The organism is Streptomyces yangpuensis, assembly GCF_001005295.1.
Classification (GTDB): domain Bacteria; phylum Actinomycetota; class Actinomycetes; order Streptomycetales; family Streptomycetaceae; genus Streptomyces; species Streptomyces yangpuensis.
This window is the reverse complement of the sequence record NZ_LBMK01000006.1, coordinates 165,191-211,091: the sequence shown is the minus strand read 5'-3', so window position 1 is coordinate 211,091 and position 45,901 is coordinate 165,191. Positions and strand designations below refer to the sequence as shown.

Genomic DNA, 45,901 nt, shown 5'->3' with positions numbered 1-45,901 from the left:
GGGGCGGTGCCGTGCGATGGGCGCCGCTTCTCGCGGGCTGCGGTGTACGCGGGCTGGGGGCCGCGGCGTACGGCTGGGGCGGGGGACCCGCCACGCAGGTGTGGCAACGGCCGCCTGTACCGGCGTACCGGATGCCAGGGCGGGGGCACGGCGGAGTGTCCCCTCAGGACGAGCGCGCAACCACCGCCCGGCGCTCGAAGCCGTGCCCGCAGGCGCGAGCCGAGGAGACATTCCGCCGGGACCCCGCCCACCGCACACCACGGCCCGGGAGGCCCCGCCCGGCAACCCTGGCCCCACGGGCCCGCCACGGCCCTACGGCGCCCGCCGCGACCGGCGGCCTGGGTCGCCGGGGCGCGTGCGGGCCGCGGGCCCGGGGGTGGGAAGCCCGAAGGGGGGCGCACCCAGCGGGTGCGCCCCCCTTCGGGGCCGTCGAGCGTGCCCGCAGGGCTACTGGCGGGCCTGGAGGAGGTCCTCCAGCTGCTCCTCGCGGGCCTGCGCGGCCACGAACAGCAGCTCGTCGCCCGGCTCCAGCGTCTCCTCGCCGTGCGGCGTGAGCACCCGGTTGCCGCGGATGATCGTGACCAGCGAGGTGTCCTCGGGCCAGTTGATCTCGCTGATCTGCGTACCCGCGACCGAGGAGTCGGCCGGCAGGGTCAGCTCGACCAGGTTGGCGTCGCCGTGGCTGAAGCGCAGCAGCCGTACCAGGTCGCCGACGCTCACGGCCTCCTCGACCAGGGCCGACATCAGACGCGGCGTGGAGACCGCGACGTCCACGCCCCACGACTCGTTGAAGAGCCACTCGTTCTTCGGGTTGTTGACGCGGGCCACCACGCGCGGCACCCCGTACTCGGTCTTCGCGAGCAGCGAGACGACCAGGTTGACCTTGTCGTCGCCGGTCGCGGCGATGACGACGTTGCAGCGCTGCAGCGCCGCCTCGTCCAGCGAGGTGATCTCGCAGGCGTCGGCCAGCAGCCATTCGGCCTGCGGCACCCGTTCCACCGAGATGGCCGTCGGCGCCTTGTCGACCAGGAGCACCTCGTGGCCGTTCTCCAGCAGTTCGCCCGCGATGGAGCGGCCCACCGCGCCTGCCCCGGCGATAGCGACCCTCATGCGTGTGCCTCCTCGGGCCCCTCGGCGAAGGCCGCCTCGACCTTGTCGATCTCGTCCGTGCGCATCATCACGTGGACGAGGTCGCCCTCCTGCAGCACCGTCTGCGACGTCGGCAGCATCGCCTCGCCCAGCCGGGTGAGGAACGCGACACGGACGCCGGTCTCGTCCTGGATCTTGCTGACCTTGTGCCCGATCCAGGCGGGGGAGGTGTGCACCTCGGCGAGCTGGACGCCGCCGCTCGGGTCCCGCCACAGCGGCTCGGCGCCCGAGGGCAGCAGCCGGCGCAGCATCTGGTCGGCGGTCCACCGCACGGTGGCGACGGTGGGGATGCCCAGGCGCTGGTAGACCTCGGCGCGCTTGGGGTCGTAGATGCGCGCCGCGACGTTCTCCACGCCGAACATCTCCCGGGCCACCCGAGCGGCGATGATGTTGGAATTGTCACCACTGCTGACGGCCGCGAACGCGCCCGCGTCCTCGATTCCCGCCTCCCGCAGGGTGTCCTGGTCGAAGCCGACCCCGGTCACGCGGCGGCCGCCGAAACCGGCGCCGAGCCGGCGGAATGCGGTGGGGTCCTGGTCGACGACTGCGACCGTATGACCCTGCTGTTCCAGGGTTTGCGCGAGGGCGGAGCCCACCCTTCCGCAACCCATGATGACGATGTGCACGGCCGTCCTTCCGGCTGTCAGCGACGCGCTGGTTCCCAGCCTCATTGCATGCTCTGGTTTAACAGGGTCTCAGACCATGGCCCAAGCTACACACGGGTGGTCACGGGTGTGGCCACTTGGGGCTTCCCGGGACCCGCCCGGGAGGTACCAGGGGCGCCCGGGGGGTATACGCGGTGTATCCCGGGTGTATCCGGGGCGCACTCGTGGTGCGGTCGTGGTGCGCTCGGGGAGGAAATGCAACGGGATTGCGGTGTGAGGGGGTGGGGGGTTCGTCAGCATGATTTCGAACGCTTACGATCCTCTCCGTGTCCAAACTGACCGACGTGCCCAAACGGATCCTGATCGGCCGGGCGCTGCGCAGCGACCGCCTCGGGGAAACGCTCCTTCCCAAGCGGATCGCCCTTCCTGTCTTCGCCTCCGACCCTCTCTCCTCGGTGGCGTACGCCCCGGGCGAGGTCCTGCTGGTCCTGTCGATCGCGGGCGTCGCCGCGTACCAGTACAGCCCCTGGATCGCCCTCGCGGTCGTCGTGCTGATGTTCACGGTGGTCGCCTCCTACCGGCAGAACGTCCACGCCTACCCCAGCGGTGGCGGCGACTACGAGGTGGCCAACACCAACCTCGGGCCGCGGGCCGGTCTGACCGTCGCGAGCGCCCTGCTCGTCGACTACGTGCTGACCGTCGCCGTGTCGATCTCCTCCGGAGTCGAGAATCTCGGCTCGGCCGTGCATTTCGTCATCGAGCACAAGGTGCTCTCGGCGATCGTCATGATCCTTCTGCTCACGCTGATGAATCTGCGCGGTGTGAAGGAGTCCGGCAAGCTCTTCGCGATCCCGACCTATGTTTTCGTCGCGGCCGTCTTCATCATGATCGGCTGGGGTGCCTGGAAGGGCATCGTCCTCGGCGAGACCATGTCGGCGCCGACAGCCGATTTCGAGATCGAACCCGAGCAGAAGGGCCTGGCCGGCTTCGCCATGGTCTTCCTGCTGCTCCGTGCCTTCTCCTCCGGCTGTGCCGCACTGACCGGCGTCGAGGCGATCAGCAACGGCGTCCCCGCCTTCCGCAAGCCCAAGAGCAAGAACGCCGCGACCACCCTCGCCCTCATGGGCGGCCTGGCCGTCACCATGTTCTGCGGGATCATCGGCCTGGCCATGGCCACCGACGTGCGGATGGCCGAGAACCCGGCCGAGGACCTGCTGCACAACGGCGTCCCCGTCGGCCCCGAGTACGTCCAGGACCCGGTGATCTCCCAGGTCGGCGAGGCCGTCTTCGGCAACGGCAGCATCCTCTTCGTCCTGCTGGCCACGGCCACCGCGCTCGTCCTCTTCCTGGCCGCGAACACCGCGTACAACGGCTTCCCGCTGCTCGGCTCGATCCTCGCCCAGGACCGCTACCTGCCGCGCCAGCTGCACACGCGCGGCGACCGGCTCGCCTTCTCCAACGGCATCGTGCTGCTCGCCGGCGCCGCCATACTGCTGGTCTGGATCTACGACGCGGACTCGACGAAGCTGATCCAGCTCTACATCGTCGGCGTCTTCGTGTCCTTCACACTGAGCCAGATCGGCATGGTCCGGCACTGGAACCGGCACCTGAAGACGGAGCGCGACGCCGCCGCCCGCCGGCGCATGCACCGCTCCCGGGCGATCAACACCTTCGGCGCCTTCTTCACCGGCATGGTCCTGGTCGTCGTCCTGGCCACCAAGTTCACGCACGGCGCCTGGGTCGCCCTGCTCGGCATGGTGATCTTCTACGGCACGATGACCGCGATCCGGAAGCACTACGACCGGGTCTCCGCCGAGATCGCCGCCGCCGAGGGCCCCAGCGACGACAGCGTGCGCCCCTCCCGCGTCCACTCGATCGTCCTGGTCTCCAAGGTCCACAAGCCCACGCTGCGCGCCCTGGCCTTCGCCAAGCTCACCCGCTCGGACACCCTGGAAGCGGTCAGCATCAGCGTCGACACGGCCGAGACCAAGGCGCTGCGCGAGGAGTGGGACCGGCGCGGGATCAACGTCCCGCTCAAGATCCTCGACTCGCCGTACCGCGAGATCACCCGCCCGGTGATCGAGTACGTCAAGGGCCTGCGCAGCGAGAACCCGCGCGACGCGGTCAGCGTGTACATCCCCGAGTACGTCGTCGGCCGCTGGTGGGAGCACCTGCTGCACAACCAGAGCGCCCTGCGCCTCAAGGGCCGGCTGCTCTTCACCCCCGGTGTGATGGTCACCTCGGTGCCCTACCAGCTGGAGTCCTCGGAGCTCGCCAAGCGGCGGGCGAAGAAGCGCCAGGACTGGAACGCCCCGGGCTCGGTGCGCCGCGGCCCGGTGGACACCCCGCGGCCGCCGAAGGCACCGACCGGCAAGGGCTGAACGGGTTGGTGAACGGCCGGACGAGATCCACGTAAACTGGTGGGTCGGTCGTCCGGCCGTTCACTTTGTGGTCTTTCTTATCCTTGGAGCCTTCCCGCCATGACGGAGCAGAACGAGAAGCAGTCACTGGTCGGGGAGGAGTACGAGGTCGAGGTCGGCCCCGTCGCGCACGGCGGCCACTGCATCGCCCGTACCTCCGAGGGCCGGGTCCTGTTCGTCCGCCACACCCTGCCCGGCGAGAAGGTCGTCGCGAAGGTCACCGAGGGCGACGTCGACTCCCGCTTCCTGCGCGCCGACGCGATCACCGTCCTCGACGCCTCCAAGGACCGCGTCGAGGCCCCGTGCCCGTACGCCGGCCCCGGCAGGTGCGGCGGCTGCGACTGGCAGCACGCCAAGCCGGGCGCGCAGCGCCGGCTCAAGGGCGAGGTCGTCGCCGAGCAGCTGAAGCGGCTCGCGGGGCTCACCGCGGAGGAGGCCGGCTGGGACGGCACCGTCATGCCGGCGGAGGGCGACAAGCTCCCGGCGGGCCAGGTCCCGCAGTGGCGCACCCGCGTGCAGTACGCCGTGGACGAGGACGGCACCGTCGGCCTGCGCAAGCACCGCTCGCACGAGATCGAGCCGGTCGACCACTGCATGATCGCGGCGCCGGGCGTCAGCGAGCTGGGCATCGAGAAGCAGGACTGGCCCCAGATGGCCACGGTCGAGGCGATCGCCGCGACCGGGTCCCAGGACCGCCAGGTGGTCCTCACCCCGCGCCCCGGCGGCCGCCTCCCGCTCGTCGAGCTCGACAAGCCCGTCTCCGTCCTGCGCGTGGAGGAGAAGGACGGCGGCGTCCACCGCGTCCACGGCCGCCCCTTCGTACGGGAGCGCGCGGACGGCCGTACGTACCGCGTGGGCATGGGCGGCTTCTGGCAGGTCCACCCGCAGGCCGCGGACACCCTGATCAAGGCCGTCATGCAGGGCCTGATGCCGCGCAAGGGCGAGATGGCCCTCGACCTGTACTGCGGCGTCGGCATCTTCGCGGGCGCCCTGGCCGAGCGCCTCGGCGAGACGGGCGCGGTGCTGGGCATCGAGTCCACGAAGCGCGCGGTGGAGGACGCCCGGCACAACCTGGCGGACTTCCCCCGGGTCCGCATCGAACAGGGCAAGGTCGAGACGGTCCTCCCGAAGACCGGCATCACGGAGTGCGACCTGGTCGTCCTGGACCCCCCGCGCGCGGGCGCGGGCAAGCAGACGGTCCGCCACGTGGCCGGCCTCTCGGCCCGCCGCATCGCGTACGTGGCCTGCGACCCGGCAGCCCTGGCCCGCGACCTGGCGTACTTCGCGGAAGCCGGCTACAAGCCCCGCACCCTCCGCGTCTTCGACCTTTTCCCGATGACCCACCACGTCGAGTGTGTCGCGATCCTCGAGCCTGCCGAAAAGGGTCGCTGACCTGCGGCTTCTCTGAGTGTGCGTTACGCGCCCGGTTCGTCGAACCGATGGTGCGGATGGGGGCGGCCCGCTTCGGGTCCGGGTGGGGCAGGAGACACGGCCAGCGGTGGAACCGTCATCGACGCGGCGGCGGGCATGGACCCTCCGTCGGCCCTGCAGGGTTTCTTGGTGCTGGGCGCCTACACCGTGATCCTCGCGGCGCTCGGGCCGAGCCGTTTCACCCGCTACGAAGCGTCCTGAACGCTCGGCAAGCTCATCCAGAACAAAGGAGAAGACACATGACCAAGAGCCGGATTCAGATGAAGGCCCGCGGTGAGGGACTGATGTGGGCGGCGGCAGCCGTATGCGTGCTCGCTGCTGTTGTCGCACCGCTGTTCGGTGACAGCGTGACCGCCATCGTGATCCCTTGCGCAGGTGCGGTGAGCATCGTCGGCGGCATCGCGTGGCTCCGCAGCAATCAGGCCTCGTAGCGCCGCCCCATGGCCGGTCGCTGCGGCGTGCGGCGCCCCGGTCCGAAGGAATGACCACCCTGTGAAGCGCTCAGCAGCCCTTCGAGCCGCCGGAGGCCTGGTCGCCGGCGCGCTCGTGGCCGGGGTGCTCACCGCCACCCGCCGGGGGCTGGCCGAAATCCTCGGCCGCACCCGCACCCGCACCCGCACCTCGGGGTTCCGGCGTGCATGAAGGGGGCGGTCCGGCAGGGTTCTTCAGGGTCACGGTGAGTGCGTTGCCGGTGGCGTGGGCCAGGGTGTGGGAGTGCTGGAAGGCGGCGGCCAGGAGGAGGTGTACGGCGGAGGGCTCCACGGCGGGGTGGCGGGCTCCGGCTTGAAGGGGCCGGCCCGGTTGGTCATGAGGATCATCATCGTGGCGGTGAAGACCAGGGTGATCACGATGAGCGCCAGACCGACGGGGTTGCGAGGGTTGTAGTAATAGCGGTTCGTCCCCCACATGCTTCGCTTGAAGACGGGTTCGTCGTCATAACGCATTCGCTGCATCCCCTTGTCGACTGCGGCCCGGATCCCCTCCCGCTTCCGCAGTCCGGCATCCGGGCGGTGCCGGCTGCCGCCGTGACATGATCCTGCCGTCCTGTGCGCGATGGTGCAGTGCCGTTGACCGGCAGTTTTTACGTCGTCTTGATGCCGGTGATCGCGCTCGGCCCAGCACGTGTCACCCTGGTCCCTGCGTCAAGGGAACGTCAGCGGGCGCGGGATCGGGGGAGCAGCATGGCCGAGGCGGCAGCGCCGACAGAGAACGTAGCGGGGTGTGCTCAGATATTGCTCGACGCCAGCGCCACAGGACGTCGGCTCACCCGCGACGAGTTGGAGTCCCAAAGGGCTCAGGGCGCGCGGGCCGCGGAAGCGGGACTGGCGCTGCGTGGCCTGATCAGGGACCATCTGGCGGCGGCGCGGGAGATCCATTCGCGGTTGCCGTCCGGCTCGATGGGCTCCCTGCTGGCAGCAGTCGAACAGGCGGTGGACGCGTTCGCCGAGGGATACGAGCGGGCACAGCACCAGGCCGTGCGGCAGGAGGAGGCCGCTCGCCGGGAGTTCGTCGACGACCTGCTCTACGGGCGCAGTGACCTGGGCAGGCTGGCTGAGCGGGCCGAGCGGTTCGGGCTCCGGCTGTCCCAGGCCCACGCGGTGGCAGTGGCCGAGGGCTCGGAGCCCTACGGTGACGGCTACCCCGTGGCCCGGGGAATCGAGGAAACCGTCCTGGCCCGGTTCGGCAACCGGCAGATCCTCCTGACCACGAAGGACGGCAGGCTGATCTGCGTGGCTCCCGGCGACCAGCCGGACGTCCTGGCCTACTTCGCCAAGCAGGCGTACGCGGCCACGGACGGCGGACGCGTGGCGATAAGCCGGTCGCACTCCGGGGCGGGAGGCGTTGTGCACGCGTACGAGGAGGCGCTCAACGCTCTCGATCTCGCGGAGCGGATGGGCCTGGAAGGGCCGGTGCTGCACTCTGCCGACCTGCTGGTCTATCCGGTCCTGACCCGCGACCGGCAGGCCATGGCCGATCTGGTGGAGAGCGTCCTCGGCCCGCTGCGGCAGGCCCGCGGCGGTGCCCAGCCCCTCTTGGACACTCTCACCGCGTACTTCGACAGCGGCTGCGTGGCGACCGAGGCGGCCCGGCGGCTTTCGCTGAGTGTGCGCGCGCTCACGTACCGCTTGGAGCGCATCCACACGCTCACGGCCGCCGACCCGGCGGACCCCCATACCCGCTACACCCTCCAGACCGCTGTGATCGGTGCCCGCCTCCTGGGCTGGCCGGACACGGTGGCGTGACGACAGCGGACCGAGGCCGCGCCGGCCGGCGCCCGTCAGGACGGGCGCAAGGCACGGAATGCCTCGTCGACCAGGGAGGGGAGGTCGAGGGCGCCGTCGCTCTCGACCCAGACGGCAAGAGCCGTGGTCACGGCGCCGAGGGCGGCAGCCGCCACGACCCGGGTGGAGAGACCGCTTTCTCCGGGGTTGCGTGACCTGAGGGCCTCGACGAACAACTGCTGGGTGGCGTACTGGTTGTCCCAGGTGCGGGCGCGAAGCGCCGGTGTCTCGAAGATGAGCCGGGTACGGGCGAGCAGGGCGTCCTTGCCGGTGGCGTACACCGCCTCCAGTCCCTGGCCGAGAGCGTTGCGGAGGGCGGTGAGGCTGTCCTCGTGCGGCGGTCTTTCCTGGATGAGGCGGGCGATCAGCGGGTCGTAGTCGTCGGACTCCACGACGGCTTCCTTGGTGGGGAAGTGCCGGAAGAACGTCATGTGGGAGACCCCGGCCGCCGCCGAGATCTCTTCGACGGTGGTGTTCTGGTACCCCTTGGCCAGGAACAGGCGCAGCGCCTCCTCCTGGATCGTCCGCCGGGTCTGCGCCTTCTTCCGTTCACGTAGTCCGGGGGCCGGTGTGGGCGTACTCATGGATCTGCCGCCTCCGGGCGTTCTCGGTGCTCGCTCACTGCATTGTGCCGTTCCCGAGTATGCGTGCCAGCGCCGCGTCCAGGGCGGTCGGCGAAGTTCCGCGCCAGGCCAGGTGGGCGTCAGGGCGTACCAGCAGGCTGTGCCGCCGGCTCCCCGGCGTGCTGAGCGCGGTCAGGCCTCCGGCGCCGAGGTGTCGCACGGCGACGGCCTCAAGGGCTGCGGGTACCGCTGCGGGTGTGAGCAGGGCCCAGCCTGTGCGCAGTTCCTCGTACAGGCGGGCGGGGGTGCCGTCCTGGCGGACGCAGGCACGGTCGGGTACCCGGTCGCCGGGGCGCGGGGCGGAGCGCGGAAGCTGACCGCCGCTACCGAGCGGGCCTTTGCGGTAGGTGAGGGTCAGCTGGGAGGACTTCTCCCAGAGCCGGCGTTGGACTGCGGGCCGGTTGAGCAGGGGGACGAAGACGTGATCGCGCATGGCCCGCGCCCACGCGGTCCGTCCGAGGACCATGCCGGTCATGGCGGTGGTGGATGCCAGTACCTCGGCTGCGATGGGCCTGCGTTCGGCCTCGTAGGTGTCGAGCAGGCCGTCGGAGGACCGCCCTGCGGCGACCAGGGCCAGCTTCCAGGCCAGGTTCTCCGCATCGCCCAGGCCGGTGTTCATGCCCTGACCGCCGAAGGGGCTGTGGATGTGCGCGGCGTCACCGGCGAGCAGGAGCCTGCCGTGGCGGTATGACGAGGCGAGGCGTCGGTGAATCCGGAACGTGGAGGTCCACAGGACCTCGCGCACGGCAGTCCGGGGAATGCCCGCCTCGTGCTGGAGCAGCTCCGTCAGCGTCTCCATCGGGTCCGTGGCGGATCCGGCCGGTGCGGGCGCCATCAGGCGCCACACGTTTTTCCCGGGCAGGGGAAACACCCCGAGCATCGTGTCCCCGCGCAGCCAGACCGCGACCGTGTCTCGGGGCACCGGCAGACGGGCCCTCACATCGGCCAGCAGGAACCGCTCGACGACGGGAACACCTGGGAAGCCGATCCCGGCGGCCTTGCGTACGCGGCTGTGCGCGCCGTCGCATCCCAGCAGCCAGTCGGTCCGCTCCTCACCGTCGCCGAGGCGGAGGACGACCCCGTCCGATTCCTGCCGCACGTCCAGCAGTTCCCGGCCCCATTCGACTTCGACGCCGAGTCCGGTCAGGCGGTCCCGGAGCCGGGTCTCGACTTCGGCCTGGGACATGAGCAAGCCGGGCCTGGTCACCAGCTTCGTGCGCTGTCCCACCGGGAGCCTCGCCAGCGGTCTGCCGTCGACATGCGTGACGACCTCGGCGATGCGCACCGATCGCTCGGGCAGGTCGCCGAGCGCCCCGAGGCGGTCGAGCACCTCCGCCCCCCGGGGCTGAAGACCCAGGGCCCGCGAGGTCGCCGCCGGCCCGGCCGCCTGGTCCAGCACGCGGACGAGGACTCCCGCCGCGCGCAGTCCGCAGGCCGCTGCCAGTCCCGTCGGCCCGGCGCCGACCACCACAACCGCCGACGAGGGCATAGCGAGCACCTTTCGTTAGTGACTAACTCAAGTTAGAGACTAACATCAACCCCCGCGGTTGGTATCCGTGCGGCGTCAAAGGGGCGTAAAGACTGCCGGTGACCGGCAATGTGCGATGGGGACGCGGCGGGGCAGGATGGGGCCGAGGCCGCGACGGCCCACGCACCTGATGCCAGGTGTCGGAAGGGAGGGGGAGGCGTGGACGAGTTCATGAGAGCCGCTCTGGGTTTCCCCACCGTGCTGTTTACAGCGGCCCTGGTCGTTGTCCTCGGGTTCTGGGTGCTCGTGCTGTGCGGGGCCGCGGATCACGATGGCGTCGGTGCTGATGCCGGCAGCGGTGCTCTGGGTATCGGTGGGGTGCCCGTCACGGTGTCGGCCTCGCTGCTGATCAGCCTGGCCTGGTTCACCAGCCTCACCGGCTCCCTGCTTCTTGCCCGTACGGGATGGCCCGGTGCACTGGTCCATTTCCTCGGCGCCGCCGTGCTGTTCGCCTCGATGTGCCTGTCATGGCTCGTGACGCGACGCCTCGTACGGCCCCTGGCCAAGCTCTTTCCTGATGAACCCGGGCCGTCCCGGCTCGACTTCGTCGGTCTGACCTGCGTCATCCGCACGGGGCGGGTGGACGCGGGCTTCGGTCAGGCCGAGGTCACGGCTGCGGACGGCGCCACCGCGATCGTCCAGGTCCGCCAGCACGGCAGGGATCCGCTCGTGCTCGGCAGCACCGCGCTGCTCTACGCGTACGACGACGCCGGCGAGTTCTTCTGGGTCGCGCCTTTCGACCAGGCGCTCGACCCGCGCGGCTGATCCGCCGCCTCCCTCAGTCCTTCGCGGGCTCTCAGCCCCGACTCCTCACGTGGGGATTTCTCATGGATGCCATCTCGGCGGGCTTTGCCGTGCTCGTCATCGTCGTACTCGTTCTCGTCGTCGCCACCCTGCTCGTGCTGACCCGGCTGTTCCGTAAGGTCGAGCAGGGCAAGGCGCTGATCGTCTCGAAGATGCGGAAGGTCGATGTGACCTTCACCGGGCAGGTCGTCCTGCCCGTGCTGCACAAGGCCGAGGTCATGGACATCTCGGTGAAGACCATCGAGATCTCCCGGACCGGCCGCGACGGTCTGATCTGCAAGGACAACATCCGCGCCGACATCCGTATCTCGTTCTTCGTCCGCGTCAACAAGACCGTCGAGGACGTCATCAAGGTCGCCCAGGCCATCGGCACTCAGCGGGCTTCGGACAAGGAGACCTTGCAGGAGCTGTTCAACGCCAAGTTCTCGGAGGCGCTCAAGACGGTCGGCAAGCAGCTCGACTTCACCGACCTCTACACGATGCGCGACGAGCTGCGGGACCGGATCATCAACGTCATCGGTACCGATCTGAACGGCTACAGCCTGGAGGACGCGGCGATCGACTACCTGGAGCAGACACCGCTCTCCCAGCTGGACGCCGGCAACATCCTGGACGCCCAGGGCATCCGGAAGATCACGGAGCTGACGGCGGTCGAGAGCGTGCGCACCAACGAGTTCCGCCAGCACGAGCAGAAGGAGCTCACCCGGCAGAACGTCGATGCCCGCGAGGCCATCCTGGAGCTGGAGCGCCGGCAGGCGGACGCGGAGATCAAGCAGCGCCGCGAGATCGAGACGGTGCGGGCGCGGGAGGAAGCGGAGACCGCGCGGGTGGTGGAGGAGGAGCGGCTGCGGGCGCAGAGCGCCTTCCTCAAGACGGAGGAGCAGCTGGGCATCCAGCGGGAGAACCAGGCGCGTGAGGTGGCCGTCGCGCAGAAGAACCGCGAGCGGGTCATCGCCGTCGAGAACGAGCGGATCGAGAAGGACCGCCTGCTGGAGGTCATCGCCCGGGAGCGGGAGACCGCCCTGACCCGGATCGCCGCCGACAAGGAGGTCGAGACCGAGAAGCGGGACATCGCCGAGGTCGTGCGGGAGCGGATCGCGGTGGACCGTACGGTCGCCGAGCAGGAGGAGTCCATCAAGCGGCTGCGGACGGTGGAGGAGGCCGAGCGGGAGCGGCAGGCCGTCGTCATCGCCGCCGAGGCGCAGGCGCAGGAGAAGCTGGTCAAGGACATCAAGGCGGCCGAGGCGGCCGAGCAAGCGGCCGTGCACCGGGCGGCCGAGGAGCTCACCTTGGCCGAGGCCCGCAACAAGACCGCCGACCTCGACGCCCGTGCCAAGATCCGCCTCGCCGAGGGCATCCAGGCCGAGGCTGCCGCCGAGGGCCTGGCCGCGGTCGCCGTACGGGAGAAGGAGGCGGGCGCGATCGAGAAGGCCGGCTTGGCCGAGGCAGGGGCGACGGCGGCCCGGCTGAAGGCGGAGGCCGACGGTGCCCGCGAGATGGCGCTCGCCGAGGCGACCGCGATCGGCGAGAAGCTGAAGGCGGAGGCTGAGGGCCTGACCGAGAAGGCGGCGGCGATGGCCGCGCTGGACGAGGCCTCGCGCGTCCACGAGGAGTACCGGCTGCGGCTGGAGGCGGAGAAGGAGATCCGGCTCGCCGGGCTGGACATGCAGCGGCAGGTCGCCGAGGCGCAGGCCACGGTGCTGGCGACGGGCCTGGAAAGCGCCGACATCAGCATCATCGGCGGCGAGTCGGCGTTCTTCGACCGGATCGTCGGGGCGATGTCGATGGGCCGTGCCGTGGACGGGTTCATGGACAACTCGCAGACCGCCCAGACCCTGGCCGGACCCTGGCTGGACGGCTCCGCCTCCTTCACCGACGACCTCACTACGGTCCTGGGCTCGGTGTCCACGTCCGACGTGCAGAACCTGACCGTCTCGGCCCTGCTGATGAAGCTCATGCCGGCCGGATCGGGACAGCTGGACGAGCTGATGGCCAAGGCCCGCCAGCTCGGCCTGGCAGACCTTCCGGTGAGCCAACTCGCCGGGCCCAAGGGCGCCGTCCTCAACGGCGCCGCCAAGAACTGACCGCCACGGGGGTGCGGTCAAAGGTTGCGGAGCCGCCGAGGAGGGGATGGCGGCTCCGCAACCGCACACCACCTGGTACACGAGGGAGCTGGAGCAGATGACGACGGGGTTGGACGCGGGGACGTACGAGGTGCTGCGCGACCGGCTGGCGGCGCAGGCCGGCGAGCTGGCCCGGCGCGCGGAGGCCCTCAACACCGCCCGGGTCGCAGAGTTCGGCGGAGCCGGGCTCACGCTCTCGGGTTCCGAGCGCATCCGCACCGAGCACAGCCGCGTACCCCGCGACATCGTCGCCGTCGGGGACGTGCTGCTCTTCGGTTTCAACGGCGCCACCGGCCAGGGCCGCGAGATGCACGTGGGGGACGTCCTCGCCCTGTACGACCGCGATCTGAATCCGCTCCCCGACGGCGCGGTGCCGGGCCTCCTCGACGACCCCGGCTTCGTCCGCGAGTTCGGGGCACTGCACCGCTACTACCAGGGCGCGCGCCTGCTCCAGCTCCGCCACATCGACGGCAAGCTGCTGGCCGTCTTCCAGACCGGAGAGCAGGCCGAGGACATCCGCGTCCTGCGCTGGTCCCTCACCTCTGCCGGCGAGGCCCGGTTCCTGGACGCCCAGGGCGAGCGCGACCACGTCTTCCCGCCCGCCCACGACGTCGAGTGGCGCGAGACCACCCGGGACGACCACGTCCTGGGCCGCCACCCCCACACCTCCATCGAGGGGCGGCTCTTCGTCTCCACGGTCGGCGGCGCGCTCACCGTCAAGACCGACAGCGACACCGAGACCGGCGAGGGCATCCACCGCGAGCCGGTCGACGAGCCGCTGCAGTCCCTCGCCGACGCCGAGGTCGCCTACGCCACCGTGGGCGGCCTGATCCTGCTCCGGATCCGCCCCTACAAGGAGGAGACCAGGCGCCACCTGGTCTTCAACACCGTCACGAACACCGTCGTCCGCCTCGACGGCATCGGACAGTCCTGCCGCCGGCTGCCTGACGACGAGGGCATCGTCTTCCCCGGCGGCTACTGCCTCGCCTCGGGCACCGTCAAAACCTTCGACCCCGGCAGCACGGACACGACGGACCTGGAATTCGAGAAGGCCGTGCGCTCTCCCAACGGAGAGGACCTCCTGTTCACCTTCCACGCCCGCGCCCAGGGACGCGGCCTGCTGCTCTCCTACAACCTGATCCGCAAGGAGGTCGCCGCCCCCATCTCCTGCCACGGCCACGCCCTGTTCGACGACGGCACCCTCGTCGTCCTGCGCGCCGAGGCCGCCGAGCCGGCCCGTATGCACCCCGTGCAGATCTGGCGCACCCCCTACACCTCCGACACCCACGAGTCCTCCTCTTCGAACGGCCCGCTCGCCCGCATCGGCAACGCCGACCTGGTCAGGGGCATCGCCGACTGCCTGTCCATCGCCAGGCAGGCCACAGAGACCGCAGCCGTGCCCTCAGGGGCGGTGTACGAGACGCTGCTCGCCGCCTGCATCCGGGCCGCCGACCGGTTCCCCTGGCTCGGCGACGCCGAGACCGGAGATCTGCACGGGCCGCTGGACGAGGTCCGGTCGACCGCCGCGCAGGTGCTGGAGGAATTCGAGAGCGTCCAGAACCTCACCCGGCAGGCTGCCGACGCCCTGGCCGAATCCGCCCAGTCGATCGCCCGGCTGGTCCGCCGCATCCGCGGCGAGGCCCCGGCCACCGCCGAGGAGTGGATCGACCGCATCACCGAACTGCGCCGGGCGCAGGGGCATGTGGTCACTCTCCAGGAGATGCGGTACGCGGACACCGACGGCATCGAGGCCCTGGCCGCGAACGTGGAGGGCGACATCACCTCCGCGGCCCAGCGTGCCGTCGCCTTCCTGCACCGCGAGGACGCCTTCGCCGCCTACCACGCCGAGGCGGCACAGCTCACCGCCGACGCCGAGGCCATCACCACCGTCGTCGCGGCCGCCCCCGTCGAGGAGCGGCTGGACGAGCGGACCTTCGGCCTCCAGAGCCTCGTCGAGATCATCGCAGGCCTGGACATCGCTGACGCGACCGTACGCACCACCATCCTGGAGCGGATCGCCGAGGTCCTCGGGTCCGTGAACCGGGCCCGCGCCACACTCGCCGCCCGCCGCCGAGAACTCCTCGACCGGGAAGGCCGGGCCGCGTTCGCGGCCGAGTTCGCGCTCCTGGGCCAGGCCGTCACCGGCGCCCTGGCCGCAGCCGCCACCCCCGAGGACTGCGAGGCCCAGCTCGCCCGGCTGCTGCTCCAACTGGAGAACATGGAGTCGCGCTTCGCCGAGCACGACGGATTCCTCGCCGAGATCACCGGGAAGCGGACCGAGGTCCACGACGCGTTCTCCTCGCGCCAGCAGACCCTCCGGGATGCCCGCGCCCGGCGCGCAGAAGCCCTCGCCGACTCCGCGCGCCGGGTCCTGGAGACGGTCACCCGCCGGGCATCGGGGCTGGAGAGCCTGGATGCTGTCAACACCTACTTCGCCTCCGACCCGATGGCGGCCAAGGTCCGCCGCACCGCCGACGAGCTCCGCCGGCTCGGCGATCCGGTCCGGGCGGAGGAACTGGAGGGCCGCCTGCTGGCCGCCCGCCAAGAGGCCGGACGGGCCCTGCGCGACCGCGGCGAGCTGTTCGCGGACGGCGGCGACACGATCCGCCTGGGCCGCCACCGCTTCGCCGTCACCCGCCAGGCGCCCGAGCTGACCCTCGTACCGCACCCGGACGGCCTGGCCTTCGCCCTGACCGGCACCGACTACCGCAGCCCGGTCACCGACCCGGAGTTCGCCACCACCCGGCCCTACTGGGACCGCCGGCTGCCGTCCGAGTCCCCGCAGGTCTACCGAGCCGAGTACCTGGCCTCCCGGCTGCTGGCCGAGCACGGTGCCGATGCCCTCAGCGCCGCCGACCTGCCCGCGCTCGTACGACAGGCCGCCGAAGCGGCGTACGACGAAGGCCACGAGCGGGGAGTCCACGACCACGACGCCACCGCGATCCTGGGCGCGCTGCTGCGGCTCCGCGAGAGCGCCGGACTGCTGCGCTACCCACCGCGCGAGCGAGCGGCGGCCACTCTGTTCTGGGCACACGCCACGACGGAGGGCTTCCGTGACACCTTCACTCGCCGGGCGGTGTCCCTGGCAAAGGCCCGCGAGACCTTCGGGCTCGCCCCCGCCATCGACGGACTGCTGGCCGAACTCGCGTCTGAGGCTGGCCGGTTCACCGACGGGGCGGCAGATCCCGGCCGCGCCGCCGAGTACCTCTTCGAGGAGTTGGTCTCCGGCCCCGCCGGATTCGCGGTGTCCGCCCCGGCCCGCACCCTCCTCGAGAAGTTCCACCGCAGCGTAGGAGCGTCCCCGTACGACCAGGACCTGGCCGCTCTCCCCGACCTGGCCGTACGCCGGCACCTCGTCGAGGGCTGGCTCACCTCCTACGCGGCGGCCTGCGGCGAGGACATCGACGCGGGCGACATCGCCGAGGCCGCCGCCGTCGAACTGTGCCCCTCCCTGGAGCGCTACGACGTCACCGGCGAAACCACGGCGACCGTCACCGGGCTGCTCGGCACCCATCCGCGGATCACCGGGCGCTCCCTGAACCTACGGCTGGACGAATTCCTCTCCCGCACCACCGACTTCGCGGCCGAGGCCGTCCCGGGCTTCCGCACCTACCAGCAGCGCCGCAGCACCCTCCTCGCGTCGATGCGCACACAGCTGGACATCGACGCGTTCCGGCCCCGGGTCATGTCCTCCTTCGTCCGCAACCGGCTCGTCGACGAGGTCTACCTGCCCCTCATCGGTGACAACCTCGCCAAGCAGCTCGGTGCGGCCGGGGACGCCAAGCGCACCGACAGCAGCGGCTTGCTCCTGCTCCTGTCACCACCCGGCTACGGCAAGACCACGCTCGTGGAGTACGTCGCCGAGCGCCTCGGGCTGCTCCTGGTCAAGGTGGACGGACCGGCCCTCGGGCACCACACCACCTCCCTCGACCCGGCCGAGGCTCCGGATGCGGCCGCCCGCCGCGAACTGGCGAAGATCGCCTTCGCACTCGCGGCCGGCAACAACGTCCTGCTCTACCTCGACGACATCCAGCACACCTCGCCGGAGTTCCTCCAGAAGTTCATCCCGCTGTGCGACGCGACCCGCACCCTCGGCGGGCGCGACCTGCGCGGAAAGCGGTTCGCCGTCTGCATGGCAGGCAACCCGTACACCGAGTCCGGACAGCGCTTCCGCATCCCCGACATGCTCGCCAACCGCGCCGACGTCTGGAACCTCGGCGACGTACTGACCGGAAAGGAGGAGGCCTTCGCCCTCAGCTTCGTCGAGAACGCCCTCACCTCCAACCCGGTCCTCGCCCCGCTCGCCGCCCGGGACCGAGCCGACCTGGAGCTGCTCGTACGCCTCGCCGCCGGCGACCCCACCGCCCGCCGCGACCGGCTCACCCACCCCTACGCCGCGGCCGAACTGGACCGGATCCTCGCCGTCCTGCGCCACCTGCTCACCGCCCGGCGGACCGTCCTCGCGGTCAACGACGCCTACATCGCATCCGCGGCCCAGACCGACGCGAGCCGCACCGAGCCGCCCTTCCGGCTCCAGGGCTCCTATCGGAACATGAACAAGATCGCGGCTCGCATCTCCCCGGCGATGAACGAAGCGGAACTGGCCGCGCTCATCGACGATCACTACACGTCGGAGGCCCAGACCCTCACCACCGGAGCCGAGGCCAACCTCCTCAGGCTCGCCTCCCTCCGCGGCGCCCTCACCGACGTCCAGAAGGCCCGCTGGGCCGAGATCACCGCCTCCTACATCCGTACCCAGGCCCTCGGCGGCTCCGGCGAGGACCCCCTGAGCCGGGCGGTGGCTGCCCTCGGCCTGCTCGCCGACCGGGTGGCTGCCGTGGAGAGCGCCATCACCCGCGCCACAGACCCCCGCCACCTGCTCGTCCGCCCGAACGGCAGGCACGCGGCCCGCGAGGAGTGAGTGGTGTCAGGCACCGGAGTGGCGTCCGTGATCCTCTGCGAAGGCCTCGAAGACCTGCTGCGGCGTGCCCCGGGTGTGGAGGAAGCGCTGGTCGAGGATGACGGCGAGGTCTTCAAGCGCGGCGCGCAGCACGGCGGCTGACAGCCTGACATCGGGGTGCCGGGCACCAGCCGCCCGGTCGGCCAGGGTGCATACGTAGGTGATGTGGCGGGCCAGGGAGGTGCGGTCGTCGCCGTCGTAGAAGTAGTACGACTCGGCGTACTGCATGAAGTCGACCGAGAGCACCGAGATCCCGGCCGCCAGGCTGTCGAGGATCGCCGCCCCCGCGTCCGTGTCGATCTGCTCCGCCGTGGGATGGGTGCGGGAAAGGTGGGAGAGCCTGAGCGCCATTGCCCGGCGGCGGGCCAGCGCCGGGTAGATGCCGAGCGTCCAGGAAACCGTCGCGGTCAGCAGGACGAAGCCGACGAGGGCCTCCAGTGGAGCGAGGATCCGTAGCCATCCCGCGGTGGGCGCGATGTCACCGAGGCCGAGCGTGGAGATGTGGACCAAGGAGATGTACAGAGCGTCCGTGAACGACGAGTGCTCGGCGGGGAGCAGCCCGGCCGTGTAGGTGAACGCCTGCGGCATGTGCGGCCAGTAGATCAGTGCCCACCCCACGACCACGGTCAGCGACCACAGCGCCACCACGGCCACCATCGCGATCGGTCCGGCCAGGCCGGACGCACGACGGCGCGAGGTCACGGAGGCGGACAGCCGCCACAGCCCCGTCATGACCAGCTTGCTCAGACCACCGTGGCTCGTCGGATGCCACAGCGTGTGGAAGACATCCCGCAGGACGAACAGCACCAGGGCCGCCCCCGCGATGTTGGCCAGCCAGTTCACCTGGCACCCCTTTCTCTCGTCGGCCGAGGCCATCTCGCCCAGTGACCCATCGGCACGAACCGCAGTAGACCGGACAGGGTCGTTCGCCCAGTAGAACCTCTCCCGGCGCCGTGCAGGCCATCACGGCGCCCGAGGGGGCGTCGAGCATGCGGGGGACGGCGTTCAGTGGCATCACGGCATAGAGGCAGAGGCAGAGGCAGAGGCAGAGGCAGAGGAAGGCCCACGCGTAGGGGCGGACGGCCGGCCGCCGTCCGCGCAGCCCACGCGGCGTCCAGCCCCTGAGTATCGCCAGCCCCAGGGGGAGCACGAGCAGTGTGCCTACCGCCAGCGCGATGCCGTGGTACTGGGGATTTCCGTTCATGGACAGCTCTCCGATGTGTACGCCCACGATGGCGGGCCGATGAGTGACGCGTTTATGCCGGAGTCCGGCAATGTGTGGCCGTCCGGACTGCCGTCAGGGCCCCGTCAAGACGGCGTAAGGGATAAGTAAAGTAGCCGGTGGAGTGCCGGGAAGCCTGGTCGGCGGATACGGAACACATCTCTTCTGGAATCGGGGGCTTCTGCCATGGTGCTCGTCGCTGTCTTCGGCGTGGCGTTGCTGATCGCGGTCCTGCTCTCCGGCCTCGCCGCCCGCACGGTGCTGTCGACCTCGCTGCTGTTCCTCGTGGGCGGAGCGCTGGTCAGTGACGGGTTCCTCGGGCTGATCCACATCACCGCCGACAGCCCGATCGTCGCTGTCACCGCGGATCTGGCCCTGTTCGCCGTGCTGTTCACCGACGGCATGCACGTCTCCTTCCCGAAGCTGCGCGAGAACTGGAAGAACCCGGCCCGCGCACTGGGGCTCGGCATGCCGCTGGCCATGGTCGGCATGGCTCTGATCACCCACTACCTCGTCGGCCTGGACTGGACGACGTCCTTCCTGGTCGGTGCGGTGCTGGCACCGACGGACCCGGTGTTCGCCTCCGCCATCGTGGGGCGCAAGGAGGTTCCGGCGAAGCTGCGCCAGCTGCTCAACGTGGAGAGCGGCATCAACGACGGTCTCGCCCTTCCGGTGGTCCTGATCCTCATCGCCGTCGCAGGACCGACCTCCGGCCGGATGCCGGCATCCATCCCGATGATCGGCCTGGAGCTCGGGCTGGGCCTCCTCTTCGGGATCGTCCTCCCGCTCGCGGTCGCCGGCCTGGTGCGGCTGCGGCTGCTGGGCGCGGAACCCAAGCTCCAGCCGCTGCTGCCCCTGGCGACCGGCATCATCCTGTACGGGCTGTGCCACCTCACCCACGCCAACCCCTACCTGACGGCCTTCTCCGCCGGCGCCGTCCTGGCCTCCGTCTCGCCCGAGGCCAAGACGGTCTTCGAGCCGCTCGGCGAAGCGCTGGCGGAGCTCGCGAAGTTCGCCGCCCTGCTCGTCTTCGGCGCCCTGCTCACACCCCAGCTCTTCGGCGACCTGTCCCTCGGCGGGTATGCGGCCGTGATCCTGGCGATCGTCCTGATCCGCCCGGCCTCGCTGCTCCTGTCGCTGCTGGGTACCCGGCTGGAGCGGCGGGAGAAGCTGGTCGCCGCGTGGTTCGGCCCCAAGGGCTTCGCATCCGTCGTCTACGGTCTGCTGGTCCTTCAAGCAGGTATCCCGCAGGGCGAGGAGGCGTACACCCTCATCGCGATCTGTATCGCCTTCTCGATCATCGCCCACAGCAGCACCGACGTACCGATCGCCCGACTCTTCCACGTCGACGACCTCGCCGGAATTCCTGCCGCCGGGTCGCCCAGGCCAGCCCACCCGCAGGTCACCGATGACCGGGAGACCAGCCGCGTCCCGTCGTAAGACGGGTCACGGCCGGCGGACACGCGCCCGGCGCAGGCGTCGTCTGCAGGCCGGGGGCGTGCCGGCCTTCCTCGGCGGGCTGGGCGGATCCGCGGTGGCCGCCGCCCTGTTCGCACGGCTGCCGGAACCGTAGAGGACGAGCACGCCCATGCAGCGGCCGGCTCCGGCTTTGGCCGTATGCCTTCGTCGCGGCTAGGGTGTGCCGCCGTACTCGGCGGATCGCTCCCTGGGGAAGGTGGGAATGGGGCTCATTGATGCAGACCACGTGGGGCTGGTCGTCGCGGCGCAGGCCGGTGAGGATCGGGCGCGCGAGGAGCTGATCGCCGCGTACCTGCCGTTGGTCTACAACATCGTCGGGCGAGCGCTGAGCGGACATGCCGACGTCGACGACGTCGTCCAGGAGACCCTGCTGCGCGCGGTGCGTGACCTGCCCGCCCTGCGTGCCCCGGAGAGCTTCCGGTCCTGGCTGGTGTCGATCACGCTCCGCCAGATCAACAGCCACCTGCACCGGCAGCACGCCCTCGCCGACCGGACCACGGTCATCGACGAGGCACGCCGGATACCGGACGCCGGCGCCGAGCCCGTGGACGTGACGATCCTGCGGCTGCACGTGTCGGACGAGCGGCGCCGGGTCGTCGAAGCCGGCCGGTGGCTCGACCCGGACCACCGGCTGCTGCTGTCGCTGTGGTGGCAGGAATGCGCCGGCCTGCTCAGCCGGGAGGACATGGCCGCCGCGACGGGGCTCACGGTCGCGCACGTCGGAGTGCGCCTGCAACGCATGCGCGAGCAGCTCGAACTGTGTCGGACGATCGTCGCCGCGCTGGAGGCCGACCCGCGCTGTCCGCAGCTGGACGGGACCGTCGCCGGCTGGGACGGTGACCGTGCGTCGGTGTGGCGCAAGCGGATCGCGCGGCACACCCGTGACTGCCCGGTCTGCATGGGGACGTCGGCGGAACGGGTTCCGGCCGAGCTGCTGCCCCTCAGCCTCACGACGCTGGCCGTCCCGGCCGCACTGATCACCGCGCTGGCAGCCAAGGGCTTGCTGTCGGGTACGGCAGCGAGCGCCGCCGGGCTGGCCGCGGCCCCCGTCGCCGTCGGCACGGCGACGGGGGGAGGCGGTCTGCACAGCGCTCTGACCGGCAAACTCCAGGCGGTGACCGCTCATCCGCTGGTGAGCCTCGCGGCCGGCGCGGTGTTCGTCACCGGAACCGTCACCTACGCGACCTGGCCCGAACCGGCGCCCCGAGTGCCCGGCGCCACCGCCGCTCCCACGGTCGCCGCTCCCACTCCTCTTCCCTCGCGCACCGCCACCTCAGCCGGACCGTCCCCGGCGAGTCCGTCCCCGGTGAGCCCGCCCCCGGTCGGCCCGTCCGCCGTCGCGGGCACCGTTGCGCTGGGCGCACGGTCGCTGGAGTCCGCGGACAGTCCCGGCCTGTTCGTCACGTACACGGGCGACTTCGCGTCGCTCGGCGGCGTCGCCGCGTCCAGCAGCGCGCAGGCACGTCAGCGGGTCACCTACACGGTCGTCGGGGGACTGGCCGACCCGCGCTGCGTCACCTTCCGCGCCGCGGACGGCCGGTATCTTCGCCATCACTACCTGCGGCTGCGGCTGAGCACCGACGACGGCAGCGCACTGTTCCGTGAAGACGCCACCTTCTGTCCGCGTCCCGGGGCGGTCGCCGGGTCCGTGACCCTGCACGCGCACAACTATCCGGGATCGGTCCTCCGTCACCGCGACGGTGGCATCTGGCTCGACGGCTCCGACGGCACGCGGGCCTTCGCCGGCCAGGCTTCCTTCATCGTGCGCACCCCCGGGGCCTGAGCACCACTCCCCGGGCGGTCCCGGCCGAGTCGCACGGTCCCGGCCGGTGGTCCTCCAGCACCAGTCCCCACGGTTGCGCCCCACCGCGGCCGGCGTTCACCGCTGATCGGTGCAACGCCCCTCTCCCGCGGGCGCGCGCGGCCTTCCCACGGCGCCCGGCATAACACTTTCTGCCCGCGAGATGCATCACTGGGCAATCCCGCGGGCGGCGCCACTTTTCTGTTACGAGACCGCGTGCCCACAAGCCTCCACTTCAGGGGTGTCTTTCCCGCCGCCGTCATGACGTGCCGACGCGGCAGGGTCCCGACCTCCCTCACCGACGTATCCCCTGAAGAGAGCCCCTCACATGACGCAACACACCCACGAACCCGGAACGACCGGTACGCAGGACCCCGGAGCAGAATCATGAAGGGCCTGCACCGGCTCCGCCGGGGTCGCCGGACATGGGCGGCAGGACTGTCGGCCACGGCGCTGGTGGCCGGCGCCGTGACGCTCCTCCCCAGCTCCGCCGGAGCCGCGGGCCTGGGGACCCAGGCCGGTCCCTCGGGCAGGTACTTCGGCACGGCCGTGGCCGCCGGCAGGCTCGGCGACTCCGCGTACACCGCGATCGCGGACCGGGAGTTCAACATGATCACCCCGGAGAACGAGATGAAGTGGGACACCGTCGAACCGTCCCGCGGCAATTTCAACTTCGGCCCCGCGGACCGGATCGTCGATCGTGCCCTGGCACGCGGCCAGCGCGTGCGCGGCCACACCACGGTCTGGCACTCGCAACTTCCCGCCTGGGTCGGCTCCATCCGCGACGCGCAGACGCTGCGCGGTGTGATGAACCATCACATCACCACCCAGATGACCCACCACAAGGGCAAGATCTACGCCTGGGACGTGGTCAACGAGGCGTTCGCCGACGGCGGCAGCGGCCGACTGCGCAGCTCGGTCTTCAAGGAGGTGCTGGGCGACGGCTTCATCGAGGAGGCGTTCCGCACCGCCCGCGCGGCCGACCCGTCGGCCAAGCTCTGCTACAACGACTACAACATCGAGAACTGGTCGGACGCCAAGACCCAGGGCGTCTACCGCATGGTCAAGGACTTCAAGTCCCGTGGCGTGCCGATCGACTGCGTCGGGTTCCAGAGCCACTTCGGGGCGGGCGGCCCGCCGGCGAACTTCAAGAACACCTTGGCCGGCTTCGCCGCCCTGGGCGTCGACGTCCAGATCACCGAGCTGGACATCGCCCAGGCATCGCCCATCCACTACGCGAACACGGTCAGCAGCTGCCTGTCCGTGGCCCGGTGCACCGGCATCACGGTGTGGGGTGTCCGTGACAGCGACTCCTGGCGCAGCGGCGAAAGCCCGCTGTTGTTCGACAGCGGCGGCAAGCCCAAGCCCGCGTACACCGCCGTTGTGAGCGCTCTCCAGTCCGGCTCCGGTACCACCCCGGGCAAACCGACCGACGGTACGGGGGAGATCAAGGGCGTTGCCTCCGGCCGCTGTCTCGACATCCCCGGCTCCGCCACCGCCAACGGCACCCGGGCACACCTGTGGGACTGCAGTGGACAGGCGGGCCAGCGCTGGACCTACACCGCCGCCAAGCAACTGAAGGTGCACGGCAACAAGTGCCTGGACGCCAAGAGCAAGGGCACCACCAACGGCACCCCCGTGATCGTCTGGGACTGCAACGGCGGCGCCAACCAGCAGTGGAAGATCAACCCCAACGGCTCGGTCACCGGCGTCCAGTCCGGGCTGTGCCTCGACGCCGTCGGCGCCGCCACCGCGAACGGCACCACGATCCAGCTGTACGCCTGCGCGGCCGTCAACAACCAGAAGTGGACCCGGACCGCCCCGTCCGGGACGGGCAGCGGCACGTGTGATCTCCCGGCGACGTACAAGTGGAGCTCGACGGGTCCCCTCGCACAGCCGTCGAACGGATGGGCCGCGGTGAAGGACTTCACCCACGTGGTGCTGGGCGGCAAGCACCTGGTCTACGCGTCGAGCGCGGCGGGAACCTCGTACGGCTCGATGGCGTTCAGCCCCTTCACGAACTGGCCGGACATGGCGTCGGCCGGGCAGATCCGGATGAGCCAGAACGCGGTGGCGCCCACCCTGTTCTACTTCGCGCCCAAGAAGATCTGGGTGCTGGCGTACCAGTGGGGTGCCTCGCCCTTCAGCTACCGCACGTCGAGCGACCCCTCCAACCCCAACGGCTGGTCCGCGCCGCAGCCGCTGTTCACCGGCAGCATCCCCCGCACCGAATCGGGCACCGGACCGATCGACCAGACCCTGATCGCCGACGAGAAGAACATGTACCTGTTCTTCGCCGGTGACAACGGCAAGATCTACCGCGCGAGCATGCCGATCGGGAACTTCCCGGGCAACTTCGGCTCGTCGTACACGACGGTCATGAGCGACACGGAGAAGAACCTCTTCGAGGCACCGCAGGTCTACAAGGTCCAGGGCCAGAACCAGTACCTCATGATCGTCGAGGCTCGGGGTGTGAACGAGCGGCGCTACTTCCGCTCGTTCACGGCCTCCAGCCTGAGCGGTGCGTGGACCCCGCAGGCCGACAGCGAAAGCAACCCCTTCGCGGGCAAGGCCAACAGCGGCGCCACCTGGACCGACGACATCAGCCACGGTGACCTGATCCGCACCAACCCCGACCAGACCATGACCATCGACCCCTGCAACCTGCAGTTCCTGTACCAGGGCAAGTCCCCCACCGCGGGCGGACCCTACGACCAGCTGCCGTACCGGCCGGGCGTCCTCACCCTGCAGCGCTGACCTGCCCGATCCACGGTTGCACAAGGAGAAACACCCCCATGAACAACCCCACCAACGCCGGGCGCCGCGGACGTCACCGCCGTCGCAGCACCGCCACCGCTCTGCTGCTCGGTGTGCCCGCCACCGTCGTGCCGTACCTCCTGTTCGTGCAGGACGACTCGCAGGCCGCGACGGTCGACGACAAGGCCTACTACAAGCTGGTCTCGGTGCGCAGCGGCAAGGTGCTGGACGTCAACGCCTTCTCCACCGCCGACGGCACCCGCATCCAGCAGTGGACCGACCAGAACACGGCCAACCAGCAGTGGCGGCTGCGGTCCACCGGCGACGGCTACTACGAGCTGGTGAACCGCAACAGCGGCAAAGTGCTCGGCATAGCGGGCGATTCGACCGCGCAGGCGGCTGCCGCCGAGCAGCAGACCGACAGCTCTTCCGCCTCCCAGGAGTGGCGGATCGACGACGTGAGCGGTTCCGACGCCGTCACCCTCACCTCCCGCGGGACCGGCCAGGTCCTGGACGTCTCCGGAGCCTCCACGGCCGACGGCGCGGCGGTCATCCAGTACGGCGGCCATGGCAGAACCAACCAGCAGTGGAAGCTGGTGAAGACGGCCGAGGCGCCGGCCACCGGGACCGGACCGTACGCGTGGAAGAACGCCCAGGTGGTGGGCGGGGGGTATGTCACCGGGCTGGTGTTCAACCCCCGGGAGAAGGGGCTGCTGTACGCGCGCACCGACATGGGCGGCGCCTACCGCTGGGACGCCGCAGCCGAGCAGTGGATCCCGCTGACCGACTGGCTCGGAGAGAAGGACTGGAACCTGCTGGGCATCGACGCGCTGGCCACCGACCCCGTCGACCCCGGCCGGCTCTACCTGGCCACCGGCACCTACACCAACGACTGGGCCGGCAACGGCGCGATCCTGCGCTCCACGGACCGGGGCCGCACCTTCCAGCGCACCGACCTCCCCTTCAAGCTGGGCGCCAACGAGGACGGCCGCGGGGCAGGCGAACGGCTGGTGGTCGACCCCTCGGACAACCGCAACCTGTTGCTCGGCACCCGCAAGAACGGCCTGTGGCGCAGCACGGACAGCGGTGCGACGTGGCGGCAGGTCTCCTCGTTCCCGGTCAAGGACGGGGCGGGCAGCGGCGCGGGCATCTCCTTCGTGACGTACGGCCCGGCAGGCAGCAACACGGTCTACGCCGGCGTCGCCGACAAGTCCACCTCCCTGTACCGTTCCACCGACGGCGGCAGCACCTGGCAGGCGGTCCCCGGGCAGCCCACGGGCCAGTTGCCGCAGCACGGCGTGCTCTCCGGCGACGGCTCGCTGTACCTGACGTACACCAACGCCCTCGGACCCAACGGCGTGACGGCGGGATCGGTCTGGAAGTACGCACCGGCCGGCGGAACGTGGAAGAACGTCTCCCCGTCCCAGGGCGGCTACGGGTTCTCCGGCCTGGCCGTCGACCCGCGCCAGCCGTCCACGGTGATGGTCACCACCCTCGACCGCTGGTGGCCCGAGGACGAGATCTACCGCTCCACGGACGGCGGCACGACCTGGAAAGCGCTGGCGGACAAGTCGGTGCGGGACGCCTCCGGCGCTCCCTACATCGGCACCCACACCGGGCACTGGATGACCGCCCTGGCCATCGACCCCTTCGACTCCGGGCACGTGCTGTACGGCACCGGCAACGGCATCTGGCGCAGCAAGGACGCCAACGTCACCGACAGCGGCGGCACCAGCCACTGGGCCGCGGGGGCGCGAGGGCTGGAGGAGACCGCGCTGATGGACGCGATCGCCCCGCCCGGCGGCGCCGCTGTCGTCACCGCCATGGGCGACCAGGGCGGTTTCCGCCACGACGACCTGACCAAGGTCCCGGCCGGGCGGCTGGGCAATCCGGTGATGACCAACAGCACCGACATCGACTTCGCCCAGTCCAACCCATCGATGATGGTCCGCGTCGGCCGCGGCGGGGCGCAGGACGGCGCCTACTCCACCGACGGCGGCATCAGCTGGAACGGCTTCAGAGCCGAGCCGGTGGCCGGTGCCCAGGACGGCCGCGTCGCGCTCGCGGCCGACGGCTCGACCATCGTCTGGACCCAGGCCGGCCAGGTCCCGTACCGCTCGACCGACAAGGGGGCGACCTGGTCGAAGGTCAGCGGCCTGGGCACCGACGCCGTGGTCGTCGCCGACCGTTCCTCGGCCAGGACCTTCTACTCGCTGAGCGGCGGCACGCTCTACGCCAGTACGGACGGCGGCGCGACCTTCACCGCCCGCGCCTCCAGCCTGCCCTCCGGCCGGCTCACGGCCGTCCCCGGCATCGCCGGAGACCTCTGGATCGCCGACGGTGGCCAGGGGCTGCTGCACTCCACCGACGGCGGCCGCACCTTCACCGCGCTCACCACGGTGAAGTCCGCCTCCGCCCTCGGCTTCGGCAAGGCCGCACCCGGCGCCTCCTACCAGGCCCTGTACCTGATCGGCACCGTCAAGGACGTCACCGGCGTCTTCCGGTCCACCGACAAGGGCGCCACCTGGCTCCGCGTCAACGACGACGCCCACCAGTGGGGCAGCATCGGCGGCGTCGGCGTCATCACCGGCGACCCCGACACCTACGGCCGCGTCTACGTGGGCACCAACGGCCGGGGCCTCCAGTACGGCGACCCCTCCTGACCCCGGCACCGGTGCGGACGAACGTCTGACGTCCGAGCCGGCGTGCTGTCCGCAAGGGACTGCCGTCCTCCGACAGGTGCGACACCTGTCCGGAGGGCGGCATTGCGTCGGAGCGGACGGCACTGTCCACGGTGCATGGGCCGGTGGTCCTGGCTCACCCTCCGGGGCGGGCGCCGAGCCGCGCGGCCCGCACGTCTCGGATCGCTGAGCGGCTCCATCGTGCCGTGGCCGTGGCCGGCGCGGGGTACGAATCGAGACGTAGGTCTCGCCGTCCACGAGGGGCTGCTCCGGGCTCAACCGGCCGCGGCCATCCGTTCGTACGGGGTGAGCACGAGCCGCCGGGTGCGGTATTCGCCGTACATGCCGGTCTCGTCGCTCTTCAGGCCGCGGTGGTGGCGGTGATGTGAGACAGCGGGTACGCGGTCTGCCCGGGTGGTGGCTTTGCGTCCTATGATCGTCACTCCTTGTGTGAGGGGGCTTGGCATGGGGGCTGGGTTGTCGCAGGAGGCGCGGCGGCAGGAGCGGTTGCTGCGTGAGCAGTGGGAGGCCGCCCGGCGGCAGGTGCGGGAGCGGCGAGGGGCGGCCGGGGAAGGGGAGCGGCGGGTCCTCGCGCAGTTGCTGGTGCTGACCGCCCGCGGGTGGCGGTTGCTCGTCGGCCGCGGGGACGTGGTGCTGGTCGGACCCGGCGGGGTGTTCGTCGTCGGCGTCGGGCCGGGGGCCGGGGTCGGCGCCGGGGACGGGGGTGCGGCCGGGCTGCTCGCGGCGACCAGGGTCACCGAGAGTGCCGTCGCGTCGCTCGGGATGTCGCCGGTGGCGGTGCAGCCCGTCATGGTGGCGGCCGGGCAGGGCCCTGACCACGGGCACGGACGGATACGGGTGCTCGGCGAACAGGAGGTCGGGCGGGTGCTGCTGGCGCAGCCGCGCCGGCTGCGGGCCGAGTCCGTTCGGGCGATCGCCGACCATCTGGAGCGGGTCCTCCCCGGCAAAGAAGGGCTCGCGCTCCAGCAGGGAGCCGCTCCGTCGCTCCACCCGGGTTCCGACGGGCTGTTCGATCTGGACGGGCTGCGGGACGCGGCCCTGGAAGGGGCGCGGCGGGCGCCGATCGAGCAGTGGATGACCTTTCTGCACCCGGACCAGGTGGCGCTCGTACGCCGCAACTGGTCCGGACCGGCACGCATCAGCGGACCGGCGGGCACCGGCAAGACCGTCGTCGCGCTGCACCGCGCGGCCCACCTGGCCAGGCGGACCACGGGCCGCATCCTGTACGTCACCTTCGCCAACAACCTGCCCCGCGTGCAGAGCACCTTCCTGCGGACCATGGCCCCCGCCGTCGCCGACCGGGTGGACTTCCGCAGCCTGCACTCCTGGGCCCAGGAGTTCCTGCAGGAGCGGGGCGTACCGGTGCGGTTGAACGGGGACAAGGCCGAGACCGCCTTCAGCCGCGCCTGGACGCACGTCGGGCGGGAGAGCCTGCTGGTCCGGATCGACCCGGGGCCTGGGTACTGGCATGAGGAGATCGACCACGTCATCAAGGGGCGCGGCCTGACGCGGTTCGAGGACTACGCGGTCGTCCCGAGGCGACGGCGGAGGGCGAGCCTGCACCGTACGCAGCGGCAGGCCGTGTGGGAGCTGTACGAGGAGTACGAGGCGCGGCGTCATGAGCGCGGCGTGCACGATTTCAACGACGTGCTGTCCATGGCCCTCGCGCAGGCGTCGCAGGAAGGCGGACCGCCCCCGTACGCCGCCGTCGTCGTGGACGAGGTCCAGGACCTGACGCTGGTCGGGGTGCGGCTCCTGCACGCGCTCGTCGGCGATGCCCCCAACGGTCTGCTGCTCGTCGGCGACGGCCAGCAGACTGTGTACCCAGGCGGCTTCCGCCTTACCGACGCCGGCATCGACATCCGCGGCGACCGCGGGCAGGTGCTGCGCACCAACTACCGCAACAGCAGGCAGATCCTGGACGCCGCCCTCGCCCTCGTCGCCGACGACGTGTTCGAGGACATCGACGGAGTGCCCACGCCGGGCCGCCGCGACGTCGATCTCACCTACCACGACGGGGACGTCGTACGCGTCGCCGAGCCCACGGCGGAGGCCCACGACCGGGAGCTGGTGGGCGCCCTGCGGGTGCTGCCCGACGGCGCGCTCGCCGACACCGCCCTGCTGTGCCCCTCCAGACGGGCCCTCGGCCACTACCAGCGGCTGCTCGCACGGGCCGAGATCCCGGTGCGCCCGCTGGAGCAGTACGACGGCAACCCCGTCGACGCCGTCAAGCTGGGCACCTATCCCCGGGCGAAGGGACTGGAGTTCAAGAATGTCTTCCTGCCCCGGTACGACACCGCGCTCACGGACACGGCGCCGGAGACCGACACGGCGCGGGAGCGTGCGGAACTCGTGCGCAGCCGGCTCTTCGTGGCCATGACCCGGGCCCGCGACCTGCTGTGGCTGGGCAGCGTCACCGGCCCGCCGGCCCCCCGGCGATGAGGCCGCGCACCGGCGCGGCTGGGACCTGCGTGCCGTGACACCCTCGGCCCTGTCGACGGGCGCAGCGATCTCGGCAAGCCGGCAGAGCGTGCCGCACGCTTCGGGAACCGGCACATCCTGGTGGCCACCGAGGCCGCCCGGCTGCTCTGCCTCAGCGTGCGCGCGCTGACGTACCGGCTCCAGCGCATCCGACCCTCACCCGGCACGACCCGGCCGGCCGGCGGCACCGCTGCACCCTGCGGACCGCGGCGATCGGGGCCCGTCTGCTCGGCCGGCCCGCGAGCTCCTCCGGCTGAGCCCGGCCTGATCGGCACGACATCCGCTACGTGTCGCGCCCGCGCGAATTCGTGGCGTACGCGGCCAGGACGCCGGCCAGGCACGCCCAGACCAGGCCCTGGCCGCCGCCGAGCAGCCAGCCCAGGGAGCCGAGCGCGACCGTGACGACCGCACCGGCCGCCAGGGCCCGCCGGTCCTTGAGGAACGCCCACCGGGCCCGGCCCCGGCCCGGTTCCCTCAGCTCTTCGACCGCCGCCCGGATCACCAGGGCGGCGAGGACGACGGTGGCGAGGAGCAGTGTCGGTTCCACCCGGTCCTCCTGTCGGTCTCCGGCCGGGCCGCGCCGGCCGGAACAAGCTCTGCCAGCAGTACAGCCGTGGAAGCGGGCTGCGTCAAAGAAGTCGGGAAGGCGGCCGGGAAGCCGGGCGGGCCGCCACGGGCGAGGGGGCAGGCCGCGCCCCGTACGCGATGGCAGGCCCGTACAACCGGGAGTTCCACAGGGCGGCGGACGGCGGCCGGCGGCCGGCGCCTGGCCCGCCAGCGGCCCGGCGTCCGGTGGACCATGGGGGAGGACACCGGCCCGGAGGCCAGGCCTTCCGCCGAGAGATGTTGATCTTGTGGCTCGGTGATCCCCGACAATGGTCCTCCCAGTACAGGAGAGCAAGGAACAGGCGATGGAGTCGTACGCGTACCCGCCCGCAGAGGATCCGCAGTTCGGGACGGTCACCGTCGAACTCGACCACGAGGCGGGGACCCTCGTCGTGGACGGGGACGGGGTACCGCGGGTCGAGGTGCGGCGGACCGACGGGGCGGAGGTGGACAGCCAGGTGCCGATCGGGACCAGGGACCCCGAACACCTGCTGATGCACGTCGGGGGCGTGGAGACGGAGTTGCGGCCCGCCAAGGGGTTCCTGACCCGTACGTCCTACCGGGTCGACGTCGGAAGCCTGCGGTTCGTGCCGGTCTCGCTCGACGGCAGCCGGCTGTCCCGCGACGGCGTGGAACTCGGGATGTTCGTGTCGACCGGGGACGGGCGGGTGAGCGCCGAGTGGGAGGGCGGGCAGCCGGAGGCGTACGAGGCGGCCGTCGGATACGCGCTCGCCGCGGCGTTCGGGACCGGAGCCGAGCCGATGTGGAAGCTCACTCTGGACGCCGTGCTGGACGCCATGCCCTGAAAGAAACCATGCCTGAAAGCGGAAATTGGCCACCTGTTCACCCGATCCTGTCGAGTGTGGCGACGGCCTGGATATCGTGGCGCGAGGTATCCGTGAACCATCTCCGCATCGAGGGAAACCATGAGCAGATCTGGGCGAACGGCAAGGCCGCGGCATTATCTGATGTGCCGTCCGCATTACTTCGACGTACGGTATTCGATCAATCCATGGATGGATCCCACGCAGCCCACGGTGACGGAAACCAGCCTTTCCCAGTGGAAGCGGCTGCACGACCTGTTCGTCGAGCTGGGGCACCGGATCGACCTCATCGAGCCGGTGCCCGACCTGCCGGACATGGTGTTCGCGGCCAACGGGGCGACCGTGCTGGACGGGCGGGTGCTCGTCGCCCGCTTCCGGCACGAGTACCGGGCGGGGGAGTCCCCGGCGTACCTGGACTGGTTCGCGGAGCGGGGCTGGGGAGAGGTCCGTCAGGCGGAGTACGTCAACGAGGGCGAGGGTGACTTCCTGCTCGCCGGCGACACGCTCCTGGCGGGCAGCGGGTTCCGCAGCGACCCGCGCGCGCAGCAGGAGGCGGAGGAGTTCTTCGGGCGGGCGATCCTCGGGCTGACGCTGGTCGACCCGCGGTTCTACCACCTCGACACCGCGCTGGCGGTCCTCGACCGCGACGAGATCATGTACTACCCGGCGGCGTTCTCCCCGGAGAGCCGCGAGGTGCTCGCGGACCGGTTCCCGGGCGCGGTCCTGGCCGAGGAGGCCGACGCGGTGGCGTTCGGGCTGAACGCCGTCTCCGACGGCCTGCACGTGGTCCTGCCCGAGCAGGCGCGGGGGCTGGCCGGCCGGCTCGCGGAGCGCGGGTTCGAGCCGATCGGTGTCGATCTGTCCGAGCTGCTCAAGGCCGGCGGCAGCGCCAAGTGCTGCACGCTGGAACTGCGTCCGGCGCCGGCCGTCTGACCCTCCCGCCCTCCTCGGTGGGCCGGGCCCGCTTTCCGATGCGGCGTCCGCCGGGAATCGGCCTCGGGTAATGCGGGAAACGGCTGTGGTGCGGTCCCCGTCGACGGGACAGCATCACAGCCGTATCGCGGGCCGCACACCGGGGGTTGTGAATTCTTATGCGTTCGCTCGGATGTTTTTGAATTCCCGCCGCCCATTCGGCCCGTACGGGTCAGCGGTCCACCGGCAGGCCGGTCGGCTCCTTGATGCGCTTCATGATGATCTGCGAGTTGACCTCGGTGATACCGGTGAGGGCGGTCAGCTTCTCGATCCACAGCCGCTCGTACGCACGCAGGTCCGCGACGGCGATCCGCAGCAGGCAGCCCGGGCTCCCGAAGAGCCGGTACGCCTCGATCACGTCCGGGATGTCCTGGAGGGCGGCCTCGAAGGCCTCGACCGCGGCCCGGTCACGGCGCACCTCGACCGAGACCAGCACCTCGAAGCCGCGCTCGACGGCCTCCGGGTCGATCACGGCGCGGTAGCCCTGGATCACGCCGTCCTGCTCCAGCTGGCGCACCCGGCGCATACAGGGCGACGGCGTCAGCCCCACCCGCTGGGCCAGCTCCTGGTTGCTCAGCCGTCCGTCGGCCTGGAGCTCGCGCAAGATATCGCGGTCAATGGCGTCCATGGCGCAATTATCACCCATGCTTTCCCGCCCACCCGGGCGGAAGGCGCAAGCCTATTGCGCGCAGATCGCTCTATCATTGCTGCTTTGAGTACATATGTACGAGTGAAGGGCGGCCACGCAGCATGGGACGGATCGTCGTCATCAGCACCGGCGGCACGATAGCCAGCCGCTGGCAGGGCTCCGGCTTCGCCGCGGACGCCGACGGGAACGAGGTCATCGCCACGGCGCCGCTGCCGGAGGACATGACCGTCGAGGTCGTCGACCTGTTCAGTGTGAACAGCCCCCGGCTCACCACGGCCCACCAGCTCACCCTCCTGCGTACCGTGCACGAGGTGCTCGCCGACCCCGGCGTCGACGGCATCGTCGTCACCCACGGCACCGACACCCTGGAGGAGTCGGCGTTCCTCGTCGACCTCCACCACCACGACCCCCGCCCCGTGGTCTTCACCGGCTCGCAGCGGCCCATGGGCACCGCCGACGGCGACGGACCGGGCAACCTCTACGACGCGCTGCTCACCGCCGCCACCACCCGCGGCCTCGGCGTCCTGATCGCCTTCGCCGGACGCGTGCACGCCGCCCGCGGCACCGTGAAGACGCAGGCCGTGGACCTGGACGCGTTCGCGGACCCCTCCACGGAGCTGCTCGGCAAGGTCGGCTTCGGCAAGGTCACCCTCCTGCGCACCCCCCGGCGCCCCGCCGCGCTCCCGCTCCCCGCGATGCCCGAGCTCCCGCCCCGCGTCGACGTGGTGATGCACCACGCCGACGCCGACCCGGTGCTCCTGAACGCCGCCGTCGAGGCCGGCGCCCGCGGCATCGTCCTCATCGGGACCGGCGCGGGCAACGCCACCCCCGAGATCGTGGAAGCGGTCCGCGCGGCCGTGGCCGGCGGCGTGCTGGTCGCCCTGACCACCCGCGTCATGGCCGGACCGGTCACCGAGATCTACACCCACGGCGGCGCGGTGGACCTCGTCGCGGCCGGCGCCGTCCCCACGGGCACCCTCCGCGCCGGCCAGGCTCGTATCGCGGTCCTCTCCGCCCTCCTCGCCACCGACGACACGGCGGAACAGGCCCGCATCCTCCGCGAGTCCCTGACTCCGGCCGGCCCGGTACTCGTCGAGGCCTGACCGCGTGACGGCGTGAGCGTGCCCCTGGCCCCCGGACACAGGTCCGGGCCCAGGGGCACGGCCCTTTCGTCCCGCGGCCCCCGCGGCCGGCGCGTGGCCCGCGATGGCGGCCCGCGGCCGGGGTCAGCCGCCGAAGGCCGACAGGATGCGGTCCGCCGCCGAGGTCGGGGTGACCGAGCCTGCCCGTACCGCCGCCTCCAGGTCCGGCGCGAGTTCCCGTACGGCCGGGTCCGCGCGCAGCCGCTCCAGCAGCTCGTCGCGGACCATCGACCAGGTCCACTCCACCTGCTGCGCCGCCCGCTTCGCCGCCAGCCGGCCGCCCGCCTCCAGCAGGGTCCGATGCTGCTCCAGGCGGTTCCACACCTCGTCCAGGCCCGCCGACTCCCGGGCGCTGCACGTCAGGACCGGCGGCGTCCAGGCCGCGTCCACCGGGTGCATCAGCCGCAGCGCGCCCGACAGTTCGCGGGCGGCGGCCTTCGCGTCGCGCTCGTGCGGGCCGTCCGCCTTGTTCACCGCCAGCACGTCGGCCAGCTCCAGGACGCCCTTCTTGATGCCCTGCAGCTGGTCGCCCGTACGGGCCAGGGACAGCAGCAGGAAGGAGTCGACCATCCCCGCCACCGTGGTCTCCGACTGGCCCACGCCGACCGTCTCGACGAGGACCACGTCGTAGCCCGCCGCCTCCATCACGATCATCGACTCGCGCGTGGCCTTGGCGACCCCGCCCAGCGTGCCCGCCGACGGCGACGGCCGCACGAACGCCGCCGGATCCACCGACAGCCGCTCCATCCGGGTCTTGTCACCCAGGATGGAGCCGCCCGTACGCGTCGACGACGGGTCCACCGCGAGCACCGCGACCCGGTGGCCGAGCCCGGTCAGCATGGTGCCGAAGGCATCGATGAAGGTGGACTTGCCCACCCCCGGCACCCCGCTGATGCCGATCCGGCGAGCCCGGCCCGCGTGCGGCAGCAGCTCCGTCAACAGGTTCTGCGCGAGCGCCCGGTGAGCGGGCAGGGTGGACTCGACGAGGGTGATCGCCCGCGCGATGAACGCGCGCTTCCCGTCGAGCACCCCCTTCGCGTACGCCTCGATGTCGATCCTCGGCACCGGCGCCCGCCTACAGCTCGTGGCCCAGGTCCGCGGCCAGCCGCGTCACCAGGTCGTGGGCCGCGTCCGGGATGACCGTTCCGGGCGGGAACACCGCGGTCGCGCCCATCTCCAGCAGCGTCGGGACATCGGCGGGCGGGATCACCCCACCCACGACGATCATGATGTCCTCGCGGCCCTCCTCCGCCAGCTGCTCGCGCAGTGCCGGTACGAGGGTCAGGTGGCCGGCCGCCAGCGACGACACGCCCACCACGTGGACGTCCGCCTCGACGGCCTGCCGGGCCACCTCCGCCGGGGTCTGGAACAGCGGGCCGACGTCCACGTCGAAGCCCAGGTCCGCGAAGGCGGTCGCGATCACCTTCTGGCCGCGGTCGTGCCCGTCCTGGCCCATCTTGGCCACCAGGATGCGCGGGCGACGTCCCTCCGCCTCCTCGAACCGGTCCACCAGCGCACGGGTGCGCTCCACGGACGGGGACTCGCCTGCTTCGTTGCGGTACACCCCCGCGATCGTACGGATCTGGCTCGCGTGCCGCCCGTACACCTTCTCCAGTGCGTCAGAGATCTCACCCACGGTCGCCTTGGCGCGCGCCGCGTCCACCGCCAGGGCCAGCAGGTTGCCGTCGCCGCGCTCCGCCGCGTTCGTCAGCGCCCGCAGCGTGTCCTGGGTGACCGCCTCGTCGCGCTCCTCGCGCAGCCGCCGCAGCTTGGCGATCTGCTGGCTGCGCACCGAGGAGTTGTCGACCTTGAGGACGTCGATCGCCTCGTCGTTCTCCACGCGGTACTTGTTGACGCCGATCACCGGCTGCCGGCCCGAGTCGATCCGCGCCTGCGTGCGCGCCGCGGCCTCCTCCACCCGCAGCTTCGGGATGCCCGCGTCGATGGCCTGCGCCATGCCGCCGGCCGCCTCGACCTCCTCGATGTGCTGCCAGGCCCGCCGCGCCAGGTCGTACGTCAGCTTCTCCACGTACGCGCTGCCGCCCCACGGGTCGATCGACCGGCAGGTCCCCGACTCCTGCTGCAGCAGCAGCTGGGTGTTGCGGGCGATGCGCGCCGAGAAGTCCGTCGGCAGCGCGAGCGCCTCGTCGAGGGCGTTGGTGTGCAGCGACTGGGTGTGCCCCTGGGTCGCCGCCATCGCCTCGATGCAGGTACGCGTCACGTTGTTGAAGACGTCCTGCGCCGTCAGCGACCAGCCCGAGGTCTGCGAATGCGTGCGCAGCGACAGCGACTTGGCGTTCTTCGGGTCGAACTGCTTCACCAGCTTCGCCCACAGCAGGCGGGCCGCGCGCAGCTTCGCGACCTCCATGAAGAAGTTCATGCCGATCGCCCAGAAGAACGACAGGCGCGGCGCGAACGCGTCCACGTCCAGCCCCACCGCCTGCCCCGCCCGCAGGTACTCCACGCCGTCCGCGAGGGTGTACGCCAGCTCCAGGTCGGCCGTGGCACCGGCCTCCTGGATGTGGTAGCCGGAGATGGAGATCGAGTTGTACCGCGGCATCTTCTGCGAGGTGAACGCGAAGATGTCGGAGATGATCCGCATCGAGGGCTTCGGCGGGTAGATGTAGGTGTTGCGGACCATGAACTCCTTGAGGATGTCGTTCTGGATGGTCCCGGCGAGCTTGTCGGGGGAGACCCCCTGCTCCTCCGCCGCCACGATGTACAGCGCGAGGACGGGCAGCACCGCGCCGTTCATCGTCATCGACACCGACATCTTGTCCAGCGGGATTCCGTCGAACAGCTGCCGCATGTCGTAGATCGAGTCGATCGCCACGCCCGCCATGCCGACGTCACCGGTCACGCGCGGGTGGTCGCTGTCGTAGCCGCGGTGCGTGGGCAGGTCGAAGGCCACCGACAGGCCCTTCTGACCGGACGCCAGGTTGCGGCGGTAGAAGGCGTTCGACTCCTCGGCCGTGGAGAAGCCGGCGTACTGCCGGATCGTCCAGGGCTGGTTGACGTACATCGTCGGGTACGGGCCGCGCAGGTACGGGGCCACGCCCGGGTACGTGCGCAGGAAGTCCAGACCCTCCACGTCCCGCCCGGTGTAGAGCGGCTTGACGCCGATGCCCTCGGGCGTCTCCCACAGCAGGTCGGCGGCCGCGGTGCCGGTGGACTCCTTCACCGAGGAGCGCCACTGCTCCTCCGAGACCCCGGCGGCGGCGGTGGGACCGAGCGCCAGCTCGGAGAAATCGGGGATGCTCATGCGGGCACTCCCATCCGGTCGAGTACGGAGGACAGCACGGCGACGGCGTCACAGCCGGCGAAGACGTACTCGTCCACGGAAGCCTCTGCGGTGCCCGGCCGGCCGGCGAGGAAGACGGTCGTGGCGCCTGCGGCGCGCAGCGCTCCGGCCACCGCCGCGGCCTGCTCCTCGTACAGGGCGTCGCTGGAGCAGAGCACGGCCATGCCGTCGGCGCCGCTCGCGGCGTACGCCTCGGCGGCCGTCTCCGCGTTCACCGACACCGGGTCGTGCACGGACTCGATCCCGCCCGCCTGGAACAGGTTCGAGGCGAAGGTGGCACGCGCGGTGTGCGCGGCCGCCGGGCCCAGCGCGGCGAGGAAGATCCTCGGCCGGGCGCCGGTCGCCGCCAGGTGCGCGTCGCTGCGGGCGCGCAGGGCCTCGTACGCCTCGTCGCGCCGGACGCGCGGCAGGCCGCCCGTGGGAGCCGCGGGCGCCGGCTCGCGGACGACCGGCTTCTCCGACAGCAGCGGGAACTCGCTGACCCCGGTGATCGGCTCGCGCCGCCTGGCCAGCTTCTTGGAGCGCTCCGCCCAGGTGGCGGCGAGGCGTTCGGTGACCAGGCCGGAGCGCAGGGCGGCGGCCATGCCGCCGGCCTTCTCCACCGTCCGGAAGAACTCCCAGGCGGCGTGGGCGAGTTCGTCGGTGAGGCGCTCGACGTAGTACGAACCGCCGGCCGGGTCGATCACCCGGGCCAGGTGCGATTCCTCCAGCAGGATCGTGGAGGTGTTGCGGGCGATGCGGCGCGCGAAGGCGTCCGGCAGGCCCAGTTCGTTGTCGAAGGGGAGCACGGTGACCGAGTCGGCCCCGCCCACGCCCGCGGCCATGCAGGCCACGGTGGTGCGCAGCATGTTCACCCACGGGTCGCGGCGGGTCATCATCACCGGCGAGGTCACGGCGTGCTGGCACTGGGCACCCGCCTCCGGGGCCCCCGAGGCCTCGGCGATCCGGGCCCACAGCCGGCGAGCGGCACGGAACTTGGCGATGGTGAGGAACTGGTCCGCGGTCGCGGCGTAGCGGAACTCCAGCTGACCGAGAGCGGCTTCGACGCTCAGCCCACCTGCGGAGAGGGCGCGCAGGTAGGCGACGCCGGTGGCCAGCGAGAGCCCCAGCTCCTCGGCGGCGCTGCCGCCGGCCTCGTGGTAGGGCAGGGCGTCCACGGTCAGCGCCCGCACCCCGGGCAGGCCGGCGGCGGCCTCCCGGGCCAGCTCGACGGCGGCGGCCTGGTCCAGCGCCTCGCCGGTCCGGGCCTCGTGGCCCAGCGGGTCGGCACCCAGGGAGGCCCGCACGGCCTCCGGAGCCACCGAACGCTCGGCGAACAGGTCCAGCAGGGCGCGGGCGGCCCCCGCGTAGTCGGCTCCGGCGTCCAGGGCGATCGGGGCGAGGTCCAGGTAGACCCCGTCCAGGGCCCGGGCGAGACCGTCGGCCGGGATGCCGCCGCGGCCCACGGTGAGCCAGAGGGAGGTGACCCCGTTCTCCAGGTCCGCGAGGGCCGCCTCGTTCAGGCGCTGCGGATCGGTGCCCGCGAGGCGCTGGCGCACGTCCCAGCCGTTCGCGGTGGTGCCTTCCGGCCTGCCTCCGCGGACGAAGGGGGCGAAGCCGGGGAAACCGGTGTCGGGCACCGTCCCGTCGGACGGCGCGGTGTACAGCGGGCGGGTGGTGAGCCCGTCCTCGAGTCGGGTGGACAGCGCATCTTCTGCGGCCTCGCCGGATGCTTCCTTGCCCGACTTGCGCAGTACGCCTTCTACAAGGCGCTGCCACTGCTCATGCGTCGCGTCAGGGAACTCGGCGGCCAGGGAGAGCCCGTCGTCAGGCAGGACCGTCATGGCTCGAATGTAGGGGAGCGCGCTCAGGTGGCACCATACCGGCGGGTGTGATCTCCCCCTCTCGGAGCGTGCGGCCGGGTCCGGGAACACCCGGCTGAGCAGCACGGTTGCGGCGGCCCCCGGCAGCCCGGCCGCACCCGCGCGCGGGACCGCGATCCGTGTGGAGCCGTCGCAGACGCGCGAGACCTCCAGCGCGGCACCCCGCACCTCCTCCGAGCGCCCCTCGCGCAGGAAGCCCGCCGACACGGTCACGACCAGGCCCGCCGGATTGCAGACATCCGACAGAACGGACGCCGCCCGGCCCCGCCCACACAGCTGCCGATCGGCGAGGGCCACCGGCAGCGGGACGGAGCGGCCCGGCCGGCTACCGCGCCGGAGCGGCCCGGCCCGCCGGCCGCGGCGGAGGGGTCCGGCCCGCTGCGGCGTCCGGCCACGGCGTCCGGCCACGGCGTCCGGTCGCGGCGCCGAGAGCGGTGCCGGCGGGCGCCGCCCGCAGGCATCCGGCGGCCGCCGCCGGGCCCGGGCAGCTCGCGCAACAGCACGGTAGGCGGCTCCTCCGCCGGGCGGCAGGTGCCGATCCCGGCGAACGCGTGGCGGCCGGATTGCGGCACCGTGAAATCCGGCCACGGTTTTCGGCCGCCGGGGCGGGGTGGCGAGTGGGGCGTCGTACGGGGGAAAGGGCAGGTCGGACCAGGTGTACGGGGTGGACGTGGGGGGCGGCGAGGCATGCGCGGGGTGGCTGCGGACGTGGGTTGACCCAGGTCCGGGGCACTGACACGCTCCGGGACATGACCGCGAACGAACACCTCGCCCCGCGGCTCCGCACCCCCGGCCCCCGCACCGCGCCGGGCCAGTGTCCGGGCCGCTGTCCGGCCCCCTGTCGCCCCTGACATCTTCCGCAGCCCGGCACCTGCGCATCGCACCGCCGCGTGGCGGCGGCGATCCGCACGGACGGACCGGCAACGGACCGGCCGGCTGCCGCAGCCCCATGGCCGGGCGGCGGCGACGTGCAGCGGACACCCGTGGTCGGTCCGGTGGCCCGCAGGCCTGACGGGACGGCTGCGCGCTCCGCCGGCCCGGGGACCCGGGCCTGTGTTCCCCAGGCTGACAGGGCTCACCAGCCCGAAGGCCTGATGGCCTGTGGAGTCCGCGGGCCGCTGCTCGAACTGCTGGTCCGATGACCATGAGACGGGCTGCGGTCCAGGGGCCGGTCCGGCGGGTTGCAGGCCCGGCTGACCGGGCACCGCGGCCCTACGGTCCGGGGGCCGGAGCGGCGGTTGGCCGGTCCTGGCCCCGAGCCCCACGGGCCGCGTGGTCGGCGGGCGCCGGCCGGTGGTCCGGCCGTTCACGGCCGACAGGTCGGCCGGGTCACGAGCCCGGCGGTCTGCGAGCCTCGACGCGGCCGACGGGCGGATCCGCCCGGGGCGGGGGACCGAGGGCCCTCCGCGACCTCGGTCCGACGCCTCCGGGCCCGCCCCGTACGCATCACCCGTACCGCACTGCCCCAACCCGCGCCCGTTTCGAACCCGCCGCCCTCGCATCCCCCCTGTCGATCCCGGCACCCGTATCGAGCCCGCGCCCGCCGTCGCGGCCGCACCCGTACCGAACCGGCCCCGCACGGCGCCGGCACGGCTTCCGGAGCCGTATCCGTACAGCCCCGCACCGCTCTGTTTCTGCCGCTGCGGAAGTAGCCCCCGCAGCCTTACCGAGGAGTCACCATGGCCACTGCCACCCACACCGCCACCACGCTCACCGTCACGAAGATCGGCGGGCGTATCGGCGCCGAGATCGGCGGCGTCCGGCTCGGCGGGGGTCTGGGCGACGCCGATGTCGCCGGGATCCGGGCCGCCCTGCTCGCCCACAAGGTCGTCTTCTTCCGCGGCCAGGGGCACCTCGACGAGGCCGCCCACGAGGCCTTCGCCGAGCTGCTCGGTGCACCCGTCGCGCACCCCACCGTGCCCTCCGCGGACGGCCGTTACGCCCTCGGCATCGACTCCCACCACGGCGCCCGCGCCAACCAGTGGCACACCGACGTCACCTTCGTCCCCGCCTACCCCGCCTTCTCCATCCTCCGGGCCGTCACCATCCCCCCGTACGGCGGTGACACCCTCTGGGCCAACACGGCCACCGCCTACGCCGGCCTCCCCGAGCCGCTCCGCGCACTCGCCGACGGCCTGCGCGCGGTGCACTCCAACGAGTACGACTACGCCGCCCTGCGGCCCGACGTCCTTCCCGAGGCCCTGGCCCAGTACCGCGAGGTGTTCACCTCCACCACGTTCCTCACCGAGCACCCCGTGGTCCGCGTCCACCCCGAGACCGGCGAGCGCACCCTGCTGCTCGGCAACTTCGTCCAGCGGATCCAGGGCCTCACCGGCCGGGACAGCCGCGCGCTGCTCGACCTCTTCCAGGCCCACATCGAGGGTCCCGAGAACACCGTCCGCTGGCAGTGGCAGCCCGGTGACGTCGCGATCTGGGACAACCGCGCCACCCAGCACTACGGCGTGGACGACTCCGACGACCACGAGCGCACGCTGCGCCGCGTCACCGTCGACGGCGACGTCCCGGTCGGCCCCGACGGGGTCCCGTCCCGCCTGATCAGCCCGGAGACCGTCCCGGACCCCTCCTTCGGGATCCCGTCCGGCGCCTCCACCCGTTCCGGTTCCGCCGCCACCGGCTCCGGTTCAGTCGCCTGACCCGCCGTCGTCAGAGTCCGTACGCCGCTCAAGGAGCCACCGTGCCCAAGCTGCTCGCCCTCACCGGCAGCCCCTCCGCCCACTCCCGTACCGCGGTCGTCGCCGACCACGCGCTGCGCCACCTCACCCACGCCCACGTCGGCTTCGAGACCGCCACCCTGGCCGTGCGCGAGCTCCCCGCCGCAGACCTGCTCGCCGCCCGCCGCGGCGAGCCCGAGATCCGCCGCGCTCTCGAGGCCGTCGCCGAGGCCGACGGCCTGATCATCGCGACCCCCGTCTACAAGGCCTCGTACACCGGCCTGCTCAAGGCCTTCCTCGACCTGCTCCCGCAGGACGGCCTCGCCGGCAAGACGGTGCTGCCGCTCGCCACCGGCGGCAGCCTCGCGCACGTCCTGACCATCGACTACGCCCTGCGCCCCGTGCTGGCCGCCCTCGGAGCCCGGCACGTCACCGCCGGCCGGTTCGTCCTGGACTCCACCGTCGAGCGGGGCTCCGGCCCCGACCGGCTGCGGCCCGAGGCGGAACTCGACCTCCTCCAGGCCGTCGACGAGTTCGCGGACGCCCTGCGTGCCGCCCCCGTGCCGACCGCCGCCCCCTCGCTGCTCACCGCCCCCGCCACCGCCACCGCCCCCGCCATCGTCACCGCCGCCGCCCCGTAGGTCCGTCCCCGCCCCTCGCCCGCGACCCGTACGACAAGGATCCGTCATGCCCGCAGCACTCACCTCGACCACCACCTCCCGGCGCCAGTTCCTGACCCTGCTCGGCATCTCGGCGGCCGCGGTGAGCTGCGGCACGGCCACCGCCGGCGGCGGATCCGGCTCCGGCTCCGCCGGCCAGGTCACCGCCCTGAAGTACCAGGGGAGCGTGGGTGCCGTCACGCTCCCCGAACTCGCCGCCGACCTCGGCTACCTCGGCGACGTCAAGCTGGAGTGGATCGGCAACACCATCAGCGGCCCGCAGGACATCCAGTCCGCCGCCACCGGCCAGATCCACTTCGGCGGCGCCTTCAACGGGGCCGTGGTCAAGCTGGCCGCCAGCAAGGCCCCGATCACCTCGGTCATCTCCTACTACGGCTCCGACCAGCACTCCTACAGCGGCTACTACGTGCTGGAGGACAGCCTCATCCGGACCGCCCGCGACCTGATCGGCAAGAAGGTCGGCATGAACACCCTGGGCGCGCACTCCGAGGCCATGCTGGAGATCTACCTGAAGCGCAACGGGGTGTCGAAGGCGGACGCGGCCAAGGTCGAATCCCTGGTCGTCCCGCCGGTCAACACCGAACAGGTCCTGCGGCAGAAGCAGATCGAGGTCGGCGTCCTCGGCGGGGTGCTGCGCGACAAGGCCCTCGCCGCCGGCGGGCTCCGCCCGCTCTTCACCGACTTCGAGCTGCTCGGCCCGTTCAGCGCGGGCAGCTACGTGATGACGAAGCGCTTCGTCAAGGAGAACCCCGACACCGTCCGGACCTTCGTCACCGGCGTGGGCAAGGCCATCGAGTGGTCCCGCACCACCCCGCACGACCAGGTCATCGCCCGGATGACGGAGATCGTCACCAAGCGCGGCCGCAACGAGGACACCGCCACCCTCAAGTACTGGCGTTCGTACGGCGTCGCGGAGACCGGCGGCCGGATCTCCGACAAGGAGTTCCAGGTCTGGCTGGACTGGCTCGCCGAGCGCGGCGACATCAAGGAGGGCCAGCTGAAGGCGGCCGACCTCTACACCAACGAGTTCAACGGAAACGGGAAGGGGTGACGACGGCCATGGCGAAGATCGTGTTCGAGGGCGTCCGCAAGACCTTCGGGGACTTCACGGCCCTCGACGGCATTGACCTGGAGATCCGCAGCGGCGAGTTCCTCGTGGTCGTCGGCCCCAGCGGCTGCGGCAAGTCCACCCTCCTGGACCTCCTCGGCGGACTGTCCACCCCGACGTCCGGCCGGATCCTGCTCGATGGCAAGCCGGTCACCGGGCCGGGCCTCGACCGGGGCATCGTCTTCCAGCAGTACGCGCTGCTGCCCTGGCGCACGGCGCTCGGCAACGTCGAGTTCGGCCTGGAGGCCACCGGTGTCCCGCGCCGCGAACGCAGGGCACGGGCGACGGAGTTCCTCGACCTCGTCGGCCTGACCGGCTTCGAGGACCGACACCCGCACCAGCTCTCCGGCGGCATGCGCCAGCGCGTGGCCATCGCCCGCTCGCTGGCGTACGACCCCGACGTGCTGCTGATGGACGAGCCGTTCGCCGCCCTCGACGCCCAGACCCGCGAGTCCCTCCAGGACGAGCTGCGCCGCATCTGGCAGCGCACCGGCAAGACCGTCGTCTTCATCACCCACGGCATCGAGGAGGCGGTGTACCTCGGCCAGAAGGTGGCCGTCATGACCTCCCGGCCGGGTCGGATCAAGGAGATCGTCCCCGTCTCCTTCGGCGAACGCCCGGAAACCGCCGCGGTCGGCACTGGCACCGGCACCGGCACCGGCCCACAGGGCGAGGAACTGCGCTCCAGCCCGGAGTTCGCCCGCTACCGCCACGAGATCTGGACCCTCCTCCACGACGAGGTGGCCCGCGCCCAGCAACTGGAGAAGGAGGAGGCCTCCGTATGAGCACCGGAACCGACACCGCTGCCCCTGCCGTGCGGCCCGCCGCCCCGGCCCCCGCCGGGGAAGTACGGCACGCCGCGCCCCCGCCGCGTCCGGCGCCCGACGCCGGGCACGCGGTACGCCCCGCCCGGCAGCCCCTCAGAGCGCTCGGCCGCCGGCTGCGGGCCCTGTCCCTGCGCTCAGCGGCGATCCTCGTGCTGCTCGCCGTCTGGGAGACCGCACCCCGCCTGGGGCTGGCCGACCCCACCTTCCTGCCGCCGGTCAGCGAGGTGGCCGCCGCCTGGTGGGAGCTCCTGGGCAACGGCCAGCTCGGCCGGCACACCTGGGCCAGCCTGGTCCGCTCCTTCGGCGGCTTCGCCATCGCCGTCGTCGTGGCCGTCCCGCTGGGACTGCTCATCGGCTGGTACCGGCCGGTCGCCGCCCTGCTCGGCCCGCTGCTGGAGGTGTTCCGCAACACCGCCGCGCTGGCCCTGCTGCCGGTCTTCGTGCTCCTGCTCGGCATCGGCGAGACCTCGAAGGTGTCCATCGTCGTCTACGCGTGCGTCTGGCCGATCCTGCTGAACACCATCAGCGCCGTCGGCAACGCCGATCCCACGCTCGTCCGGCTCGCCCGCTCGATGGACCTGTCCACCCCGAGGCTCTTCCAGAAGGTGATCCTTCCGGCCTCCGTACCGGCCGTGTTCACCGGGATCCGGCTCGCCGGCGCCGTGTCCATCCTCGTCCTCGTGGCCGCCGAGATGATCGGTGCGAAGGCGGGTCTGGGTTACCTGATCAACGCCTCGCAGTTCAACTTCGCGATCCCGCAGATGTACGCGGGCATCGTCACCATCTCCGCCATCGGCGTCGCCTTCAACCAGCTCCTGGTCACGATCGAACGCAGGCTCAGTACCTGGCGCGTCCCCTCCTGACGCCCGTCCGGCCGGCCCGCGCTGCCCC

General features: G+C 71.6%; 33 protein-coding genes. 21 read left to right on the top strand and 12 right to left on the bottom strand.

All coding sequences use genetic code 11. The annotated features are described in order from the left end of the window. Positions 1-447: 447 nt before the first annotated feature. Together AAT21_RS27350 and AAT21_RS27345 are read right to left on the bottom strand one after the other, a co-directional pair. Positions 448-1,110, bottom strand: coding sequence for a potassium channel family protein (locus AAT21_RS27350; protein WP_046779602.1), 663 nt, complete (start codon positions 1,108-1,110; stop codon positions 448-450). After that, positions 1,107-1,775 (bottom strand): potassium channel family protein, encoded by a 669-nt coding sequence (locus AAT21_RS27345; RefSeq protein WP_030838372.1) that lies wholly within the window; start codon positions 1,773-1,775, stop codon positions 1,107-1,109. The genes AAT21_RS27350 and AAT21_RS27345 overlap by 4 nt, the downstream gene beginning before the upstream one ends. Positions 1,776-2,080: 305 nt before the next feature. Here AAT21_RS27345 and AAT21_RS27340 point away from each other — a divergent pair, with 305 nt between their 5' ends. The 4 genes from AAT21_RS27340 to AAT21_RS37790 all read left to right on the top strand — a co-directional run bounded on the left by AAT21_RS27340 (position 2,081) and on the right by AAT21_RS37790 (position 6,247). After that, a complete protein-coding gene (locus tag AAT21_RS27340) occupies positions 2,081-4,135 on the top strand; it encodes an APC family permease (protein ID WP_046779601.1) in 2,055 nt (684 codons plus the stop codon). 99 nt (positions 4,136-4,234) lie between these two features. Then, positions 4,235-5,566: a class I SAM-dependent RNA methyltransferase gene (locus tag AAT21_RS27335; protein WP_046779600.1), complete on the top strand. Its 1,332-nt coding sequence runs from the start codon at positions 4,235-4,237 to the stop codon at positions 5,564-5,566. A gap of 278 nt (positions 5,567-5,844) precedes the next feature. Next, complete coding sequence (locus AAT21_RS27330; RefSeq protein ID WP_046779599.1) at positions 5,845-6,036, top strand: hypothetical protein; 192 nt, start codon at positions 5,845-5,847, stop codon at positions 6,034-6,036. 61 nt (positions 6,037-6,097) lie between these two features. Beyond that, on the top strand, positions 6,098-6,247 hold the full coding sequence (locus AAT21_RS37790; protein WP_157879800.1) for a hypothetical protein: 150 nt from the start codon (positions 6,098-6,100) through the stop codon (positions 6,245-6,247). Positions 6,248-6,276: 29 nt separating this feature from the next. Here the strand turns inward: AAT21_RS37790 and AAT21_RS36160 are convergent, their stop codons facing one another. Further along, on the bottom strand, positions 6,277-6,549 hold the full coding sequence (locus AAT21_RS36160; RefSeq protein ID WP_079025988.1) for a hypothetical protein: 273 nt from the start codon (positions 6,547-6,549) through the stop codon (positions 6,277-6,279). A gap of 237 nt (positions 6,550-6,786) precedes the next feature. On the opposite strand from AAT21_RS36160, the gene AAT21_RS27320 reads away from it, so the two are divergent. Continuing rightward, on the top strand, positions 6,787-7,848 hold the full coding sequence (locus tag AAT21_RS27320) for a PucR family transcriptional regulator (protein WP_046779597.1): 1,062 nt from the start codon (positions 6,787-6,789) through the stop codon (positions 7,846-7,848). Between the two features lie 35 nt (positions 7,849-7,883). Here the strand turns inward: AAT21_RS27320 and AAT21_RS27315 are convergent, their stop codons facing one another. Both AAT21_RS27315 and AAT21_RS27310 read right to left on the bottom strand, forming a co-directional pair. Beyond that, entirely contained in the window at positions 7,884-8,471 is a 588-nt protein-coding gene (locus AAT21_RS27315) for a TetR/AcrR family transcriptional regulator (RefSeq protein WP_046779596.1), read from the bottom strand. 34 nt (positions 8,472-8,505) lie between these two features. Continuing rightward, entirely contained in the window at positions 8,506-9,999 is a 1,494-nt protein-coding gene (locus AAT21_RS27310; protein WP_046779595.1) for an FAD-dependent monooxygenase, read from the bottom strand. Positions 10,000-10,197: 198 nt separating this feature from the next. Between AAT21_RS27310 and AAT21_RS27305 the strand changes: the two genes are divergently transcribed. From AAT21_RS27305 to AAT21_RS27295, 3 genes are all read left to right on the top strand, one after another. Then, positions 10,198-10,803: a hypothetical protein gene (locus AAT21_RS27305; RefSeq protein ID WP_046779594.1), complete on the top strand. Its 606-nt coding sequence runs from the start codon at positions 10,198-10,200 to the stop codon at positions 10,801-10,803. A gap of 62 nt (positions 10,804-10,865) precedes the next feature. Further along, positions 10,866-12,926 carry a flotillin family protein gene (locus AAT21_RS27300; protein WP_046779593.1) on the top strand — a complete coding sequence of 687 codons (2,061 nt, stop codon included), beginning with the start codon at positions 10,866-10,868 and terminating at the stop codon, positions 12,924-12,926. 97 nt (positions 12,927-13,023) lie between these two features. Beyond that, complete coding sequence (locus AAT21_RS27295) at positions 13,024-17,886, top strand: DNA repair ATPase (RefSeq protein ID WP_046779708.1); 4,863 nt, start codon at positions 13,024-13,026, stop codon at positions 17,884-17,886. A gap of 6 nt (positions 17,887-17,892) precedes the next feature. Here AAT21_RS27295 and AAT21_RS27290 read toward each other — a convergent pair whose 3' ends face one another. Continuing rightward, entirely contained in the window at positions 17,893-18,768 is an 876-nt protein-coding gene (locus tag AAT21_RS27290; protein ID WP_046779592.1) for a potassium channel family protein, read from the bottom strand. 565 nt (positions 18,769-19,333) lie between these two features. On the opposite strand from AAT21_RS27290, the gene AAT21_RS27285 reads away from it, so the two are divergent. From AAT21_RS27285 to AAT21_RS27270, 4 genes are all read left to right on the top strand, one after another. Continuing rightward, the gene (locus AAT21_RS27285) at positions 19,334-20,587 is read left to right on the top strand and encodes a cation:proton antiporter (RefSeq protein ID WP_046779591.1); all 1,254 of its coding nucleotides are present in this window, start codon (positions 19,334-19,336) and stop codon (positions 20,585-20,587) included. A gap of 241 nt (positions 20,588-20,828) precedes the next feature. Continuing rightward, on the top strand, positions 20,829-22,409 hold the full coding sequence (locus AAT21_RS27280; protein WP_046779590.1) for a sigma-70 family RNA polymerase sigma factor: 1,581 nt from the start codon (positions 20,829-20,831) through the stop codon (positions 22,407-22,409). A gap of 405 nt (positions 22,410-22,814) precedes the next feature. Next, a complete protein-coding gene (locus tag AAT21_RS27275; RefSeq protein ID WP_046779589.1) occupies positions 22,815-25,184 on the top strand; it encodes a non-reducing end alpha-L-arabinofuranosidase family hydrolase in 2,370 nt (789 codons plus the stop codon). 38 nt (positions 25,185-25,222) lie between these two features. After that, complete coding sequence (locus tag AAT21_RS27270; RefSeq protein WP_046779588.1) at positions 25,223-27,847, top strand: RICIN domain-containing protein; 2,625 nt, start codon at positions 25,223-25,225, stop codon at positions 27,845-27,847. Between the two features lie 293 nt (positions 27,848-28,140). Here the strand turns inward: AAT21_RS27270 and AAT21_RS37785 are convergent, their stop codons facing one another. After that, entirely contained in the window at positions 28,141-28,308 is a 168-nt protein-coding gene (locus tag AAT21_RS37785; protein ID WP_157879799.1) for a hypothetical protein, read from the bottom strand. A gap of 22 nt (positions 28,309-28,330) precedes the next feature. Here AAT21_RS37785 and AAT21_RS27265 point away from each other — a divergent pair, with 22 nt between their 5' ends. Beyond that, positions 28,331-30,328: a UvrD-helicase domain-containing protein gene (locus AAT21_RS27265; RefSeq protein ID WP_046779587.1), complete on the top strand. Its 1,998-nt coding sequence runs from the start codon at positions 28,331-28,333 to the stop codon at positions 30,326-30,328. A gap of 322 nt (positions 30,329-30,650) precedes the next feature. Here the strand turns inward: AAT21_RS27265 and AAT21_RS27260 are convergent, their stop codons facing one another. Beyond that, positions 30,651-30,914 carry a hypothetical protein gene (locus tag AAT21_RS27260; RefSeq protein ID WP_046779586.1) on the bottom strand — a complete coding sequence of 88 codons (264 nt, stop codon included), beginning with the start codon at positions 30,912-30,914 and terminating at the stop codon, positions 30,651-30,653. A gap of 364 nt (positions 30,915-31,278) precedes the next feature. On the opposite strand from AAT21_RS27260, the gene AAT21_RS27255 reads away from it, so the two are divergent. Then, on the top strand, positions 31,279-31,779 hold the full coding sequence (locus AAT21_RS27255; RefSeq protein ID WP_046779585.1) for a hypothetical protein: 501 nt from the start codon (positions 31,279-31,281) through the stop codon (positions 31,777-31,779). A gap of 120 nt (positions 31,780-31,899) precedes the next feature. Beyond that, complete coding sequence (gene ddaH, locus AAT21_RS27250; protein WP_046779584.1) at positions 31,900-32,730, top strand: dimethylargininase; 831 nt, start codon at positions 31,900-31,902, stop codon at positions 32,728-32,730. A gap of 211 nt (positions 32,731-32,941) precedes the next feature. Here the strand turns inward: ddaH and AAT21_RS27245 are convergent, their stop codons facing one another. After that, a complete protein-coding gene (locus tag AAT21_RS27245; RefSeq protein ID WP_046779583.1) occupies positions 32,942-33,397 on the bottom strand; it encodes an Lrp/AsnC family transcriptional regulator in 456 nt (151 codons plus the stop codon). A gap of 122 nt (positions 33,398-33,519) precedes the next feature. On the opposite strand from AAT21_RS27245, the gene AAT21_RS27240 reads away from it, so the two are divergent. Beyond that, positions 33,520-34,521 carry an asparaginase gene (locus tag AAT21_RS27240; RefSeq protein WP_046779582.1) on the top strand — a complete coding sequence of 334 codons (1,002 nt, stop codon included), beginning with the start codon at positions 33,520-33,522 and terminating at the stop codon, positions 34,519-34,521. A gap of 123 nt (positions 34,522-34,644) precedes the next feature. On the opposite strand, the gene meaB is transcribed toward AAT21_RS27240, so the two are convergent. Genes meaB through mutA form a run of 3 tightly spaced genes read right to left on the bottom strand, consistent with a single transcriptional unit; the run spans position 34,645 to position 39,684 of the window. After that, the gene (gene meaB, locus AAT21_RS27235) at positions 34,645-35,625 is read right to left on the bottom strand and encodes a methylmalonyl Co-A mutase-associated GTPase MeaB (protein ID WP_046779581.1); all 981 of its coding nucleotides are present in this window, start codon (positions 35,623-35,625) and stop codon (positions 34,645-34,647) included. A gap of 10 nt (positions 35,626-35,635) precedes the next feature. Further along, on the bottom strand, positions 35,636-37,822 hold the full coding sequence (gene scpA, locus AAT21_RS27230) for a methylmalonyl-CoA mutase (protein ID WP_046779580.1): 2,187 nt from the start codon (positions 37,820-37,822) through the stop codon (positions 35,636-35,638). Beyond that, positions 37,819-39,684 carry a methylmalonyl-CoA mutase small subunit gene (gene mutA / locus AAT21_RS27225; RefSeq protein WP_046779707.1) on the bottom strand — a complete coding sequence of 622 codons (1,866 nt, stop codon included), beginning with the start codon at positions 39,682-39,684 and terminating at the stop codon, positions 37,819-37,821. The genes scpA and mutA overlap by 4 nt, the downstream gene beginning before the upstream one ends. 1,718 nt (positions 39,685-41,402) lie before the next feature. On the opposite strand from mutA, the gene AAT21_RS27220 reads away from it, so the two are divergent. The 5 genes from AAT21_RS27220 to AAT21_RS27200 are packed head-to-tail and all read left to right on the top strand — an operon-like array spanning position 41,403 to position 45,873. Continuing rightward, positions 41,403-42,377 (top strand): TauD/TfdA dioxygenase family protein, encoded by a 975-nt coding sequence (locus AAT21_RS27220; RefSeq protein WP_046779579.1) that lies wholly within the window; start codon positions 41,403-41,405, stop codon positions 42,375-42,377. A gap of 41 nt (positions 42,378-42,418) precedes the next feature. Beyond that, positions 42,419-43,036, top strand: a complete 618-nt coding sequence (gene ssuE / locus AAT21_RS27215) for an NADPH-dependent FMN reductase (protein WP_046779578.1) — start codon at positions 42,419-42,421, stop codon at positions 43,034-43,036. 46 nt (positions 43,037-43,082) lie between these two features. After that, the gene (locus tag AAT21_RS27210; protein ID WP_046779577.1) at positions 43,083-44,126 is read left to right on the top strand and encodes an ABC transporter substrate-binding protein; all 1,044 of its coding nucleotides are present in this window, start codon (positions 43,083-43,085) and stop codon (positions 44,124-44,126) included. 8 nt (positions 44,127-44,134) lie between these two features. Beyond that, positions 44,135-44,968, top strand: coding sequence for an ABC transporter ATP-binding protein (locus tag AAT21_RS27205; protein WP_046779706.1), 834 nt, complete (start codon positions 44,135-44,137; stop codon positions 44,966-44,968). Further along, entirely contained in the window at positions 44,965-45,873 is a 909-nt protein-coding gene (locus AAT21_RS27200) for an ABC transporter permease (RefSeq protein WP_046779576.1), read from the top strand. The genes AAT21_RS27205 and AAT21_RS27200 overlap by 4 nt, the downstream gene beginning before the upstream one ends. Positions 45,874-45,901: the final 28 nt, after the last annotated feature.

Excerpts from the sequence above, each read along its gene's own strand:
- AAT21_RS27350 (WP_046779602.1), bottom strand. The coding sequence starts at position 1,110 with ATGAGGGTCGCTATCGCCGGGGCAGGCGCGGTGGGCCGCTCCATCGCG.
- AAT21_RS27335 (WP_046779600.1), top strand. The coding sequence starts at position 4,235 with ATGACGGAGCAGAACGAGAAGCAGTCACTGGTCGGGGAGGAGTACGAG.
- AAT21_RS27330 (WP_046779599.1), top strand. The coding sequence starts at position 5,845 with ATGACCAAGAGCCGGATTCAGATGAAGGCCCGCGGTGAGGGACTGATG.
- AAT21_RS36160 (WP_079025988.1), bottom strand. The coding sequence starts at position 6,549 with ATGCGTTATGACGACGAACCCGTCTTCAAGCGAAGCATGTGGGGGACG.
- AAT21_RS27320 (WP_046779597.1), top strand. The coding sequence starts at position 6,787 with ATGGCCGAGGCGGCAGCGCCGACAGAGAACGTAGCGGGGTGTGCTCAG.
- AAT21_RS27315 (WP_046779596.1), bottom strand. The coding sequence starts at position 8,471 with ATGAGTACGCCCACACCGGCCCCCGGACTACGTGAACGGAAGAAGGCG.
- AAT21_RS27310 (WP_046779595.1), bottom strand. The coding sequence starts at position 9,999 with ATGCCCTCGTCGGCGGTTGTGGTGGTCGGCGCCGGGCCGACGGGACTG.
- AAT21_RS27300 (WP_046779593.1), top strand. The coding sequence starts at position 10,866 with ATGGATGCCATCTCGGCGGGCTTTGCCGTGCTCGTCATCGTCGTACTC.
- AAT21_RS27295 (WP_046779708.1), top strand. The coding sequence starts at position 13,024 with ATGACGACGGGGTTGGACGCGGGGACGTACGAGGTGCTGCGCGACCGG.
- AAT21_RS27285 (WP_046779591.1), top strand. The coding sequence starts at position 19,334 with ATGGTGCTCGTCGCTGTCTTCGGCGTGGCGTTGCTGATCGCGGTCCTG.
- AAT21_RS27280 (WP_046779590.1), top strand. The coding sequence starts at position 20,829 with ATGGGGCTCATTGATGCAGACCACGTGGGGCTGGTCGTCGCGGCGCAG.
- AAT21_RS27275 (WP_046779589.1), top strand. The coding sequence starts at position 22,815 with ATGAAGGGCCTGCACCGGCTCCGCCGGGGTCGCCGGACATGGGCGGCA.
- AAT21_RS27270 (WP_046779588.1), top strand. The coding sequence starts at position 25,223 with ATGAACAACCCCACCAACGCCGGGCGCCGCGGACGTCACCGCCGTCGC.
- AAT21_RS27265 (WP_046779587.1), top strand. The coding sequence starts at position 28,331 with ATGGGGGCTGGGTTGTCGCAGGAGGCGCGGCGGCAGGAGCGGTTGCTG.
- AAT21_RS27255 (WP_046779585.1), top strand. The coding sequence starts at position 31,279 with ATGGAGTCGTACGCGTACCCGCCCGCAGAGGATCCGCAGTTCGGGACG.
- ddaH (WP_046779584.1), top strand. The coding sequence starts at position 31,900 with ATGAGCAGATCTGGGCGAACGGCAAGGCCGCGGCATTATCTGATGTGC.
- AAT21_RS27245 (WP_046779583.1), bottom strand. The coding sequence starts at position 33,397 with ATGGACGCCATTGACCGCGATATCTTGCGCGAGCTCCAGGCCGACGGA.
- AAT21_RS27240 (WP_046779582.1), top strand. The coding sequence starts at position 33,520 with ATGGGACGGATCGTCGTCATCAGCACCGGCGGCACGATAGCCAGCCGC.
- scpA (WP_046779580.1), bottom strand. The coding sequence starts at position 37,822 with ATGAGCATCCCCGATTTCTCCGAGCTGGCGCTCGGTCCCACCGCCGCC.
- mutA (WP_046779707.1), bottom strand. The coding sequence starts at position 39,684 with ATGACGGTCCTGCCTGACGACGGGCTCTCCCTGGCCGCCGAGTTCCCT.
- AAT21_RS27220 (WP_046779579.1), top strand. The coding sequence starts at position 41,403 with ATGGCCACTGCCACCCACACCGCCACCACGCTCACCGTCACGAAGATC.
- AAT21_RS27210 (WP_046779577.1), top strand. The coding sequence starts at position 43,083 with ATGCCCGCAGCACTCACCTCGACCACCACCTCCCGGCGCCAGTTCCTG.
- AAT21_RS27205 (WP_046779706.1), top strand. The coding sequence starts at position 44,135 with ATGGCGAAGATCGTGTTCGAGGGCGTCCGCAAGACCTTCGGGGACTTC.
- AAT21_RS27200 (WP_046779576.1), top strand. The coding sequence starts at position 44,965 with ATGAGCACCGGAACCGACACCGCTGCCCCTGCCGTGCGGCCCGCCGCC.